The organism is Acinetobacter sp. GW821-FHT01C12, assembly GCF_059422625.1.
Genome location: NZ_JBWKXD010000005.1, coordinates 112,894 through 170,080, shown reverse-complemented (window position 1 = coordinate 170,080; position 57,187 = coordinate 112,894). Strand labels below are relative to the sequence as shown.

Here is a 57,187-nt window from a genome sequence, read left to right as displayed (position 1 = left end):
TGCAGCAAATCTTGAATTAAAATCACCACTGGTTTTAGAGCATTTTATCAAACACTTAAATGTATAATCTATTTATCTATATCAGCATGAAATAGACTTTTCTGTTTCGTGCTTTTTATAACGTATTTACTCTTCACCCATTAATACGGCGTTGCTCGAAATATAATATGAATACTGCATTACTTATATTTAACTGATTATTATATTTAACTGACCATAGCATTTACATTAAAAAGATATTCTTTATTCTCACACAAAATTATTTAATCAAACTTAATATTTTACACTAAATCATACCTGATCATTATGTTTGAGCTACAGGATTATACAGAGTAGATACATAAAAGCTTGCTGATTTATTTATACTGCATACTTTAAAACCAAGACTTTGTTTGCAATGAATAAAATATATATTGGCGCTTCTGTGCTCATGACTACACTTCTTTCTGCCTGCTCTACCCCTGAAGTAAATAATCAAAATGCTAAACCGCTTGGCATGGCCAATCCTGCAAGTGTGTATTGTCAAAAAATGGGAGGAGAGTCTCAGATTAAAAAAGATGCTTTAGGAAATGAAGTAGGATATTGTAAGCTTCCAAATGGAACAGTGGTTGATGAATGGAAGTTGTTTAGAAGTGCACAAGGCGATGAGCAAGCTGCTACTAAATAATTTTGAATAATCGCTGCGGAATATAAACAATAGACAAGCCTTCTGGAATGACTGATTTTCTATTGGCATAAATTTCAGACTCATTACTGTATATTCACTACGGTAATGAGTTGCTCCATCATTGTCATCGTTAAAATAAATTAGATCTAAACATGCATTAAATATAAACAGTATTGTATTTATTTTGAGAATATTGAATAGATGAAAACCTACCAATCTAAACAGGAACTGATTGTTGCAATCAATAATTCATTAAAGCAATATTTAACAGAATTTGAAGAAATATCCGAAGACTTAAAAGATCATAAAGTTGCGGCTGTAGATAAAACCCCTGCCCAAAACTTAGCCTATCAATTGGGATGGGTAAATTTATTATTAGAATGGGAAAGTAAAGAACTTACAGGTTTCCCCGTTTCAATGCCAAAAGAAGGCTATAAATGGAATAACTTAGCAAGTCTATATCAAAATTTTTATCAAACTTATGCCCAGTATTCATTAAAAGAAAATACTCAGTTATTGTCTAAACGAGTCAAAGAAGTCACAGACTGGATTGAAAATCTAACAGATGAAGAACTATTTAAAATAAATCAACGTAAATGGGCAACCACACCTGCCAACTGGCCACTGTATAAATGGATTCATATCAACACTGTCGCCCCTTTTACCAATTTTAGAGTTCAAATCAGAAAATGGAAGAAACTTAGCATAAATACTGAACCAACTAAAAAGCCTTAACAGGTTATTTTTTTCAGTTCTAAATATTGAGTAATGGTGTTATTTAATTCATCCAAATAATACTGTTTAGGTTTTTCTTGTCCCATAGATTTGTCTAATTTCATTAAAGCAGGCAGGTATTCATTTTTATAGACACGCTCATATTCACCACATAATAATGCTCTATTTACCTCATTACTGGTATTTTCATTATCCAATTGCTCATGCATGACTTCAATTTGTTTTTCTTGCTGCATCAATACCAAACTATGAGGATTTGGTGTAATACAGCCTGTAAGCATCAGCAACATTACCATTACCATTGTTATTTTTTTCATAAATCTGCTTCATTGTTCTTTGATTAAACTGAGCATAAACTATTTTTATCACCCGCTCAATTTGTCGATAACAATTAAAATTTGAGTTTTGCTAAAGTACGTATTAAAATCTTGATTAAGTAACAAAATCAAAATTTGATATAAACAGATCGAATCTGATTCACTCAAAGTGCAGAGCGTTAAAATTCAATCACTCGTAGTTTTATTGATTATCAGCCATCAAGGTGTAAAGAACTTAATCCATGCCCCCTAGAAATAAGCCAAACAGAAAACAATTGTTATCCTCTGCTTGGTCAACAGATCAAGATTGCTTACTGATTGAAAACAATCATTTAACTGTTGATCAATTGGTTGAAATACTGCCCTACCAACATGATGAAATTATCGCAAGAAAAAGACAACTTGGACTGCTTAGAAGGGATTTTTACATGAAAAAACTACATGACTTGTAAGCAAAATTACAATATCCCCGCATCGGGCGCGACATAATGAATATATATATTAAATACTTAAATATAGGGCTATGTCATGAACAACAAGTTTAAAATATTTACGCTCGTCGGTGGAATAGCATTACTGAGTGTTGCGGCATTTGCTTATGCAGGAAATGAAAAGATTCAAACCGTTAAAAATGTAGATTTAAAGAGGTATCTGGGTACTTGGCATGAAATTGCACGCAAACCAATGTATTTTCAAAAGAAATGTGATTATAACGTTACTGCTGATTATTCCTTAAATGAAAATGGCTCAATCAAAGTGGATAATCGTTGTTACGATAAAAATGGCAAGCTTCAACAATCAATTGGCGAAGCATATGTACAAAACGCGCCTACAAACTCCAAATTAAAAGTGAGTTTTTTACCAAAAGCACTTCGTTGGTTACCTGTAGGGCGTGGTGATTATTGGATTTTAAAGCTAGATGAAAATTATCAAGTTGCATTGATTGGCACACCGAATAAGAAATATTTATGGTTACTCAGTCGATCTCAACAGCTTGATCCAGCCACGACTGAAGAATATTTAAATTATGCTAAAAGCTTAGGGTATGATTTAAGTGATTTAATTGAAACCAAACAAAAATAAAAACTTAAAAGCCCTCTTTTTGAGGGCTTGTTGAATCTAGCTCATTTTATACGATTGCACTGCAAGCCCTTCTGATCAAATATTATTATCTACGAAATGAGACACAACTGATGAGCAACCCCACAACCATCAATGCTCCAGCACAGATAAAGGTAAATTGCATCCCATCAATGATTGCTAAAGCCGTTGCCTGATTGAGCTGATTTGTGCCAACACCGAATGAAAAAATAGCTCCCATCACAGAAGCCCCGATAATTAAGCCCATATTACGAGATAAGCTAAGAAGTCCTGATACCATCCCTTGTCGAGCTTTGGGAACATCCGCCAAGGTCATGGTATTGTTGGCTGCCTGAAACAGCTGATAACCCGAAGTCAAAATAATGATCGGCATAATATAGCCACTTATACCTATCAATTTCGGTAAGATAGCGAGCATCGAGCTACCGATAATCAGAAAAATTAACCCTGTAATGACGATATAGCGACTGCCCCAACGATCGACAAGTCGACCCGATGGAATCCCACTTAAGATAGCAACCACTGGCCCAATCCCCATAATCAAACCCACTTGTATTTGATCCAAGTTTAGACCAAGACTGAGATAAAAAGGTCCAATGACAAGTGTGGTCATCATAACAGCTGCAACCAACAAATTAACCATAAGGTTTGGTGTTATGTTCTGGTCTGTTTGCAAAGAAGTTAGCGCAGGAATTTGTTTTTTAATGTAATCATTAGGCAGCAGTACCCAAGCCAGAATAATTGCGATACTCGCAAGTATAAACTGTAATCCAAAAATGCTTTGCCAACCGCTCACGACAATCAGAAACCCGCCCAACACTGGTCCAAGTGCTGTACCTAAAGCAGATATTGTTCCAAGCATTCCCATTGCTCTTCCCAACTGTGATTTACTGACGGTCTGACGTGTAAGTGCCATTGCAAGTGTCATTAAGAATGCCGCACCTATTCCTTGAAATGATCGTGCAGCAACCAATATCCATAAGCTGGGTGCAACACTACATAGCAGTGAAGCCAAACTGAATATAAGCAGTCCAACGATCAGCATAGACTTACATCCATATCGATCACCTAAGCGTCCAGCAATCACAACCGTGATCGTCAATGAGATCAGATATCCAATTACAACAGCCTGTACTTGAATAAATGGCAGTGAAAATACCTCAGCAAGTGTGGGTAATGCGATATTGACAATGCTTGTTCCCAACGATGCCAATAACATGGATAACGCCAAAGTGATGGTGATTCCAGTTTGGGTCTTGTTTGTCAATGTTAATGATTCTGTCTGCTCTGTCATGTTGCGCTCTTGTCAGCAGTGGTGTTTAATCACATACTACTAATTCAAGTTGACTTGAGGTCAAGTATGAAATTTCTTGATATTGGTGAAGTTTCAGCAAAAAGTGGAATTAAACCTTCGGCACTACGCTATTACGAAGAAATCGGTTTGATTTTCTCAATTTCTCGGCATGGATTACGTAGACAATTCTCTTCTGAAGTTCTGTTACGACTCACTTTGATTTCAATGGGAAAATCAGCAGGCTTTTCACTTAAAGAAATCGCAGCAATGTTCGATAGTCGTGGTGCACTTGATCTTTCCCCAAGTGTTATTCACCAAAAAGCTGATGAGATTGATCTTCAAATTCATAAATTGATCGCACTCCGTGACATACTTCGCCACGTAGGTGACTGCCCAGCACCATCGCATTTGCAATGCCCTAGTTTTAAGCGACTAGTTGAAAAGGCTGCTCATAAATAAAAGACTTTTTAAAAAGGTTGTTAGGCGTATTTGCTGAATAGCTAAATTAGATTGTAGAACAATAATTAAAATTAGCACGCAATGACATTGAACAGTCAAATGGCTTTCTCTAAGATGATAAAACAAGCTTAAATTTTGATGACTTTTATACTTTTGTAGCCTGATCTACAAATATTAATTGTATCTGTTGAAATCGGTATTTTTGATTTATGGATCAAAGCAAATCTAGTGATTCTGGTGTTTTCCTCTGGTTAACATATCACACCCTAAATAAAATGAATTTGGACGCAAATCGGATATTTTCACAAATAAGATTATCTGAACAACCACCTGACAAAACCATTCGGCGAGATAATTCGACCCAACAACGCTTTTGGGAAATAGCTGAAGAAATCAGTGCTGATCAGGATATCGGACTTCATGTAGGTGAACATTTCCCGATTTTTAGAGGCGAAATATTAGAATACATTTTTATGAGTAGCCCTACATTTGGGGACGGCTTACAAAGAGCATTACGTTATCAGAAAATTTTTACCGATGCTTTTGTGGCTCATTTACACATTGAAAATCAAAATGCAATGATCACGAATCTTCAGCACCCAGTTCGTCATTATCTAGAATGCGCCATAAGCGTTATGCTTAATTTTTTAAACTATATCAGTAACAATCATTTTTATCCCAAAGAAATATGGTTGCCTTACCAAGAAGGCGCGAGTTTAGATGAATATCAACGTATCTGGAAATGCCCGACTCGTTTAGGTATGCAATACGGCTGTATAATTTTTGATGCGGAAATATTGAGTTTAGCTTCAGCATCGGCTGAACCAATGCTATTAAAAATACATGAGAATGTCGCTAAACAGCAGGTAAAAGTTGTCGATAAATATTATTTGATTAATGATATAGAAAACTTACTCAGCTCCGGTTTATTAGAATCAGGTCAATTAGATTTAAAATTAATTGCCCAACATTTAGGACTACAGCCCCGAAAACTTCGTGCAGATCTTAAAGAAGTTAACACGACTTTTGAAAAAGTTTTGGCAACTTATCGTGAAAAAATGGCAAAAAAGCTGTTGATGAATCCCAATATAAGCATAGATCAAGTTGTATATTTACTTGGTTTTTCTGAGCCTTCCGCCTTTTCACGTGCCTTTAAACGTTGGACAAATGAAACGCCATCCCATTATCGCCAGCGCAAGCAAAAATAAGTTTTTAGCTATAACTTGATTCTAATGACATTTAACGAGTTAGCTTTTCGGTCAAAAAAAATGAGCTGTTCTTTTCTACACTGATGGTTATTTCTCAATTGAATAGGATCAGAGATGTTAGGTTTTCCAATTGGCCTTTTAGTTGCGAATGGATTTGAATGGTATGCACATAAGGTATGGTTGCATGAGTTTCCAAGTAAACACCGTAATAGCCCTTTCTTCACACATATAGCACATCATAAACGTGCCAGAACAGATCTGTTTCATGATGAAGGATATCGTGAATCTATGTTTAAAAATGCAGAAATTTATAATGAAAAAACCGCATTGTTAGGTTTAGCCGCAGTTTCAACTGTATTTTTACCCATTGCACCATTTTTTACTGCTGGCTTATATTATGGGATTTGGAATTATTGGCGAGTACATGCAAAATCTCATCTAGACCCCGAATATGCGCGTAAACGAATCCCTTGGCACTATGATCATCATATGGCAAGTAATCAAAATGCCAATTGGTGTGTTACACGTCCGTGGTTTGATTATATTATGGGAACACGTGTTTTTACTGAGCTTTCGATTAAAGAAAGCAATCCCTTAGGAATAAAACTACCTCAAAATTTTGAAATAATCCTAAACAAGACATCACAGAAAATATTTGCGAAATCATATCTTAAAATTACCTCTAAGAGTGCATTGGATATAAAAAGTACTCGTCAGGGCATCTCATTAGAACTGTAAATTTTAACAAATAAAGTATTAAGGATCATTTTGATGAAACGATTATTCCCCAAACACATTGTTGCACCAAAGTTTTTACATCATTTTATCGATCGTTCAGAGACAATCAACGGAAGACCTTTTGATGTGAATACGCCAACGCATACACCAAAAGGAAAGTATTCTTGCGTTCATTATGGGGTTATGATTCCGAATCTTGAAGCACCATTTAATTTTTTGAATCTATTAATTGTAGTTGGCCAGCCTCGTGTAAAAATTTTTCGGAATCAACATTTGATCCAAACTACTGCGCTTGATACTGCAAATGTATTGATCGGTACCACAGTAGGTACAAAAGAACATTTTAATGGCTATAGTGTAGAAAATGACTGTGTATTGGAAAGCAATGGTTCATCTTTAAGTTTTGGTCGTGACGTGTTACTCGAAGGTACATATCCAAATTTTCATGCGCATCGTGAAGGTCATGATTTCAATTTTGATTTAAAGATTCGTGCGACTGATAAAATTGCCCATTTTGCACAAATGTCATTGGGTTTATATGATCACTGGGCATTATTATGTACATATGAAGGATTTCTTGAATATCAAGGTAAAAAAACCAAGGTTCAGGGTCTTTGTACTTATGAATATGCTCGTGCAGTAGATGTAAACTTATATATCAATTATTTTACTTATCATATTTTAAATATCGATGAGAAAACTCAAGTCCTACTTGTAGAAGTCCTTGGTCCATTAAATCTGGTATTGCAACGTCGAGTATATATTCGTTCTACAGATGATCATGGCAGTATTCATTCAAATGGATTTAATTTTAATGTCCATACATTTGAAGCTCAGCGCGTTATAACCCCGAATGGTTTATCAATGCGCTTAGCTCGTACCTTTTCATGGAGCGTGAATGATGATAATGGAAACCCGTTAATCCATATTGATGGGCGAACAAATGCTGATTTTCGATATGGTATGGCGGGAGGCTATGCAGGGAGCTATAAATACAAAGGTACATTCAAGGGTCGTGCAGTTGAAGGTACTGGTTATATTGAATATTTAGATATCCGTACTGATTAAATCGATTCAACTTATAACTAGGTGATAAAAAGCCTAGTTAAAACAGATATAGACATCATCCACTTTACCATTGCTCAATATTCACCAATGTAGTTTTAAAATATATCAAGGCAACGATAATACGGAATTCGGTCTTTTCTACATTTACTTTGGAGGGAAGTAAAAGTAAATTACAGAGAACTATTCCTTAAGCAATAAGACAAAATGAATATCTTTAACCAATTTAAACTTTGTATTGAGCAGCGTAAAAGCTTAATTCCAGCATCCTTGCTATTAATAGTTTCAACAAGCGCTATGAGTGTTTACGCAGAAACGGATGAGCAATTAAGCAAATCTGGGCAATGGCGTGACCCTGCAACAGGTCTAATCTGGATGCGTTGTTCAATTGGGCAATTATGGACAGGCTCAACTTGTAAGGGTGATCCTTTGGAATTTAAAAACTGGGAAGATGCACAAGATTATCTTGATCAAATGAATAAAAATGGTGGATTTGAAGGTAAAAATAACTGGCGTGTTCCCCAAATAAAAGAATTAATAACAATTCGCAAATGTAGTACTGGCTGGAGGAAAATAGGACAAATACAATTGCCAGAACAAGAGCGGAGACAATATGGACAAGATCATGAACTTGAAATGAAAAAATTACCTTATGGGCAAAAAGCTCCGACTAACTGTGCTGATGATTCAACTAGCCCTACATTAGATACTCATATTTTTCCCAATACCCCATCTAATGGTAAATATTGGTCAAGTTCATTATCCCCATGGAAACCTATAGGCTACAAATATAAGGCATGGAATGTCGACTTTAAGACTGGTTTTTTTGCACCGACCATTAACTACACAGATGACCGTCGTTTTTCTAGAGCAGTTCGAAATAGTCGTTAGTTTCCCAGCAGGAAATTGTCTAGCATTTTATATAAGCAGTATCATGCTAATGTTAGAAAAAATTTAAAAATATAAAAGAATTGCAACGACTGAAAAATAGCTGATTTTGCCTCTAGAGCAAATCATAGTGAGTAATGATTATTTAAGTATCTTAAATTGAATAAGGAATAGACGATAAAAAAGGCCTATAAAGTTAAACTAACTTTATAGGCCTTTAATCTATTTCAATATTACTTCGCTACAGAAGCTTCTGTTGTAATATTTACAGTGATTTTATCACCTACATTTGGGACATATGCTCCAACACCAAATGCTGAACGATTAAATGATGTTGTTGCATTGAAACCAATTGACTGTGCTTTAGTCATTGGATGCTCACCTTGTTTGTTTAAAACAGCATCTAAAACAACAGGTTTAGTCACATCTTTCACAGTTAAGTTACCTGTGATTTTGTATTTGTTTTTACCTAAAGCTTGAACTTTCGTACTTTTAAAAGTGATGTTTGGATACTTTGCAGCATCAAAGAAATCTGCATTTTTTAAATGTTCATCTAATGCTGCAACATTGGTATTTAAACTAGACAATGGAATAGTTACATTGACAGATGAGTCTGCTGGTTTTGCATTATCAACAGAGATCGTACCTTGGATGTCACTGAAGTTTGCTGAAGGAGTTGAAAAACCGAAATGATTCCAAGTAAATACTGTTGCAGTATGCGTTGGATCAATTTTGTAATCTACAGGTTTTGCCATGCTGAAAGTTGCTACTGATGCTACGGCTAAACCCAATGTTAATGCTTTAAAGTTCATCTTTATATTCTCGCTATCGAATGGATATTAGTTTATACACTTCCCGTATAAATTCATTGTTATTGATAATACGATATGTTGCATATATGCAACGATTCTATAATAACCATTTTTAAAACTTGATCAAAACCTTAAAAATCAATATAAGGCATTGTTTTATCATTATTTAATTTTTTACAATCTAATTAAGCAAAGCATAGACCATAGGCTAAATTCAAAGCTAAAATTTATAAAGCAATAAATTACACTAGACCATTTTACGGAAATTTTATATTTATAGTACTGGTCTTTTTTATCTGACGAATGTTTTATGGCAAATATTGCTCAAGCACAAAGTACACAAACAGCTTATCGTGTAACACTCACCAATCCACAAGGACATACATGGTATGCCGATGAACCTAGCGATAAAGGTGGTCAAGATACTGCACCGAATCCAATTCAAATTTTATTATCAGCACTAGGCGCTTGTACTGTGGTCACCCTAGAAATGTATGCAAATCATAAAGGGCTTAAAATTGAACATGTTCAATTAGATTTAGCTTTAAATCCTGAGGGTGACCCTGAAGCAGGTCAAAATAATATTTCAAGGAAAATTGTTCTTAAAGGTGATTTCACCGAGGAGCAACATAAACGACTGCTTAAAGTTGCAGAAAGCTGCCCTGTTCATAAATTATTGACTTCAAATATCCAAATTCAGACAGAGTTGGGTATTGAATAAGAATTCCCTCATTTTTTAACAAGAGGATCAGGTATTCTTATTAATAAATACCCCGCTCAATGCCCTCTATCCATTTTCTGACCCAGTTAGCATTTCCTTGATTAAAAGTATAACCTTGGTATTTAAAAACGTTATAACAATCTATGAAATGCTGGCGGATAGACTCGTCATTTTTCCAGTGCAATAAGATTTTTCTAACACGTTCAGAAGTAAGACTTAATTCATCTGCTTGTTCATATTCATCATAACCGCTATTCACTTTTTGCGTTGCATAGTCAATTAGGCTATATGCTGAGGGATGATTTAAACAGAGATTTGACAATTTTTCTGTATCAAACAAATAAGACTGAAACATATCCAAAAAATTTTCTATATATTTAAATTCAGCATTCTCTTCTTGATATAAATGATAATGAATATAAGTTTCTGCAAATTGCTGTAAAAAGGTTAATTCCCCAATAGTCCAGTCCCCTAAGCTATAAGCACTTATGCGCTGAAAGAAATAATTTTCTGATACAAAATTATTGGTTCCTTGCACTAAAAAATCTAAAAACAATGGTAAAAAATATTTGAACTCGCATAGCGGTGTTTGATTTGAATATGCTGCATTTACATAATTGTTGAAAATACCAATCTCAATTCGTTGCAATGGTGTATTTTTCAAATAAATATGATCTTCCTCAAAAGAACAACCACCACACATACAGGCATCTAAAGCTTGCATTTTATCAAGACTATATACAGAAAAAATTTTATAACCTTGTGCAATCAACTCTTTTAGTTTTATGGAATATTGTTCTTGTGCAGTATTCATTTGCTGATCTTTTATATTTTCAAAAATAGATTCTATAATTATCATTTTTTTCAGCTGTTAATTTAGATGAAGATTAATTCTTAAAATTACAAACGATAAAAATCAAAGCCCCTTTCGGGGCTTTTAAACTTATAACTTCTCAACCAAGACACGATCGACTTGCTTTAAACCAGATTGTTTTTCATGGTTTTTACGGCGGATCTTAATCAACTTGTCTTCTTGAAAATCTTGTAACAGCAACTCAACGGCAACCATAGATTCAAGTGGCAAATCTTGCCCAATCCATTTTTGCTCACCTGCGTCCATCAAGGTAATTTCATCACTAATTTGTTCATAAAGGCTCATATTTTCCTCACTTCTGGGATATGTATCACTATGTTTCATGAATACCCAATGAATGGCACAACTATATACCTATTGCAAAAAACTGCCACTAAAATTTACTTAATTTACAAACAAATTTCATAAAATAAAAATGTGTTAAATAGAGAGTTTTTATACTTTATAATTCAGAAACTTATATTTAAATATAGCACTTAATATCCCCCCATCAATCCAACCATAATTCTAAAGAATTAAAAAAACATGGATCTGCATAGTTGATAGACTTTTTTTTGTTCATTAACCAACTTGCAGTTTGTCGATCCAAATGCGAGCTTTTATAAACAGCTTCTACACCTTGTTCTTGATTTCGTTTTAAGTGAGCTAGGGACAATTTGGCATGTTATTTCCCATAAAAACAATTACTTAAATTCTATAATTATTAATGACTTTAAATAAAAATGGAGTAATATTTAACCATAATACTTAAAGGATTATAATCATGAATAAAATTAAAATTGTGTCAATAATCTCTATCCTTATTAGTTTAATCTTCTTGCTCACCACATCCGCACGTAGCAACCCTTATTATTCACTAAACCTTCTTGGACAACCTTGGACTTGTTCACTAAACAATGGGCAACTCGTACCTATCTATTTAAATCCAAATCTACCTGATGTCGGCATGGCAAAAAATTATCCACCACAAATTGTTCTAAACCCAAATGTAATGAATAATTTTTCTCCATTAATGCAAGTGTTTTGGCTCGCACATGAATGCGTCCATGCAACCAACTTTCAACCACCTGGTATGAATCCTGAAATTGATGCTGACTGTAAAGCAATAAAACAACTTAAAAACCTTAATTTAAATCCAAGTCAGTTAAATCAAATTGCATATGAAACATTACCATTAACAGGTTCTCATTCAGGACATTTAGCTGGTCCATATCGAGCACAATTAATAGCTCAATGTTATTTTAATCCATATTAAATTTATAAAATAATCCCCCCCACCAACATCTAGAGTTGAGCGGGGGTTTGTACCCCAATATATTCGGCTAAAATAAAACTGATTGCTAAGACTTACACTATTTTTAAATCTATAAACACTTTAGCTCCTTATTATTGGAGATATTTTTATACGATAAAAAAGCAAAAAGCCCACTAAAAAGTGAACTTAATATCTAGTGGATTACCATAACCTTGTCCACTCGAAAAGAATATGCCTATGCCTTGATCAAGATAAAAAAGCTTTTACTTGGGCAACATCATATTGATCTTTAGCAAGCTTGCCTTGTTTAAAAAGCCAAGTTGCTACTTCTGGCCATGACCACAAAGGAGATTTAGTAGATACGCCATATATTGGTGTAGGAAACAAACCATCACCTCGTTTATTTAATGCATATAGTGATAGAGCTTGGCGACTTAACCCTGCACGCTCAGCCATTTCAGATAATGAGGCAACCCCATTCTCTTCCAAAACTAATTGGTTAAACCCTGCTGATTGAATGTTTTCAAATGCAGAATTAATCGCCTCAGCAGCACTGCTCGCTTCGCGATCAAATTCCAAATAAACAGTACTATTTGAACTACAGATCAAAGCATCATCACAACCAGCTTCAAATAATTTATCTTCTAAATTTTCTATATTTGGACGTGCATCACGAATCACAATTGTAAAGTGATAAGTATTCATTGTTCACTCTCCATTGCATTGGTTAACATTACGAATAATTTGCTTTGCATGATTCTCTGGATTTCTAGGCGTACTCCATACACTCATTTGATGCTCCGTATGCCCTGCTATGCAACGCAGTCTACAAAATGCATGTGATGATTTACCTGATTCCACAACATCCCACCCATTTTCAATTACATATTCGATTGCTTCACGAATATGCTTATTAGGATGCTTATCCATGGTTACACCTATTCTAAATAAATTATATGACCACATGTTGACACATGTCAACAAAACTAAAATGAATGACACACTGTTTCTAATTTTTGATTAATATCATTTATAAAAACATTCAATTTTTTTAATTTATCACTCAATTGAAGAGTTAGTTTATCAAGCTCAAACTGACTTATCACGCTTTCCCTATGCTCACTCTCACTAGGAAGCTCTATATCTTTTACTATTCGTGATGATCATCATAATTTAGTTTCAGCACACCACGTAAAAAACCAGTAAGGAAAATAAACACCGCCTAATCGTTATCGATGATGGTGTTTTTAATCAAAGCACTTTCCACTCAATTAAATAATGCTGATCTATTTTCGATAGCTTAAGGTTAACCTTCATATTTATTAGAAGAAAAATAACTTTAAACACATGTATTCTATTTTTATTTTAAAAAAGTGAATGCAGAGCAATAAAAAACGCCCCTCTCGGGGCGTTTCCATATTTAAAACGATGCAAGAATTAAGCAGTTAATTCTTTTACAGCGCCAACAACAGCTTCAGTGGTAATACCAAAGAATTGGAACAAATCTTTGGCTGGTGCAGACTCACCATAAGTCGACATACCAATAACTTTGCCGTCTAGACCTACAAATTTCCACCAGTAATCTACATGTCCAGCTTCAACTGCAACACGTGCACGGATATTTGATGGTAATACCGCTTCACGATATGCAGCATCTTGCTTCACAAATTCTTCCGCACATGGCATAGACACTACACGTACACCGTCAAGTTGTGCATATGCTTCCATCGCCAATGAAACTTCTGAACCAGTCGCAATAATGATCGCTTTTAATTCGCCTTTTTCTTCAGCCAATACATAACCACCTTTCACAACATTCTCAATCTGAGCTTGAGTACGTGTTTGGAATGGTAAGTTTTGACGAGAGAAAATTAACGCTGTAGGACCTTCGTTACGTGTTAAAGCAGATTTCCAAGAAATAGACGCTTCAACTGTGTCACATGGACGCCATGTATTTAAATTTGGCGTACCGCGTAAAGAAGCAATTTGCTCAACAGGTTGATGCGTTGGACCATCTTCACCTAGACCAATTGAGTCATGAGTATAAACATGGATCACACGTTGTTTCATCAATGCAGACATACGAACTGCATTACGAGCATATTCCATAAACATAAGGAAGGTTGCTACATAAGGAATGAAACCACCATGCAATGCTACACCATTGGCAATTGCAGTCATACCAAACTCACGCACACCATAATGTACGTAGTTACCCGCAGGATCAGACTCAACCCCTTTCGCACCATTCCAAAGTGTAAGGTTTGAACCAGCCAAGTCAGCAGAACCACCTAAAATTTCAGGTAGTAAAGGTGCAAATGCTTGAATCGCATTTTGGCTTGCTTTACGTGTTGCAATGGTTTCACTTTTGGCATTCACTTCAGCAATATAAGCATCCGCTTGTGCCAAAAATTCTGCAGGCAAGTCACCATTCACACGGCGTTTTAACTCAGCCGCTTCTGTTGGGTATTTTGCAGCATAGCTTGCAAAAACGTCATTCCAAGCAGCTTCTGAAGCTGAACCCTTTGCTTTTGCATCCCAAGCGGTATAGACATCAGCAGGAATAACAAACGGCTCTTCTTTCCAACCCAATGCTTCACGAGTTAATGTAATTTCATCATTACCTAGTGGTGCACCGTGGCAATCTTCTTTACCTTGTTTGTTTGGCGAACCTAAACCAATAATCGTTTTACAGATAATCAAAGTTGGTTTCGAGCTTTCTGCACGCGCAGCAACTGTTGCAGCACGAATTGCATCTGCATCATGACCGTCTGCACGAAGTACTTGCCAACCATAAGCTTTAAAGCGCTCTTCTGTATCGTCAGAGAACCAACCTTCTACTTCACCATCAATAGAAATACCGTTGTCATCATAATAAACAACGAGTTTTCCAAGACCTAATGTTCCAGCAAGTGAACATGCTTCATGGGAAATACCTTCCATTAAGCAACCATCACCCAAGAAACAGTAAGTGAAGTGATCTACAACTTGAATATCTTCTTTATTAAATTGTGCCGCTAAAGTTTTCTCAGCAAGTGCAAAACCTACAGCATTGGCAACACCTTGACCAAGTGGACCTGTTGTCGTTTCAATCCCTGGTGCATAACCTAATTCTGGGTGACCAGGAGTTTTAGAATGTAATTGGCGGAATTGTTTAATATCTTCAATAGAAAGATCATAACCAGTTAAATGAAGCAAAGCATATTGCAACATTGAACCATGACCATTTGATAATACAAAACGGTCGCGGTTTGCCCATTGTGGGTTGCTTGGATTATGGTTTAAAAATTCACGCCATACGACATCAGCGATATCTGCCATCCCCATTGGAGCACCTGGATGTCCAGAATTAGCTTTTTGCACAGCATCCATAGCCAATACACGAATTGCGTTAGCTATACGACGTTCATTCAGCGGGGTTGTCATAAATCAGAGTCCAATAAATTAAAATATAGGAAGATGAATAGAAAATTCAAAAACTGGGATGTATTGTCTTAAAAAAAGCGATCAGGGTAAAGACTTAAGTCTATATTTATCCGCTTAGGTTGCAAATTAATTAAAAAATATACCGAATAGTCTTAAATCAACGTTAAAAACGGTCTTTTTTCTTATTCACATCGAACATCTCAACATCAGCAAAACAAATTTGATTATGTTTAAGCGATGCAGTTACATTCGGATATTCTTGCACCATCCGATTCAGTCTAAATTTTGAAAATTTCATGCTGATCATTATTCAATAGAACAAGATCTTGCTAAAGCGTTTCACGCGATAAAAAGTCATGTTAACTTGAATGCAAATCGCTCTGCTGTTGCAAATTTTTCAAGAAACAGGACTCAATCGTAATCTTTTATCAATTTTTCTAATGAGCATATCAATTAAAAACACATGAAAATGAATTTAATTCATGCATTTTAGTCAGGTAATGCTAGTCCTCAGGCTGAAGTCGATGTAACATATTGCGTCTTTATAAATTACTGTGATAGGACTTTCATGCGCGAGTATGCTGTTTTTACTTCGGAATCTGTGAGCGAAGGCCATCCAGATAAAATGGCTGACCAAATCAGTGACGCTATCTTGGATGCAATCTTAAAAGAAGACCCATACGCTAGGGTTGCATGCGAAACATTAGTAAAAACTGGTGCAGTCGTTCTTGCAGGTGAAATTACAACGACTGCAAATGTCGATTTTGAAACTATTGTCCGCAATACCGTAAATGGAATTGGCTATCACCATACCGATTTAGGTTTTGATGGTTCAACTTGTGCTGTGATTAACATGGTGGGTAAACAATCACCTGAAATTGCACAAGGTGTAGACCGTCAGAAACCAGAAGACCAAGGTGCAGGTGACCAAGGTTTAATGTTTGGTTATGCAAGCCGTGAAACTGATGTGTTGATGCCAGCACCGATTTCATATGCGCATCGCTTAATGGAAAAACAAGCTGAATTACGTCGTAACGGCGCACTACCGTGGTTACGCCCAGATGCAAAAAGCCAAGTAACCTTTGCCTACGAAAATGGCAAACCTGTTCGCTTAGATGCAGTTGTTCTTTCAACTCAGCACGATCCTGAAATTTCACAAGCCAATCTTAAAGAAGCTGTGATTGAAGAAATCGTGAAAAAAATCATCCCTGCTGAAATGTTCCATGCGGGTACTAAATTTCACATCAACCCGACAGGGTTATTTGTGATTGGTGGTCCAGTGGGTGACTGTGGTTTAACTGGTCGTAAAATTATTGTCGATACTTACGGTGGTATGGCGCGTCATGGTGGTGGTGCTTTCTCTGGTAAAGACCCATCAAAAGTTGACCGTTCTGCTGCTTATGCAGGCCGTTATGTTGCAAAAAATATTGTTGCGGCAGGTTTAGCGGATAAATGTGAAATTCAAGTGTCTTATGCAATTGGTGTTGCTGAGCCGACTTCGATTTCGATCAACACATTTAATACCAGCAAAGTATCTGATGAATTGATTATCCAGTTGGTTCGTGAGCATTTTGACTTACGTCCATACGGTATCACCCGTATGCTTGACCTGATTCAACCAATGTATAAGCAAACCGCTGCTTATGGTCATTTTGGTCGTGAAGGTTCAGATACTGCATTTACTTGGGAAAAAACAGATAAAGTTGAAGCGCTTAAAGCTTCTGCAAATTTGTAATTCTAGCCTAAGATCTAAATCTAAAAAAGCTCGCAAATGCGAGCTTTTTTATTGAATTAATGTTATCGGGATGAATACCTCAAAATTTTTCCTCCTCTACTCCACTGAATATCTATATGTTAAATATCTTATCGATATTTATAACTTAAAACAGCTCTAATGGTTTGTTTATTTTAATCATTAGCATGATCTAATTTTATTGTTCTTCAAAAAAAATCAAATCTTTATACAATTAAACCCATCATCTACACGTACACGAATTATTGACCATCTGATTTAGCATCTGGCTGTAATACACTCAATAAAGAAACTTGCGCTGGGGTTTCTGTATTGTGATTTTGCAAATAAATATGTCCCACTTTAAACGTTACTGCAGCAATCAAACAAGCAACCAGACAAAACGTCCATAATCCATATGGGCTTTTAATATGTTGAGAGCCACATTTTGGACAAACTTTTTGTGTTGAACTGACAGCTTCATCACAACAAGCACAATGATATTGTAGAATCATATTCAGATCTCCTTTTATGGCGCTATTATTGTTTTTAATTATTACACTACAATTATATCCATATATGTAATGCAAAAAATCTGTTTCTTTTTTTAGTGTACATGATTCGTATCTTTTGACAAGACAAATTTGTTTCAATATATTCTTACATAAATTCAAGAACTTAAATCCACACACTAAAAATAAGTGATTATAAATCAACAGCTATCAAATTGTGGATCATTCATTCAATATTCTGTATTACATTGATTCAAGTTATAATCTGTAAAGTTAAAGATATTGTTGTGGAGATTATTTTGGTACAGCTGATAAAAAAAGGCGGTTTAAGAGAGCGTGCAAATCGCAGTCGTAAATACACGCAATCTGAAAATAATATTAAAACCTTAGATCCACATCGCTATACCACTCAAGATCAAAACGATAGTCGCAATGATCAACAGTCACAACAACAACCCGTAAATCCTCAACAACATCCCGACCACTAAAACATTTTCAAGACATCGACCCAAAGGAAAATGGCAAATAATAAGAAAAAGCTTCCTGAAACAATATCGATATAACTTCCCGATTTTTGATAAATGCGTTTAATTTTAGGAATTGACATGATCATCATCAACAGACTGAAAACTAAAAATGTTTGTATTGGAATAATCACTGCCAACTGCGGTTTTAAATTTGCACCTGCTGTTGAACTTAATGCCAATGAAAAAACACTACTAAAATAAATCACAATCTTAGGATTAGCTAAATTGGTATAAAGGCCCAATAGAAAATAGTTTTTAGGGGGCTGCTCTATCACGCCATCTAAATTGGTATTTTGTTTAAGTGTTGCAATGCCGCCTCTTAACATTGCATAGCCCATTTTGGCAAGGAACAAGCCTCCGATCAGCATCAAGACTTGTTGAATCCATGGCCATTGTTCCAATAAAACCGTAAAACCGAGCAAGGTTAATGCAACCCATACCACCACACCAGCAGAGATGCCTAAAATGATTTTTAAAGTATTGGCACGTGTTGTTGATGCTGAGCTTTTAGCAACAAGTAATACATCTGGACCAGGACTCAACTGTGCAACAAAGTGTAGTGCACAAATGGTCAATAACATCGACATAATAGAATCTTAGAAATTGTGACTCAGTGATTATATCGTTTGATCAAAAATATGTTTAAGAAATTATGCTTGCTTCCGTTGATTTCAGACATAAAAAAGCCGAATCATTGATTCGGCATTCTATTCAATATCGTAAACTGCATTTTATTTTTTATTTACATCTTTCAATTCAATTTGTTTATGCTGCGGTTCAACTTCATGCGCTTCACCATCAATAATGGTTGAGTCACGATATTGCCCACCAGATTGCTGGTTTTGCATATCCTGCATTTGACGCATCAAATCTGCAAATGGGTTTTGACCTTGAGCACCACCCATGTCCCCCATTCCACCCATCATATTGTTCATCATGGCTTGTTGCTTTTTCGCCATATATTTCATACCTGCATTTTTAATTGCATTCTGTACAGGTGGAAGAATAACCAGTAACGCCAAGACATCGGTGATTAAACCTGGAATCATCAACAAAATACCAGCAAATGCTGTCGCCATTTTTTTGGCAATAGCAGGATCATTCCCCATCATTCCTGTCATTTGCATTTGTTGTAATTGCGGCATAATTGTTGCGGTACTTGAACGCAACAAGTTTAAACCAATTACAAAAGCAATGATAAACCAGAAAAATACGTACCAACCGCTAATGAATTGGGCTACACCAATCCATACAGCAATTTCAAGAATCGTACCAATTAAAATAATAGGAAAAAGTTTCATCGAAACAAGGCATCTCAAAGATAAATTAAAAGTGAGCTTGAAAATTCACATATAAAAACAATGAATTTCGTTGCTTCTATCATTTATATGGGCAGTTAAAAATTTTTAAAGGGTAATTTTGTGTTCTGACAGCGATTTTATGTATTTGTGCGATTTATTGACTAAGATTTTATAAATAATGAGCCCTCTAGCGTTGTGCTTAAGGGAAATAATACTGTTGTGTACTTTGATTATACAACTAAGTTAAAATTTTACTTACAATTCATTTTTAGAATCATATAATTGAAGCAAGACTTACGATAAGCAGTATTATGCCTTTAATTATTGGAATTGACCCCGGTTCACGCCTAACAGGTTATGGCATCATTGAAAAAGATGGTCAAAAACTTACTTTTGTTGATGCTGGTACAATTCGCACTGAAACAACAGAAATGCCTGAGCGACTTAAACGAATTTTTGCTGGAGTTGAACGTATTGTTCAGTTTCATGGCCCTACAGAAGCTGCTGTAGAGCAAGTATTTATGGCACAAAACCCTGATTCCGCTTTAAAACTTGGGCAAGCGCGTGGCGCGGCAATTGCAGCGTTGGTCAATTTAGACTTACAAGTTGCAGAATATACGGCCCGTCAAATTAAACAATCTGTTGTAGGCTATGGCGCTGCGGATAAAGAACAAGTTCAGATGATGGTGATGAAGTTACTTAACTTATCAATCCAACCCCAACAAGATGCTGCCGATGCACTCGCTGCAGCAATTTGCCATGCCCATGCTTCTGGCAGTATGAGCAAATTAGCTGTACTGAATGCTTTAGGCGGTATGGCTCGTGGGCGGAGTCGCAATAGTAGTCGTCGACGTTAATTTATATACACCACCAAAACGCCTCGCTCTACCCATGTCAAAGTCCAAGCTATTGCAATCATCAACAAGCTATCGCAATCACCAAGGTGATCTGAAAGGGTTTCTATTTATTGAGATGGTAGAGCCCATCTCAAGTGAGATAAGGCAAAGTATCTTTTCGAATCTCACGAATACTTGGCTGCTTTGTATAGGTTGCAATTAACATTTTTCCAGAAGTTCTTAGATTTTTCTTCTGTTCAGAATCAACACGAATCAATACCAACTCTTCAGGGATACGTGGATTACTCCCTTCTCGACAAATTATAAAGTTTTGATTCCGTTCAAGAATAGTATAATTTGGAAATTCCTTTTGTAACTTCGCTTTGAATGACAAAGACTTATCTTCTTTTTTTCCACTATCGAGTTGGGTATAAATGATCAATACCAAACACGCAGCAAATACAATTCCAACAACTAAATATTTATCAATCATGTAATTTCACTCGAATATACTTCTGCTGTTTTTCATTATACTGATAAACATGGGTTTCATTTATAGGTACAATTTTAGCAATATCACCAACATAGATTTGCTGTGTACCAGAATAGTGTATTTCAATATCGTACAAACCATCATGCTCAGTGTTTAAAAAGCGATAATCAGCTTGTGTATTGTAGATTTTATCACTTCCTGTCACTTCATTGTCATTCCCAATTTCTGCAACTTCCAATTTGACCATTACAGGGTTTTCATCAAATGGGATGATATAGAGCGTGCTCGTTGAATAGCCTTGTCGACTATACGCTTGTTCTTCGACATAACCTTTTATTCGCGGACCAATTTTTCGAATATTTTTAACTATATTTTCAGTCGGATAAGGCAAATAATTAAAATCTGCATTCATCCAACTATTTTCATCCTTACTCTGGCTCACTAACTCAAATTGGCCTAAAGCATTTTTCTTAAATAGGTAGATTTTAGTAAATGTTGCGCATACACCACAAAAGTTTAGTAATTCATTATTTTTATCTATCGAAACTTCTGTTGTACTTATCAGATAGCGCAACTCATTTTGAGCATTTTGATAAGCACTCGCAGGACTAAATACAATCACTGCATCATCAGTATCGAAGACATGGGTATATTCGGCATTTTTAATCCCGACATACTGTATATTGCTCTGATCTAATTGAGGGATTTTGACATATTGGATCTGTTTTTGATAAAAAGATTTCATCACAGTTTTAAAGTCCAAATCTTTTAAAACAATCTTATTCTTATTCATCACAGCGTTTACTGGTTGTGCGACAAGCTCAGTATGAATACCGCACATCAAAATACAGCTGAATAAAATTTTGTTGATCATCATAGGTAATATTGATTTATATCAGTATGTGGTTGCTATTCTAAATGATCACTTTAACGAATCATCTTAAAATCAGTATAGTTTAAATCATGATTCAGGTTTTGTTGTTCAATACTGCTCACATCAGCACGTAAAGGCCCAACATAGCAATGACGAATCAAACTTAAAATCGCTTGTTCATCTCCGACTACAACAGCTTCAACCTCGCCTGTAGTTAGATTTTTCACATAGCCTTTTAAATCCAATTGTAAGGCTTCTTTTTCAAACCAACGACGATAGCCTACAGCTTGAACTTTACCACGAATTAACAATTTTACCGCTTTCATCACATACTCACTCCTGACAATGATTGACCACATAGTACACTGCATCACGCATTTGCTGGGCCTGTAAACCACGCATACCGTTTTTTGCGAGCCTATCACCTGCCAAAGCATGTAAGGTGACAATTTCATGTAAGTGAATATTTTCATCAAATTGTGCTTTTAAACTGGCAATCATTCCTGCAAGAACATCTCCCATCCCACCAGTGCCCATGCCTGCATTCCCCGCAGTACAGATCCATAGATGCTTTTCTAAAATCAAACTTCCAGAACCTTTAAGTACCCATTGTCCTGAATATTTTTGCTGAAGTTTTTGAATTGCAGCAATACGATCATTTTCAATCTCTGCCACTGAGCAATTTAATAATTTAGCAGCCTCACCTGGATGAGGCGTCAGATAAGTTCGTTGATTGAATTGAACAGCTTGTTCAGTTAAAAACCATAAAGCATCAGCATCTAAAACCACTTGTAGCTGTAGGGTTAAATGAATGGGTGAAAACCATTTTGAGAATTGTTGTTTTGCCCAAGCATCACGCCCTAAACCCATTCCAAAACTGACGGCATCCACATGGTTTAATAAATTTTGAATATCCACATCAGTTAAAGCATTGATATCTCTTAGCATGATATTAGGAGAGCGTGCCAGAATTGCAGTGTGATGTTTGGCATGACATACAATCGTGACTTTTCCTGCACCCGCACTAAATGCAGATTCAGCAGCTAACATAACTGCACCGCCCATCTCTGCATGCCCACCGACCACCAAAACATGCCCATAACTGCCTTTATGGCCGAACGCTTGGCGTTGTGGCAATTGAATCTGGGTGGGCGACAACTGTGCGACCGCTTTTAATTGTGGGTCTATTGGAACAATTGAAATGAGCTCAATTTGACCTGCATATTCTCGACCTTGTCCTGTAAACAAGCCCGCTTTCAGACCTAAAACAGTCAATGTGTGATCTGCTTTTACCGCCACAGGTAAAGGTTGCCCTGTATTGGCATTTAAACCGCTCGGAATATCAATGGCTACTTTTAAACCTGATTGGGCATTATAGTGTTGAATAATCGCTTGCAATGCATCATCCAAATCACGGTTTAAGCCAATACCAAACAGTGCATCAATATGACAATCAAAGCGCTTTTGGATATTAAAATGTGGATGGATTTTGAGTTGATCTGTCTGTGCTAACTCAATTGCCGCCTTTAACTGTTGAGAATGCCCTGCTTCAGTTGCAAATATTTCGGCTTGATAACCGAATTGATGCAAATAATGGGCAACACAATAGCCATCACCTGCGTTATTTCCAGCACCGCACCACAGCGCAACAGTGGTAATTGGGGGAGAAGCTTGTTGAAACAAAATATTTAAGCGTTGCGCAATCGACCAAGCCACCTGTTGCATTAAACCAAAAACGCTATTTTGCTGAGCAAACCAACGCGCTTCCCATGCTTGTATTTCACGGCTGTGATAAACTTGCTGATGCATCATTCTGTCCTTTTCTTCTCACTATTTTATAGCGCATTGATTCATTATGTCGGCAACTTTAACTTCGCAATCCATTCCCTTGCAACAGCTTGATCTTCAAGAACTAAAATCTTGGATCAAACAACAGGCTTTGCAACTGGGCTTTGCTGATTGTGTCATTGCTCGTCCTGATGCTCAAGCTGAATTACCACGATTTAAAGAATATTTAAAACGCGGATACCATGGCGATATGAAGTTTTTAGAAGAAAATTTAGAAAAAAGAGCGAATCCTACACTACTGGTTCCAGGCACAAAAAGTATCATCTGTGTACGAATGAATTATTTGGTGGAAACACCAAAACCGCGTTATGTACCAGATGAGCCTAATGCAGCAATTATTGCCCGTTATGCACGTGGACGTGACTATCATAAAATCATGCGTGGTCGGCTAAAAACCTTGGCAACCCTCATTAAAGAAAAAGTTGGTCCGTTTGAATCCCGCCCCTTTGCCGACTCAGCGCCGGTGTTTGAAAAATCATTGGCAGAAAGTGCGGGTATGGGATGGACTGGTAAACATACTTTATTGATTCATAAAAAATCGGGTTCTTTTTTTGTTTTAGGTGAATTATTTACTTCACTTGATTTGCCCTTTGATGAACCAGCAACGCATCATTGTGGTTCATGCTCAGCCTGTATTGATATTTGCCCAACTCAAGCGATTGTTGAGCCGTATATGCTGGATGCGCGCAGATGTATCGCCTATTTAACCATCGAATATAAGGGAATCATTCCTGAAGAGTTAAGACGTGGTATTGGTAACCGTGTTTTTGGCTGTGATGACTGTCAACTGATTTGTCCTTGGAACAGTTTTGCCAAAAAAGCTTCGATTGAAGACTTTAATCCACGTCACGGCTTAGACCATATTAACTTATTAGATTTATGGCAATGGGATGAACAAACCTTCCTCAATTGTACTGAGGGTAGCCCCATCCGACGTACAGGCTTTCAAAGCTTTATGCGCAATATTGCAATTGGCTTAGGTAATGCACCGTATTCAGCCCAAATTATTGCAGCATTGACCCAAAATAGAGCCTTACATGATGAAGTTGTGCAAGTCCATATTGATTGGGCTATTACCGAGCAAAATGCTAAACAACTCCAAATTTCAGCCCATTGATGCCCTTAAATTGTGCCGAGTGATAATTTTCAGATCGTTGCAAAGTTCGTAATTTTTGAATATTTTAATGACCAATACACTGAAGTTAATAAAAATTAAAGTTGAAATTTTGTGAGTAAATCACAAGGAATGTGGTTAACTTTGCAACTATATTTATAATTTTAGTTTTCTATACTCTTGATCTTTTTAATCGTAAGATACCATCGTATTTGGACTTTTTTGCCCTATGGAATTGGCATGAATTATGTATTATATACAGGGATAGATAATGATTATCATGGATTTAATTAATGACAGTACGTAATGACTGGGCTCGTGAAGAAATTCAAGCTTTATATGAACAGCCTTTTTTAGACTTAGTTTTCAAAGCACAGCAAACTCATCGTGAACACTTTGATGCCAATACCATTCAAGTCAGTACTTTACTTTCAATTAAAACTGGTAAGTGCCCTGAAGATTGCAAATATTGTTCGCAATCTGCACGCTATGATTCAAAATTAGAAGCTGAAAAACGTATTGCAGTTGACAAAGTGATCAGTGAAGCAAAAGAAGCCATTGAATCAGGTTCTTCGCGTTTTTGTATGGGTGCAGCATGGCGAAACCCACATGAGCGTGATATGCCTTATGTCCTCGAAATGGTCCGCGAAGTTAAAGCATTAGGTTTAGAAACCTGTATGACACTGGGTATGCTCAACCAATCACAAGCTGAACGTTTACATGCAGCAGGCCTAGATTATTACAATCATAACTTAGATACATCTCGTGAATACTATTCACATATCATCAGCACCCGTACTTTTGATGATCGCTTAGACACCTTGGATCATGTCCGTAATGCGGGGATGAAAGTCTGTAGTGGCGGTATTGTTGGATTGGGTGAAAATCGTAATGATCGTATTGGTTTATTACATGAATTAGCAACCCTGCCTGTTCATCCTGAATCTGTACCAATCAATATGCTCGTTCCAATCGAAGGTACGCCACTTGCAGATGTTGAAAAACTTGATGTCACAGAATGGATTCGCACGATTGCGGTTGCGCGTATTATCATGCCACACAGCTATATCCGCCTCTCTGCTGGCCGTGAATCGCTCACTGACTCAGATCAAGCTTTAGCCTTTATGGCAGGTGCAAACTCGCTATTTAGTGGTGAAAAATTATTAACCACACCAAATGCTGGTGAAGGCAAAGACAAACAATTGTTTAATAAGCTAGGTCTAAAAGCAGAAAAAGCCAAGCCAACCGTGGCTGAGCTTTCTGTCGATGCGATGGCGAGTTAATTCAGCGTTTTTTCTAACACCGCTTGAGATCAAGTGGTGTTAGCATTTCCCAGCTAATTCTTTTTATTATCATTGCAATGATGGCTTTATCTACAACTCACTTTACCCTTGTTAAATAATCATCACACTGTTCTTTTTCTGCATTTGATCTACGATATCGTCTGTGGCAAAGCCAAGTCGCCAATACAGCAATTGCAGTACATCTAATTCATCTTGGGTAATAATTCGATCATTCCACAAACAAATTTCAGCCACACCCAAAATACTGAGGCGATCACGTAATAATAACCCTGCAATATCATTTAAGATTTCACCCAAATCAATAGGTTCATCTGAGATTTCTTCAAACAGTTCTAACTCATCCTTAGACAAAACCCGTTCTAAAATCTCATAACGCACATCAAGCTGATTGGCACTGTTAATTTGCTGTACATGCAGCAAGGCATCAATCAAGCGCACAATTTGTGGTTTAACCGTTTCCAAGGATGACGGTGTATGCATCGGCAACAAATGCAATTCAGCCTTTACACGCTCAATCAGCAATGCATCCAACAAACCAATCTCGCCATCTTCTTGAATAATTTTCGCTAGCTTGGTGACGAATTGACGTGCACTGGTCGCAGGCATATTACCAAGGTTTTCACAGGCATCATGGAAAATTTGAATATGTACCCGACCATCTAAATTTAAAAGTGAGTCAATAATGGCACGACTTACCTCCGCATCAGACGGAATAAACTCGCGATACTGTCGAATCATTAAGATGGCGACCATCACCTCACGAGAACCCGTTGCAGTTTGCATAGCGCGCTGAATCAAGTCAGAACGTTCAATTTGACGGCGTACTTCTGGATTTAAAGGTTTAATCGCATCGTTTAAAGCAAAACTAATAGGAGATAAGCGTAATAAAGGTAAAGGCTGTGGAGATACCCACGGGTTATAAACATCCCCTGTTGATTCTTCCAAAGGACGCAACAAACTAAATAAAGGCTGACTACGTAATTTTTTTAAATTTTCCAGCTGTAGATCCTGTAACAGTGTTGGATTTAACTCATAAATACGGTCTTCAATACTTGGATGGATATTTAACCAACTTTGCGGACTTAAGGAATTGGCAAAACACATATGCGCAATGGCTTCAGAAAACTCACTATGAATTTGAGAACCTGCGTGATGGACATAGATACGCAATAAGGTTTGTACATTGGCATTATTGAGCAATAATTTTTTAGTTTTATAATCGTTATAAAAAGTACGCCCACCCAAAGTGAAATATTTAATCAAACGATTAATTAAAATCCCCATACTGCCGAGTAGCCAAATCACCCCACCCACTGCGACAAAACTGGTTTCAAATTTATGCTGATTTCCCTTGGCGTTATAACGATTAAAGCCCTGCTTTGCGATTTTGCTTCCCAACTGACTAAAGGTAATTAAACCACTATATAAAATTTTAAGTCGGGTATTTTCTCGTGCTTCACCGGATAGAATTTGATTAAACTCATGCCCTAATAAACCATAAAGTTCTAATTCATCCAGATTCTGTAATGCGCCCCAGGTCAAGATAATCACCGTATCTCTTGGATGAAACCCAGCAGTTAAAGCATTAACCCCAACTTCATCTGGCAATACATATAATGTAGGAGCATCAATCTCAAAAGTCTCTGCAAATTTATCTGCGAGTTTTAAGGCCACACTTTCTTCCGGAGTGCTTTCAATTTGACTTAAACGACGGGCTTTTAATTGCTTTGCAAGTGAGTGACCACCTGTACGGAACACATAAAATTCATATGCAATTGACCAACCAATGATGACGATGATCAAACCGACACAGTAAGGGCTGAGGATATTCCACCAGATCTCTTGATCTGGATCCACATAGTGAACCAGCAATCCTAAAACAGTATTTAGAATAAAAATGGTCAAAATGACCGCAAGTAAGCAAATACTTGCAGACCACAACATATTCTTGTTTTTTATCAAATAATGACTGACATCTTTCAATGTAAAATTCCTCATTACATTGCAAAATACTATAAATGAAAAAAGCGGGAACTTCCCGCTTTTTCTCAATGTAAATCAAAGTTGCTTACATTTCTTCTTTGATACCGCTTAAATCCACAGATGCTGCATCGATATTGACATCAATATAACCATCTTTTTCCTTTTTCGCAGTATCACTACGACTTTGCTCAAGATCAGTTAAATATTGCTCATCAATATCGCCTGTGACATAAACACCGTCGAATACTGAACAATCAAAATCTTGAATGACAGGTACTTTACTGGTTCTTACTGCTGCTTTTAAATCATCCAAGTCTTGGAAGATTAAACGATCAGCACCAATAATCTCCTGAATTTCTTCAACACTACGATGTGAAGCAATCAACTCTGCTTTTGCTGGCATATCAATACCGTACACATTTGGATATTTCACCATCGGTGCGGCAGAAGCAAAATAGACTTTTTTCGCACCCGCATCACGTGCCATTTGAATGATTTCATTACAAGTGGTACCACGTACAATCGAATCATCAACCAACAAAACGTTCTTGCCTTTAAACTCAAGCTCTACAGGGTTAAGCTTTTGACGAACAGATTTGGTACGTTGTTGCTGACCCGGCATAATAAAGGTACGACCGATATAACGGTTTTTCATGAAACCTTCACGGAATTTCACACCCAACATATTCGCCAATTCTAAAGCAGAAGTACGGCTCGTATCTGGAATTGGAATCACCACGTCGATGTCATGCATATCGCCCCATTCACGAAGAATTTTCTTCGCAAGGGTTTCACCCATTTTCAAGCGTGCTTTATATACCGAAATACCATCGATGGTTGCATCAGGACGCGCAAAATAGACATATTCAAAAATACATGGGCGGTAACGCGAATTTGCCGCACACTGTTGTGAAAAGAACTCACCTTTTGAATTGATAAAGATCGCTTCACCAGGCTCAATATCACGTTCTACTTTAAAACCTAACGCGGTAATCGCTACAGATTCAGAAGCGATAATATATTCGGTTTCACCATTTTCAGTTAAACGCGAACCATAGATCAGTGGACGAATACCATTCGGATCACGAAAACCTACGATACCATGCCCTGTGATCATTGCAACGACGCCATAAGCACCTTTACAACGCTCATGTACACGTTTAACCGTATGAAAAATATCTTCAGGCATTGGCGTTAATGATGCACATTTTTGCAATTCATGAGCAAAAACGTTTAGCAATACTTCTGAGTCTGAGTCCGTATTCATATGACGTAAGTCAGTTTTGAATAAGTCATCGTGAATATCAGCCGCATTGGTTAAGTTACCATTATGCGCCAATGTAATCCCATAAGGTGAGTTTACATAGAAAGGCTGCGCTTCTGCACTACTTGAAGAACCAGCAGTTGGATAACGCACGTGACCAATACCATAGTTACCGAGTAATGCGCGCATGTGGCGAGTATGAAATACATCACGTACCATACCATTATCTTTTCTTAGAAAAAGACGTCCATTATGACAAGTCACAATCCCAGCCGCATCTTGCCCACGATGTTGTAACATCGTCAACGCATCAAATAACATTTGGTTTACAGGTGCTTTACCTGCTATACCAACGACTCCACACATAACTACCTCGCAGACCAGCTAGGACTAATAAAACGGATTCTTTGTCGAATGTGCTGATTTTTCATCGCTTTGAGTATCCGATGATCGATCAGCCTTAGTTACAGAAGTATCATCGGAACGATCTTCTGAATGTATATGATGTAATGCTTCATTTGCAGCATCTTTAGAGATTTCAGATGCCAAAGGTGCAAATGGTAACAGCGTCTGAATGAATTTGGATTGTTTCCACGTTGGAGAACTTTCAACCCACGGCCCTAAACCTTGCATAGTAATGAGGACGATGAACAAACCTTTCAAGGTCCCTAAAGCACTTCCAGCTAAACGATTTAACGGACCGAGTTTTAAAGTTTTTAAAATCTGATTGAGTAAGGCTGTGACAATCCACGTTAAAACAATAATGACCAAGACAATAAAAGCAAATGCAGCAATTTTCTGCACCACAGGATCCTGACTGAGTGCAGACATTGAAGGTGCGATGATATTGGCATATTTAGCACCGACAATCAGTGCAAAAATCCATCCTATCAAGTTCGCAAAGGCTTTCACGAATCCTTGTCGCAAACCGTTTAGCCCTCCAATGAGCAATAGAATCAGAATAATAATGTCTAAGGTATTCATATTTTAAATCATAGCGTCAACACAGTCTTTAATGAGTGTAGGACCTGTATAGATCATACCACTATAAATTTGGACTAAGCTTGCACCAGCTTGTTGTTTTGCAACAGCTTGTTCACCAGATAAAATGCCACCAACACCTATTAAAGGAATTTTACCTTGTAAAATTTTTGAAAAAGCCGCCAAACATGCCGTGCTCTTTTCAAATACGGGCGCACCTGACAAACCACCCGCTTCATCACCAAATGGTAAACCTTCTACACCCTCACGGGATAATGTTGTATTGGTCACAATCAATCCATCAATTTTAAACTGCAACAATTGTGATGCAATAAATTCGATATCTGAAGCTTCTAGATCTGGTGCAACTTTCAACACTAAAGGAACATAGTGCTGCAATTCTTCTGCCAACTCTAACTGACGTTTTTTGAGTGTTTCCAAAAGTTCAGTGAGCGCATGGCCACTTTGTAAAGAACGTAAATTCTTGGTGTTTGGTGATGAGATATTAACAGTAATATAAGATGCGTAGTTATAAACTTTTTCAAGACAAACTAAATAATCGGAAACTGCATCTTCAACTGGTGTGGTGGCATTTTTACCAATATTGATACCAAGAATGCCTTTAAATTTTGCGGCTTTAACATTCTCAACCAATTGATCCACACCATCATTATTAAACCCCATACGGTTAATAATTGCTTTGGCTTGGGGAATACGGAAAAGGCGTGGCTTGGGATTGCCCTCTTGTGGCTTAGGCGTAATGGTTCCAATTTCAATAAAACCAAATCCTAAACCCGCTAAGGCATCGATATAAGCGCCATTTTTATCCAGTCCTGCTGCTAAACCAACTGGATTTGGAAACTCAATTCCCATGCAAGTGACTGGTTTGGCAGCAACAGTTTGACGAATCGCCCCCATTTTATGGGCAGATTTAAGCATGGATAATGTGAGTTCATGTGCACGCTCTGGTGCTAAAGAAAACAACAAAGGGCGAGCAAGTGAATACATCATAGCTACAAAAGTCTACTGCTTTTTAAGTTGCCATATTATAGGCACAGTATGTTGAAAAGGCTATGCTTGAACTGTGTTTATTTTCACTACTACTGTACCGTCGCTGTTAATTTAATCTGCCCACCTTCTTTGGCTAACTCCATCTTTTCCAAACTCACACCCATTTGAGCGATTTGGGTTAAAAAGTTAGCTAAAACCGCATAGTTTTGATGTTGTGCAATAATCTGAAATTGCTCACCCACTTGCTGCGAGGCAATCGAAAGTCCTTGTTGTTGAGCCACACGCTGAATTTTATCCGCAGTAGTTAATGCCAAATCATCTGCGGGCTTCATGGTCACCACATTACTTTGCATCCACACCACAAGATCTTTCATCTGATTTAAACGTGCTTGCTGTTTTTCGGCAGCTTTATGGGTGTACCACAACGCCGCACCCACAATTGCCACAATGACAAAAATCGTAGTAAAAATAACCATGACACGTTCACGTGGAGATATTTTCTCTAAATTCTCTGCGATTTTCTCAGACCATATATCCAGTCGATTTTGTACATTTTTCATTGTTTTCATTATTGTATCTTCACCACACCAACGACAGATGCACCTTGCGTCTGAACATTGCCTAATTCTGCTTTAAAGCCCTGTTGATTCAGTTGCGTCACCAAGGTTTGTAAGCCTTCAGCATTTTTCGCCACCAGATCCATATTTAACACAGCTGTATCATAATTTACACGACTGGCAATGATCTGATGTTGCATTAAAATTGGCCCCACACGACTGAGTAATTGTAAAGCTTGGGTATTTGCACTCTGACTCAGTGCCAATTTATTTTTAAACTGACGTTCTACAGACTCTTCTGTAATCCGTTGCTCATTCGGAAACCATTTTTTGTACTGATCCACTGCAATCAAAGCAGTTTGATCTGCAACTTTCTTCAGTTTAATCCAACGCAAAGCATCGTAACTCAATTGCGCAATGATCAAAACAACCACCAAAACTGCACAGGCTTGCCAATAACGAGAAACACCTTGATTGGCTTGCTTGGCTTTTGGCAATACATTATAAGGATGTAGTTTCGGTTTTTTGATTTCACTAAATTGATAATCAAAAGGCTCTCGCTGATCCGCAGCAGCAATGGCAAATAAGCTGACCGCTTGCTCATCTGTCAATCCGCTATATAAATAGCTTTTCTCTCGATCAGCGAAATCCAAATATACATTCAGATCATCAATCGAATTACCCAGAAACTCACTTTCTCGAACCAATAATTGCCCGTTAACATTGGCCAAAATCGTCTGTCCGACTTCTGGTACAGGCAGCATCAAAAAGTCAGGTAATAAAGAGACAATTTTTAACGGAATCAATGACAAGGAATGCTGCATTGTGGTGACAGCATATTGATGAATCCCCAATATTGAAACCTGATCGGGTTGTTGAAAGTGTGAAAACACTTTCATCTGATCAATCGGCAAAATCACATATTCTTCTAATAAATATTTGACACCATCTACACCCAATTGTTTATATTGAGTTTTACTGAATTTCTGTTGAAGAATTTGCACTTCACGACTTGGGAAGAAAACCACAGCTTCTTCACCTTGGTAAAGTTTAATATCTTGTATTAATTGTTCTAGGCTCGAAGATTTAGTCCAATCACTTCCTCGAGACCACTGCCAAACCCCATTGGCTTCAGGCATCCATAAGTACAACATTTATCGTTTTCTGCCGTTAAGTTCTTTTAACAATGCTTTTATACAGTTGGAATAAAGGCTTTATCTTGTGTAGATAGACCATTTGCAATCACAGTTTGCTCATAAATACGAGCCTCTGCCAAGGCAAAAGGATTAAAATGTTCATGTGTCAGTTGTTCTGCAATATGTGCCACAACATTCATATGACATACCACCACAATACGTTCAAATGGCAATTGTGACAACCATTCGATTGCTAATTTTGCATCATCATCTGGCTTTATTTTGTCACAGACCAATACAGATATATTCGGGAAGTAGGTCTGTATGTGCGCCAATGTTTCTTGTGCTCTTAATAAAGTGCTGACGACAAATACATCCGGCTGCACGATTTCTTTTAAAAAATTAGCCGTTTGTTCTGCTTGTAAATGCCCACGTTGTGTTAAAGGCCGTTTACTATCCACCCCATTGACGGGTGGAGCTGCTTCACCATGACGCACCAAAGTCAGTTGCATAAGATTTCCTTTTTAATACTGCACTGATTATAACGAGGCTTTGTTACAAATCCATCTCTAAAGTTTTGAATATTGTGCCAACAACACACGATTAAACTTCGTTATGCGGAAGCACAAACTCTACATCACTACGATGCCCATTCTTCATCAAAGAAACGGCAATATTCAGTGGCGGCGCACCTTCAAAAATAACTTCATACAATGCCGTGGTAATTGGCATATAGACATCCAACTCCTTTGCACGTGCATTAACTTGTACAATGGTATTGATCCCTTCAGCGGTTTGTCCCAATTCAGAGGTTGCTTGTTCCAGTGTCTTTCCAGAACCCAAGGCAAAACCAACTTGATAATTTCGGCTCAACGGGCTATTACAGGTTGCGAAAAGATCACCCACACCAGACAAACCTAAGAATGTTAAAGGATTTGCTCCCAACTTAACTGCAAAGCGACTCATTTCAGCCAAAGCACGGGTTAAAATCATACTCTTGGTATTTTCCCCAACTTTATAAGCAGCGGCCATTCCCATTGCAACAGCATAAATATTTTTAAGTGCCCCACCCAATTCGACACCATGTACATCATCACTGCCAAACACTCGAAACAATGCACTATGTAGTGCTTGTTGTACGGCATAACGCACTAATTCACTATCACTGGCAATGACTGTACCTGCAGGTTGTCCTGCAACAATTTCTTTGGCTAAATTAGGTCCTGAAAGAACACCATAAGGAACTTCAGGAAGCTCTTCACGAATGATGTCACTCATAAAGCTAAAGGTTTTTGCTTCGATGCCTTTGGTTAATGAAACAACAGCTTGTGCACTAATAAACGGTTTAATTTGACGTAAAACATCACGAAAAGAATGGCTTGGGATTGCCACCAGAATAATATCGCGATCACGCACTGCATCTTCTAGATTTGACTCAGCACGTAAACCCGCTTCCAATTGAAAATCTGGTAAATAGCGTTTATTGATATGAGTCGCATTAATTTCAGCTGCGATACTTTCATCACGAATCCAAATCATGGTATCACAACCATTACGTACTGCTGTATTTGCCATTGCTGTACCGAAACTACCACCACCCAGTACAGTCACACGCAACGCTGTTTTCTGACCCAATACAATAGGTTCAACTAAATCTTTAAATTGTAAATCCGACATTTATTGTTATCCTAAAATGCTTGTCCTAATAACCCAATGATTTTTTCAATCTGAAAATATCAATAATTTTTTGACTCAAGCTTGCCAAAAATGAACATATTGTGTTGTTTCAACCTCTGCACGCGGAGCAATCGCTTTTGCCGCTGTACCAACATAAATAATGCCTGAAATTAAATCTCGTTCAGCTATACCCAATGCTGATTTTAATAATTTAGATTCAACAACCGCCCCACTCCGCCACATGGTTGCGAAACCTTGTACCTGCATCGACAATAAAAAGTTTTCAATTGCAGCGCCTGAACTCAGTGTTTGTTCAAAAAAAGGCACTTTAGGATGATCTTGGAATTTAGTCACGGCAAGCACTAATATAGGTGCTCTAAAAGGATGAAGTTTTACCCGTTCAACTTGTGCTGGATCTAATTCACCTAAGTCAGCAATAGATTGTGCCAGTAATGCACCAAATGCTTCACGTTGTTCAACATCCACGACAATAAATTGTGTGGGTTTTAAACGATGATGATCGGGTGCTGTTAAAGCGGCTTTAAATGCAATATTCAGTTGTGCGTGTGAAGGTGCAGGTTCAACCAAATGACCAATCGATTGACGTTGATGAATATTGTCATGTACTGCTTTGAAGTTTAAATCTGACATTGACCTATCTATTATCTGGTTAATTTCACTTGTTTCAAGATTAGCATAATCTAAAATCATTAAGCTATCTCCGATAAAATTTACTTGGCATCTGTCAATATTGCATACAACTTATTGTTAGGTTATCAATGAGCATGATTGCTCACAAAAAATGCCTTGAAAACCTTTTGGCTTCGAAAATAAAGCCAAATCATCAATAAACTTAAAAAAAACTGCAAAATTTATACATGTTTCTCAATATTTAGCCCACATTCTATGCTCAAATTATAACTAATTTAAAAGCAGTATCTTTTTAATTTTTAGTACAGGAATTTGAGAATCAATATGAATAAATTAACAACGATCACTTTACTTGCTAGTTCAGCGTTACTCTTCACTGCGTGTGCATCAAATCCAACACAAACTTTAGCGATTCAAAAAGCAGATAACCAGTATGAAGTCACTGGCTTAGGTAAAGACCAAATTACCGCAAAAAATAATGCCATTACTGCAGCAAACAAGGCTTGCGGTAAAAAAGGTGCGCCAGTGTTAGTAGATGAAAAAACTGAATACCATGGCAGTTTAAAAGGTGTCGTCGATGAACAGACTGGAAAAATGATCACTGCAGCAGCAGGCGTATTAGGTTCAGTAATGGGCAAAAACTACGGTATTGAAAAAGATACTGACTATCAAACAACATTGACCTTTAGCTGTAAAGCAAGTTAATCCGTTTAGCCGTCTAAACTAAAATAGCCAATAAAAAACCCACTTGAAATAAGTGGGTTTTTTAAACACAATTCGATAAAGAAACAAAAAACTTAGCAATAACCATCTAGTCGCGTTAAAGGCAATTTTTGCCCAATCGCTTTCTCAATAGTCGGTAAATTAAATGCATCATCTTCAGACAAGAAACTAATACTTACACCCTGTGTACCTGCACGACCTGTACGACCAATACGATGTACATAATCATCTGACTGTTCAGGTAAAGTGAAATTCACCACATGAGATACGCCATCAACATGAATACCACGGCCAGCAACATCCGTTGCGATCATAATATTATGTTGACCATTTTTAAATTGATCTAACATTTTCAAACGTTTATCTTGTGCTATTTCACCAGATAGCATCACCACCTTATAACCATCTGCTTTTAAATGATCATAAAGTTTACGTACTTGATCACGGCGATTGGCAAAGATCATCACTTTTTCAATGGGTTCATCTGCCAAAATTTCGCGCAATAAGCGATATTTATCTTTCTTTTCGACCACATATACACGCTGTTCAACATCAGCATTGGTTTTCTTTTCAGGCTCGATTTCTACTGTAACTGGCTCACATAACCATTGTTGGGCAAGATTGAGAACATCATAGCTAAATGTTGCCGAGAACATTAAGGTTTGACGTTGCTCTTTACGTGGCGAAAAACGCACAATCCGTTTAACTGATGGGATAAAGCCCATGTCTAATAAACGGTCAGCTTCATCAATCACCAAAAATTCAATTTGATCTAACCAAACTTCTTTTTGTTCTGTGAAATCAATTAAACGACCAGGGGTTGCCACTAAAATATCAACAAAACCTTGATCCAGTTGTTTTCTTTGCTTATCAAAATCAACGCCGCCAACCAAAGTCACGACATTTAGATTGGTATATTTGACCAAATCTTTTGCATCATTTTCAATTTGAATTGCAAGTTCACGTGTTGGCGCAAGAATCAATGCACGTGGCTCACCACGGAAACGTTGTTCTTTAATTGGGTTTGTGAGCAAATCATTAATAATACTGACTAAAAATGCCGCTGTTTTACCTGTGCCGGTTTGAGCACGACCAATTGCATCATGACCTGCTAAAGTATATTTCAATACTTTTTGCTGAATTGGGGTCATTTCTTTAAACCCTAAAGCATCAATCGCTTGTTTAAGTTGCGGATGTAAATTAAGGGTTTCGAAACCTGATGACATAAATACGAGCTCTAACTGTAGACACTTTTAATTGCGCCCATTATAAACAAAAAACGCCCCAATTTATAAGAAATTGGAGCGCCACTTAAATTTTAAAAATTTAAGATTAGTCTAAAGGCTGAACTTCTTCAGCTTGAAAACCTTTTTGACCTTGCACAACACTGAATTCAACGCGTTGACCGTCACGAAGTGAACGATGACCGTCACCTTGAATAGCACGGAAATGAACGAATACGTCATCACCGCCTGCGCGTTGGATAAAGCCGAAGCCTTTAGTGTCGTTGAACCATTTAACTACGCCTTGTTCACGAGCTGTCATAAGTTAATCCTCAGTTATTAAGAAAAAGGGACCACCCGGTGTTGCAAACAGCAGAGCAAACAAAGTTTTAAAATATTTTCTAATTTCAAAGCTTGTAATCATTCTGTAAAACTATTAACAAAATCCCGGTTACATCCATCTTGTAATAGGGTTTCAAAACAAGAATTGTTTCTGATAAATCCTAAATACGCAACGAGCTTAACATGGGTTTATGACAATTAATAGAATTTTTTTTGATAATTATTTTCGATATCAAGCGTGTTTTTTAAACAGCTTCACGATTATTTTTTATTTGTTGAAGAATCTTCCAATTTTTGTTGGGGTGTTTCAATAAACTTGGTAAAATATGTGTTCCATAACCCTGTTGTTACCTTGCCAAAAAATGAATGAACCTTTAGGCCAGACAGCGATTGAAATAAATTGTATGGGTAAACCCTGTCCAATGCCTCTATTAATGTTAAAGCGTGAATTAAAAAGAGCATTGCCTCATCAAATATTTCTTTTAATGTCCTCTGATCCGCACAGTGAAATTGATATTACGCGTTATTGCGAGATCAACAAGATTTCTTGCCAATTGACTAAACGATCAGAGCATGAATTTCATTACTTAATTGAATCTTAATTATTTTCAATTCAAATTATTTTTTGCAAATTTGCATATATTTTTACATTTCGATACCCAAATTTCCTTACTTATGTACAATATTCGAATTAAGATGAATGCATTAGCTATACAACGAAATTCCTATAAGGAGAACCCATGAGTGACAGCAGCAATCAGTTGATGCCCCTGTCCTTATCTGCACCAGGTGTTAACTTAGGTGCTTATATCAGCACCGTAAATCAGATTCCAATCTTGACAGCTGAACAAGAAAAAGAGTTAGCTGATCGCTATTTTTACGATCAAGATTTAGATGCTGCGAAAATGTTAGTGATGTCTCACTTACGTTTTGTGGTGCATATTGCGCGCAGTTATGCGGGCTATGGTTTGCCACAAGGTGATTTAATTCAAGAAGGTAATCTCGGTTTAATGAAAGCAGTTAAACGCTTTGACCCCAATATGGGCGTGCGTTTGGTGTCTTTTGCTGTGCACTGGATTAAGGCTGAAATTCATGAATATGTGATTCGCAATTGGCGTATTGTCAAAATTGCGACCACCAAAGCGCAACGTAAATTGTTTTTTAATTTACGTAGCCTAAAAAAATCAAGTAAAAAACTTACACTTGAAGAAGCACAATCAATTGCCAACGACTTAAATGTAACAGCAGAACAAGTCTTGGAAATGGAAGGTCGTTTAACCGCTTATGATGCTGCTTTTGAAGCTCAAGGTGATGACGATGACGAAGGTTCAACTCATGTTGCACCAGCGCTTTATCTCGAAGATAACCGCTATGACCCTGCTCGTTTAGTCGAAGAAGAAGATTACGAAGAACAAAGTACTTCAGCTTTGCATAATGCTATGGAACAGTTGGATGATCGCTCACGCAACATCTTACAGCGCCGTTGGTTAGATGATGATAAATCGACCTTGCATGAACTGGCTGCAGAGTACAATGTCTCTGCTGAGCGTATTCGTCAGTTAGAAAAAAATGCCATGGACAAAATCAAAGTTGCCATGTCATCCAACTAAATCTTCAAAACTGTCTGCATTGCAGACCAATAATTTATATTTTCAATAAAAGGGCGACATGCCCTTTTATTTTGCCTGATATTTTTGTCAAATCTTTATTCTTAATAGATTTTGCCTTTAATCCCGCTTCGAAATTGTGTTAATGTTATGCGCAAATTTATGCAGATGACTGGCTTATGTGGATTGCAATTTCAGCACTGAATTTAGCGCTTGCAGTAATCTTAGGTGCATTTGGCGCACATGGTTTAAAAGCTCACGCAACTGAAGCCCAGTTGGCATGGTGGCAAACAGCAACTGATTATTTTTTCTACCACGCACTGGGCCTATTGGCACTGGCTATTCTCAGTAAAGTCATCCCTCAACTTCCAATCAAAGCCAGCTTCTTACTCATCCAAATCGGTATTTTATTTTTCTGCGGTTCGCTTTATGTCATGGCACTGGGTTTACCACGAGGTTTAGGTGCAATTACACCCATTGGTGGAGCACTGATGATTGCAGGTTGGCTGGTCCTTGCATGGAATGCATTGAAATACGCTAAATAAAATTATTTTGATTTTAGACATCACAATTTGCGCAATCGAATGGAATGTATATGCAAATTTTCTTAAATGGTGAGCCTCAAGAAACCGCTTGCCAAAATCTTTTACAACTGGTTCAGGAACTTTCACTCGAAGGTAAACGCTTTGCCGTAGAAATGAATGAAATGATCATTTCCAAAAGTAAACTTGAACTTACCCCTATTGCTGAAAAAGACCGTATTGAAATCATTCACGCTGTCGGTGGCGGCTAATTTGGAGCTCTCCCATGCTAGATTTTCCTACTGAAAACTCCCCTCTTATTATCGGTTCTCGTACTTTTCAATCTCGTCTTCTCGTGGGTACGGGTAAATACAAAGACATGCAAGAAACTGATTTAGCAATTCAAGCCAGTGGCGCTGAAATTGTGACAGTGGCGATTCGCCGAGTAAACATTGGGCAAAATCCAGATCAGCCTAACTTACTGTCAATCCTTCCACCTGAAAAATACACCATCTTACCGAACACAGCGGGTTGTTTTGACGCCAATAGCGCAGTACGTACCTGTATGCTTGCACGTGAACTTTTAGATGGCCATAACCTGGTCAAATTGGAAGTATTAGGTGATGAGAAAACCCTTTATCCAAATGTAACAGCGACACTTGATGCAGCTCGCACATTGATTGAAGATGGCTTTGAAGTAATGGTGTATACATCGGATGACCCTATTGTGGCTCAAGAACTTGAAAGCATGGGTTGTGTTGCGATCATGCCTTTAGGTAGCTTAATTGGTTCTGGCCTAGGCATTTTAAATCCGCATACGATTTCAATTATTAAAGAAAATGCCAAAGTGCCAGTTTTGGTTGATGCTGGTGTAGGTACTGCAAGTGATGCCGCAATCGCAATGGAATTAGGTTGCGATGGCGTATTGATGAATACCGCGATTGCCGCTGCACATCATCCAATTTTAATGGCATCAGCAATGAAAAAAGCGGTTGAAGCTGGACGTGAAGCCTATTTGGCGGGTCGTATGCCACGTAAACGAATGGCAAATGCGAGTTCACCAGAAACAGGTTATTTCTTTAAATAATCGTTTGAATTGCCTAAAAGGATTTCTTGAAGTCCTTTTAGGCTTAAAATATCTTGATAAATTCATTGAGAAAGGTCATGAATAAAATAATAAATACCGCCCTGCTCCTGAGCGTTTATTCATCGCTAAGCTTTGCAAGTCAGCCTTCTACCTCATTACAAAAATTTGTCCCAAACAATTGGGAAATTCTTGCTCAAGCAGAAGGTGACTTGAATCAAGATGGTAAAAAGGATATTGCCCTCATCATCCAACCTAAAAATGAAAGTCAGCACAATCGAAAGCTTTTAGTGCTTTTTCAAAAAGGCCAACAATTACAACTTAAGCTAAGTCGACAAATCCCTAACTGGACCTATCGTTCAGAAGAACTCTGTATCGAAGATGCTCTAGATGACTCCTCATTGACGATCGAAAATCAACGCTTAGATGTGTTATTCAATACCATGTCATCCTGTAGCAATACGTATGGCTTGATGTATACCTATGGGTTTAAACTAAAAAACAATCAATTCCACCTGATTGGATTTGATGCTTATGATTTAGATAAAATTAGTGGCAAACAAAAAGAAACTAGCCTTAACTTTCTAAGCAACAAAGCCAAAGTGACCACAACGCCAAATATCTTTGCAGAAGTTGAAACGCCAGCCAAAATTGTTTGGAAAACGCTGAAAACCTCGACAAGCTATACCTTGGAGAATATTCCTTGGGACAACGAACAATTTATTCATAACTTTAGCGTTCAATTTATTGGAGAAAAATAATGAAAAACAAAACTGAATTACTTTTATTTTGTGCATTAACAACATGCTCAGCTTTGGTTTGGGCAGACACCAGCACCAAAGCTGACTATCAATCATTTATCCCTAAAAACTGGAAAGTGTTGAGTAAAGTACAAGGTGATTTAAATGGTGATAAGCAAACAGATCTTGCCTTAATTATTGAAAATACAGATCCAAAAAATATTGTGACAAATGATGGATTAGGTAATCCTCAGCTGAATTTAAACAATCGAAAGTTATTAATTTTATTTAAAGCCCCTCAAGGCTATCGTCTTGTTGCAAGTAATTCCTCGCTTCCTACTGAGGGAGATAAAGAATCACCTTGTCTTGCTGACCCTCTAGGTGAAGACGATCCACTCACCATCAAAAATGGATTAGTTAAAATTAATTTACATTATTGGCTAAGTTGCGGTTCATGGTCTGTCTATAACAATGCTTTTACTTTCCGTTATCAAAACCAGTCTTTTAAGCTGATTGGTTACGATACAGATTACTTCCATCGTGCATCTGGTGAAACCAGTGCGAAAAGTATCAATTTTCTAACAGGTAAAATTAAAAACACTACAGGTGGTGGTGAGTTTGAAAATCAGGATCAAGCTAAGCAAGTTTCTTGGTCCAAATTAAAGAACAGTTATACACTTAAACTTGAGCAGATCAATTTTAAAGACTACGGCGAGTTTGAATAAAATACGTTTCGGATCTACCAACGATTCATAAATATGCCATATTATTCTGAGAATAAAGGTATCGAAGAGAACTCGACATTTGCCATAAAAAATTAGCTAAGACAAGGTAGTCAAAAGTGATCGCTTGGAGACATGCCTAAAAATAGGCATAAATTTAATAAAAAATTTACGATTCAGTGAATTGGAAGAAAACCATGAAAAATAACAATCTATTACTTCTATTTTTTACATTAACAGTCTGCTCAAGTTTAGTGTGGGCAGAAACTGATACTGAAGCTGATGTTCAAGCTTTCATTCCTAAAGATTGGAAAATACTAAGCAAAGTTCAAGGTGACTTAAATGGTGATCAACAAGCAAATATGGTACTGATTATTGAAAATACGGATCCCATAAATATTGTTAAAAATAAATTCAATCATAAAAAGTCAGCAAATCTTCTACTTAACCAAAATGAGCGAAAATTATTAGTTCTATTTAAAGACGCTCAAACTTACCGCCTTATCACCAGTAATTCCTCACTCCCTAGGGAAAGCAACAATGAACGCCCTTGCCTTATCGATCCATTGATTGTAGACAGTTCACCAATCATCCAGAATGGATAACTTAAGATCACATTAAATTACTCGTTTCGGTGTAATTCATGGGAGGTCTTTAATAATATTTATACTTTCCGCTATCAAAACCCATCATTCGATCTGATCGGTTATGATTTACATTACTTTGACATACCATCAGGTGACAGTCGAACAGAAAGTACTAATTTTTTAACAGGGAAAATCAAAAATGTCACCAGTACGCAAGCACTTGATCTTAAAAACGCACCCAAAATATCCTGGTCAAAATTGAAAAAGCACCTTTGCCCAAACTTGAGCAAATCAACTTTGAGCGTTATGTTCAATGATGGATGTCTTTTATAAATTATTTTTTAAAAACAATAATTCAACATAAAAGAATCCCTCACCCTAGCCTTCTCCCAAAGCGAGAAAGAAGCTTATAACAATAAATTAGCTTTAAAATCCTTGTTCTAAAATACGGATTTTAACATCAGCAACATGCTCTTTTACTTCAAGTTGATACGCTTGCATATGCTCAGTTTGCAAGTGTGCATTGAGATGTTCAATACTTTCCCATTTTTCAAGCATCACGATCAAATCAGAATCCTTGCTTTGATAACTTACATCAACACCAGCATCGACCAATAGCTGATAACCATGACAGCCTTGCTCTTGTAATACTGTCGGGGTAATTTTCTTAAATGCTTGGATAATTTTATCTTTGTGCAATCCATTTGGATATGCACGGATTTCAGCCACAATGGTCAACATTTTAGACTCCTTAAATTTTTTAAATGAGATACTCAAAATTCCAATTTGCTTAAGCAAAAAGCTGCTGTAAATGTTGGCGATATGCCTGTTCATATTGCGCAATTTGTGGTGCTTTAATCACATCATTGACAATAAATGTTTCTAAGCTTTGCATCCCTAAAAATTGATTGGCTTTATGAAAAGGTAAATACACACCATCTACACCAACACCATGGAAAAATTGCTCAGGATCATCAAAAGCTTGCAAGGGTGCATTCCAAGTTAACGACAACATATACTTTTTCCCCTGAATCAAACCACCTGAGCCATATTTTTTGGCAGCATCAGAACGGCTACGGCCATCGTTGGCATATAAACTGCCATAACCTGTAGTAAAAACATCATCAATATATTTTTTCATGGTCCACGGTGCACCCATCCACCAGCCCGGCATTTGATAGATCACAACATCCGCCCAGAGATATTTCTCCACTTCTTCTTGAGCATCATAATTTGCATCAGTACATGTCACTTTTACTCGATGTCCCAAATCGCTAAGTACTGCTTCACCTAAGTCAGTCAGGGTATCGTTTAATTCACCATTCGAATGTGCAAACTGTTTCGCACCATTTACAATTAAGATATTACTCATTGTTTACCTATGTTTTACCAATACGCTTGATTTATGGCGCAACTATAGAACTTATTTTTATCGCAAAAAAACGCAAAAATAAGCAAAACATTATTGACTAAAAATCAACAATAAACATCTTTCCCTCTTTCTACCCATTTCACGTTAATCAATTCAATAAAAAAGCACCCGTAGGTGCTCTTTGTATATCGACTCAAGCATACTTAAGGAATTAAACCTTCATCACGCATTGCAATCTGTACAGATTGACGTTCAGCGACTTTATTGCGTAATGCCACAATATTGGTAAATGGGGTTAGATCATGATGAATTAAATTCGACCAATTTGTCAGTACAAACAAGTACGCATCAGCAGGACCAAAGCGGTCATTGACCAAATAATCGTATTCCGACTCGGCAAGATAGTCATCTATATATTTCAACATTTTATCTATGGTTGCATAACCACGTACTTTTTCATCTTCAGTGATCGCTGGGTCAAAGAAGACGGCATATTCATCATGCAACTCTGAGTTTAAATAGCCCAACCATTCTAAAACTTTAGCACGTCCCAAACCTGATGGTGGGATCAAATCCTGTTTAGGATCGTGTTGTGCAATAAAAGGCAGTACTGCAACATTTTCAGTCAAAAGTAAACCTGGATTGATTTCTAATGCGGGTACATAGCCTTTTGGATTGATTTCGTAATAATCTGCGCCCTTTTCTGTTTTATGCGTTTTTAAATCAACACGTTCTAGATCAAAATCAACATTAATTTCGTTGAGTAAAATATGGGCAGCTAAAGAACATGCACCTGGTGAATAATATAATTTCATATCTAATCCTTGTTATATGACTGTTTAAGTTGTAAATAGCTCAGATCACAATTTCAAGTCGTAAAACATAAAATTGCAAAAAGCATAAATTTATAAAATCAGCTATAACTTGAATATTCAACAAAATGAAGACTTTTTCAAGTCAAAGTTAACTGCTTTTTCACTAAGAGATGTTTTAACATACGCATCTTTAAAGAATGATGAAAGGTTTATAGTGATTAGTCTAAAAAAAGCGGAGTGGTTTTCCAATATTCGTACAGATGTACTTGCTGGAATGGTCGTGGGCTTAGCACTTATTCCTGAATCAATCGCTTTTTCTGCAATTGCAGGCGTAGATCCACAAGTGGGCCTGTATGCATCGTTTTGTATTGCAGTGAGCATTGCTTTCTTCGGAGGGCGTACCGCAATGATTTCCGCAGCCACAGGCGCAATGGCGTTGCTAATGGTTACTCTCGTCAAAGATCATGGTTTACAGTATTTATTTGCCACCACAATTTTGACTGGAATTCTTCAGATTCTTGCTGGGTATTTTAAAGTTGCAAAACTGATGCGCTTTGTTTCACAATCTGTCGTCTATGGTTTCGTCAATGCATTGGCTATTCTCATCTTTGTGGCACAGATTCCTGAATTACAACGCATGGATTTGACGGCTTATCTATTTGTCGCCTTTGGCTTAGGCGTGGTTTATCTTTTCCCTTATATTCCCAAAATCGGTCAACTCATTCCCTCACCTTTGGTGTGCATTATTGTACTGAGTTTAGCAGCCTTATTTTTGGGTGCAGATATGCGTACAGTCAGTGATTTAGGAAAATTTCCAGACACTTTACCGCTGTTTTTAATTCCAGACATTCCACTTAACTTGGATACCTTAAAAATTATTTTTCCTTATGCCATCACCTTGGCCACCGTGGGTTTACTCGAAACCATGATGACAACCACGATTGTTAATGAAGTGACGCAAACTGAAGGTGATCGTCATAAAGAATGCCGTGGACAAGGCATCGCCAATATGGTCAGTGGGTTTATGGGGGGTATGGCAGGTTGTGCCATGATTGGGCAATCGATTATCAATGTGTCTTCTGGTGCACGAACTCGCTTATCGACCTTAGTTGCTGGTGTTTTTTTACTGTGTTTAGTGGTCTTTTTAAAAGAATGGCTGTCTTATATTCCAATGGCTGCACTTGTGGCAATTATGATTATGGTGGCTTTTACTACATTCAACTGGGACTCAGTCAAAAACTTTTCAAAACATCCCAAACAAAGTAATAGCGTGATGCTTGCGGTAGTGGTCATTGTACTGATGACGCATAACTTAGCTTTAGGCGTGTTGATTGGTGTACTTTTATCTGCACTTTTCTTGGTCAATAAATTAGAAAATGCAGTGCATGTCCAGTCTCATCTATTGAACAGCACGACCCGTAAATATGAAATTTATGGGCAAATTTTCTTTAGCAGTTCAGAAAAATTCTTTCAGTTTTTTGATTTTAATGAATCTGTTGATCATGTCATTATCGATTTAACCCATGCCCATATTTGGGATATTACCTCTGTCAGTATGCTCAATCAGGTACAAAACAAGTTTCTGCAAAATAACATTCAGGTTGAAATTATAGGGATGAATGAAGCAAGTCGTAGCTTAGTTGATCAATATAGTGCGGTAAAATAAACAGCATTATTTTTCTTAAGGCAGTGATGATCAGCGTTTAATACAGGTAAAGAACAATAGCCAAAATGGTAATTGCAATACATTGTATCACTGCCAAATTTCTAAGGAATTTAATCATCGTAAGCTACATCCATTATAAAAATAATCCATTATTCAGCGAATATAACCGATATTTTGCTGTTAAATTGTGATTTTTATCTACTAAAATTTGAATATTTACTTAACCAGTCTCAATAACCTTATCTCAAAAAGTTAACTTGGTCTCAATAAATTGACTTTAGGCATCATTTAATACTCAGTAAGTGCGTTAAATCTCGATTGTAATAAACTGAATATTCATTCCTAATCACTGAATTAAATACTAAAAATACCTATTATCAGGTATAGATAAAGCCATCAATATCTGAAAAACTAAGTCCAATAGACATGGGCGAGTTTTTTACATCATGAACAATGAGTTAAGTTTACCTGTTCCAGTCATCATCGTAGAAGATGAGCCGCTTATACAAAAAAGACTGACTGACATATTAATTAATCTAGGATACTCAATTGCAGATTTACGTTTTGCCCAAAGTTTAGCTCAAGCCAAAGAACAACTCAGTATACATTCAGCCTCTTTTGCATTGGTTGATTTAGGCTTGCCTGATGGAAATGGAATTGAGTTTATTGAGATTTTAAAAAACTATGATCCAACCATCATGATTTTAGTGATCTCTGCATGGAGCACTGAAGATGCGATCCTCAATGCACTAAGTGCAGGTGCAACAGGCTATGTACTCAAAGAAAGAGATGACTTAGAAGTTTCCCTTTCGATCAAAAGTGTCTTGCGTGGTGGAGCGCCGATTGATCCATTTATTGCTCAAAAAATTTTAAAACAACTACACTTTAATGAAAAAAATAATTCAAATAAAACTGAACTCTGTCAGAAAGTCACTGATCAGGACAGTGTATTATCCAAAAGAGAATTGGGAATTTTAGAACTGGTTTCTCAAGGCTTAAGCAATAAGGAAATTGCAGATCAACTCAATTTATCCCGTTATACCGTTGAATCTCATATTAAACATATTTATCGGAAACTTGCGGTATGCAACAGAGCCAAAGCCATCGATACAGCACGCAACTTAGGATTACTCGACTAATTCTAAAATTAATCGGGTTGTTCGGTCTTATGCTAAGTTTGACCCAGCATTTTGCTTTTGCTGGTGCTGCCTTAACAGGTCAGTCCAATACAACAGGTGCAGCCTGCCACTTTCAAATCCAAAGCATACAAGTTGCTCAAGCGCTTGCAAATCTCGAACAGGTTCCCCAACAGGGATGGAAAACAGTCACCTTGCCAGATGACTGGGCAACGCGCTGGAAAAACTACACAGGCACTGCTTGGTATAAAATCAAATGGCAATATCAGTGTGATCAGGAAAATCAACCTGTCGCCTTACTGATTGAACGAATCAATATTGCAGGAGCTGTCTATAGCAATAATGAACTGTTATGGAAAGACAAATCCTTAGTAGAGCCATTGTCTAGAAGTTGGAATATGCCAAGGTATTGGGTACTTCCTGCTACATCTATTCAAAACCAACAAAATGAAATTTTAGTCCGTGTTGTAGGGGTTGCATCACAACATTCAGGTCTAGGAAAAATTAAATTTGGTCAGGCCGAAGATATCGCCAATCAACAGGATCAGTTGGTTTTTGAACGGCGAACTTTATTTTTTATCAATATTATTATTACCTTTGTGGTAGGAACTACAGGTTTTACCATTTGGCTATTTCGACGCCAAGAAAAAGCCTTTGGGTGGTTTGCTTTAACTTCATTTTTATGGGTATTGTTTGCCTACAATATCATTTCGACCATTCCTCTTCCTTTTACCGACAGTATCTTAACAGCACGTCTAAATCTGGTATTTTTAGTCGGATATACCTATTGCCTCTGTTTATTTGCTTGGCGTTTTGCCAATCGCCATTATCCGTATTTAGAACGTTTACTTTTATTGACCTCTACAATCGCAATTGCGGCATTGCTATTGACACCGATCAATTATCTAGAGCGTAGCTTATCCTCTGTCTTTTTCTATTCTGGCATGGTATTTATTTTTAACTGCTTGTTTTTTCAGTGGATTGCTTTTAAACGTAGAAAGATGGACATTCTCCTGCTTGCGTTTATTTTCCTCATCTATTTACTTATTATTGTTCATGATTTTTATAGCATGATCCATCATCTGGATCAGACGCTCTATTGGACGCCATTGGCTGCACCAATTACCAGCTTAGCGATTTCGTTTATCTTGGCTTATCGTATTTCGCAGAATGTTGGACGTATTGAAAAATTTAATCAGACGCTTGAAGAAACTATTGAAAAAGTCACGTTTGACTTAGAACAATCTTTAGATAAAAAATACCAACTCGAAATTGATAATATGCGGTTGCAAGAGCGTCTAAACCTGTCCCATGAATTACATGATGGACTGGGTGGTTCAATTGTTCGCTCGATGATTATACTAGATCACAGTGAACATATTGAAAAACAGCAAGTAATCTCTATGTTTAAACTGTTAAGAAATGACTTACGCCAAGTGATTGACTCAGGAAGCAGTGCTGGGGCAAAAATACCAGAAAGCCCAGTGATGTGGGTTGCGCCATTGCGTCATCGTTTTATACAAATTTTCGAAGAAATGGAGATTGAATCGACTTGGATTTTTGCAGAAAAATGGAAACATAAACCGCTTGCATTGATTTGTTTAACCTTTTCTCGTGTCGCAGAAGAAGCCTTAACCAATATTGTAAAACACAGTCATGCAACTGATGTCGAAGTTTCGTTGGTTGAAGATGAACGACAACAACTCGTTTTAACCATTCAAGACAATGGCATTGGCTTTGAAGTAGATCAAGTTCAAGCTGGTTTGCATGTGGGTTTGCAGAGTATGCAAGTGCGAGTAAAAAGAATTGGAGGTAGTTTTGAAATCCATTCTCAGCAGGGTTTTACTGTGATCCGAGCCATAGTACCGTTGAAAGATAAAACTGAATGATTTGGATAGATGAAATAGAATTTCGACCACTCATTCGCTTGATCTATGAAGAGATTCAGTCTTAAATCAGTTGGTGCAATTTTTTATGTTATATAGTTTTATAAAAGCATAAAAAAGAGAAACTAGATCACTAGTTTCTCTTTAAAAAAGATATCAGCGTATTAGGATTTCTTTTTAGAGCGCGCTAATACTGAGCTCGCTGTAAGCAACATCAGTCCAAATAAAGACCATAGTCCCGTACTGCCCCCACTGCTCTTATGCCCACCTGTAGTACCACTTGATTCATTTAAATCTAAATCAACAATAACCGGATCGTGATCAGAAGAACGGAAAGCATCTGGCGCATAGAAAGAAGCAATTTGTTCTTCAGTCTTATATTCTTCATTGTAGTCTAATGCTGTTGGTTCATCAGCATTGATATGCCATGCAAAAGTACGTTTAACCATTGGGTATAAGTTTGCATCTGCAATTGCATGATCTAAATTACCCGCACCACCATTCCCTGTTGCATCACTGGCCACACCAAAGACATAGCTATATGCAGATTTACCTTGCCCTACTTTTTCATCATTTAGCAATATTTTGTAGTTGGCTTTTTCAAATGCCAAGATTGGATCTTCTTTGGCATAACTGTTCATATCCCCGACCAATAAATAATTTGGCTTTTCAGCTTTGGTCGGATTGGTTGCAATCCACTGAATCAATTTTTGTACTGCAGTAACACGAGTCGGATTCCAACAGCCTTGACCATCACCTTGGTTTGCTTCTGGTGAGGTTTTATCGTCAGGACAACTACCTTTAGACTTTAAGTGGTTTGGTACAACAGTAAAGGTTTTTCCTCCCGTTACCGCTTGGAAGCTTTGTGCCATCGTGACTCGGTTTTTCTGTGTCAAATCATCATATACCACAGGATTACCAACAGGTTTTACACGTTTGCTATTATAAATAATCGCAACTGCAATCACGTCAGTACCTAACTTATCCATATTCGGTGGGATGACATATTTCCAATCTGCACCCAAAGCTTTGGTTAAGTAATTCACAGCACTTTTTTCGCCATAACCATTGTTGGCAATTTCCATTAAGCCATAAACATCTGCATCAATGGTTTTAATCGCACTGACTATTTTGTCATGTTGACGATTAAATTCTGAAGGAGTATTCGCACCACGATCTGGTTTAACACCAATCAGCGGCGAATTGTCATAATTTAAGACGTTAAATGCGGCAACACGAACCTGTTTACTCTCTTTTGCCAAGACGGTTGAATTCCGCAAATTGCTGTCTTTGACAACCTCAGGCAAAGCTTTGTTTTGAATCGGTTGAATACGCCAAGCATTAAAACGGTATTCCAAAATCCCTTCAACATTTTTAAGCTGATAGCCTGTACGTAAAGTGTTTGCCGCATTAAATGTTTGTGGCAACCATGGTGTTCTGTTTTGATTGTTATAACCATCATCCAAAATAATCTTTGACAATAAATTTTGTTTTGCTAAAGCAACCGCTTCATTGGATTTCGCAGGATATAAATTGGTTGGGATATATAAGCGTCCCAAACTTAAAGACAATTGACCATATCGACCATAATCATAATTCTCGCTAACCGTTAAGGTTTGAGGAATTTTCACCAACATGCCTTGATAACGTTTAGGTGCATTGCCTGTAGCATCGGTTAAACTTGAAAATGGCAGTTGAATCGGGGTAGAACTCACTAGACTTGCGGCTTGATTATTACAGGTCTGAATATTGCTGCTCAGTTGATCAATTTGCAATTGATTTTCATAATTGGTTAAACGCCCTTTCAGAATCACTTCTTCACCCACTTTACCGCCAGTGTTTGTGCTTGCAGCAGGGAGATAGACAAAGATCGCATTGCTTAAATTTGCTTTAGCTTTACTGTCAGGAGTTTGAATATAAAAACCTGAAAAACCATTTTGATAGCGATAATCCGCAGTAATGACACCTCGAACCACATATTGTTGGTTTTGTGCCGCAGATTGTAAATCTGCAATTGCAGTATCAGCAGTACTACAACTGATTGCAGTGATTGGCGGTGTCGTTGTACCAGTACCTAAATAGCTACTGAATGCATTACGATCTGACCATTTGCTCCACTCACTGTCCAAATCAAAAGCACTATTTGGATCTACAGCGCTGACATCATTTTTATTTTTTATTCTGCTTAGGCTATTTTGATAGCTGGTGATTATTGTTCCCCAGCCACCATTTGCTGGTTTGTCCCCAATCCGTCCAAAACGGTCTACAGGTGTGCCTTTATACACAAGGACCAAGGCATCATCGCCATTAAATGACAAACCAGCAACCTGATTCACTTTAGTGCCAAGTTCTGCCTGTAATTCGGTACGACCTATAATAAATTTTGCCTTACTGGCTAAATTTCCCTCTAAGGTGTAAGTTGCTGTTTTACTCGTTGCCCCATTGGTATATTGTTCAATTTGATAATCTGCAAGATTTACAGTGCTGCCATCTGGATTATAAATTTCTAATCCTTTTCTATTTACTGTGCCATCGATGTATTGGCTAAACATCAATTGTGCATAGCTTGGAAATGAACAGCCCAATAATGCAAGGCTTAAACAAAGTGTATGTGGTTTTAAATTTTGCATAATTTTTAACGTTTGTTGAAATTTAAAGCAGATTAATTTTTATTAATGACAATATCGTGAATTTGAATCATTCTATTTAATCCATTTATTGTTTAGACAAAATCTATCACAGGCAAAGTGGACTAAAATTGTTATAACGACCTTAGAAATACGAGATCTTATGCTGAGCATAAAAAAAGCACCCTTTCGGGTGCAAAGCATGGAACTTTAAAAGATATTAAAATATTAAGCCTGCAATTGCATTTGCTGTAATTTAGCCACTTCTTGTTGCTTCAATAAATTACGTTGAATTTTGCCACTCGATGTTTTAGGTAAGCTTTCAACAAACTCAATTTCACGTGGGTAAGAATGCTTAGATAATCGTGAACGTACATATTCTTGTAATTTAGCATTCAATTGGTGACAACCCGTGAATTGAGGCTTGAGCACAACAAAAGCTTTTACGATCTCTGTTCTTTCTGGATCAGGTTTACCAATCACGGCAGATTCTAAAACTTCAACACATTCCAAAAGGGTACTTTCTACATCAAATGGCCCAACACGATAACCTGAAGTTGTAATGACATCGTCTGCACGACCAATAAAATCAACCCCACCTAATTCATTCAAGCGAACCGTATCCCCAGTTAAGTAATAATGACCAACGAAGGATTTACGATTATTTCCACCATAACCTTTAAACCATGTGAGTGGCGATTGAGAGAAGTCAATTGCTAGTGTTCCAATCTCTCCTCGTTCAACTTCTTGGTTATCTTGATTTAACACTGCAAAACGATGACCAGGATTAGCAAAGCCTGCTGAGCCGACTTTTATTGCATGTGCTAAAGCATGATGGTTACCAATCACCATACCTAATTCGGTTTGTCCATATTGGTCATAAATATTGACATTTAAGTCATGATTAAACCAGTGAATTACTTCAGGTGTTAAAGGTTCACCCGCACTGCTGACCGCACGTAAATGCGCTTTGATTGAAGCATTAAATTTTTCTTTAAAGCCAAAGAACATACGAAATGCTGTCGGTGAACCGGTAAGATTACTGACTTGGTATTTTTGAATAATTTCCAAAGCATGGTCGACACTAAATGCACGTTCATCCATGATAATACTGTGTCCCAATCCCAATGGGCCAGCAATACCATAATATAGACCATATGCCCAACCTGGATCCGCAAGGTTCCAAAATGAATCATCTTCACGTAAATCAACGGCGTGACGCATATATTCTTTAAAGGCCAAAATCGCTTTTAATGGTACTGGAACCGATTTTGCCAAACCTGTTGTTCCAGAGGTAAACATCATTAAAAAATCATCAGTAAAACTCAACATAACGGGTGCACATTCAGCTGATTGACCTGCTAGCTCTTGCCAAAAATCTGCATCCTTTGTTGTTGCAAAATCTTGTGGATGAACAGTCAGAATATGTGGAAGTTCAATCCCGTTTAGTTTTGGACGTTGTTCAGTGTTGGTGATGATCAGTTGGGTATTGGCTGTTGCTACGCGATGCCCAATCGCTTTTGATTCAAAGGCGGTAAATAAGGGCTGATAAATTGCTCCGATACGCCAAGTTGCCAATATGGTGATCAATAATTCTGGAGTCCGTGGTAATAAGCCAGCAATACAATCACCAGTTTTTAAGCCTAGCGAGTGTAAATAATTGGCTAATTTTCCTGATGCTTGTGCCAGTTGTTCAAAGGTCCATTGTGAAGACTCACCGTTTTTGCCTTCCCAGATCAAAGCCACTTTATTTAAACCGACAAAACGCTCGCAGCACTCGATATAGGCATTGATTGACTGTGGGTTGCCAACCAGTTGCTCATTGATTAGTTTTTCATAATCGAATTCTTGATAGGCTTGTTCCAATGTTTTCATGGCAATATCCTTGTATTTTCAGCACAAATCATCTCGATGTGCGGTTCCATATTTTGCTTTCTAGCTTTTCTAAAAATGTTGAATCATTCAACATGTGTTCCTATGCGTATAGATAACCATGATTAGAAATCACACACAATTTCCAAATACCTCAATTGTATTGCGGTTTTTGAACATCTGCTTTTGCTGTCATGGTGGAAGGCTTTAAAATAAAAAAGACCAGTGCGAAGCTGGTCTTGAGATAGAATTTTGATACGCTAATCTAAAATTGAACTTACTGAATCACCGCTCTTGCGATAACTAAACGTTGAATATCGGAAGCGCCTTCATAAATCTGACTGACGCGAACGTCTCGATAGATTCGCTCTACTGGAAAATCAGCGACATAGCCATAACCACCATGAATTTGTATCGCATCTGAACAGACTTTTTCAGCAATTTCAGATGCAAATAACTTCGCCATTGATGCTTCTTTTAGACAAGCTAAACCTGCATCTTTTAAACTTGCGGCATGGTAAATCAACTGCCGTGCTGCTTCGATTTGAGTAGCCATATCGGCTAAGCGAAATGCCACAGCCTGATGTTGTACCAACTCCACTCCGAAAGTTTTACGCTGATTGGCATATTCAACCGCAGCATCCAACGCTGCTCGTGCCATTCCCACACATTGCGCGGCAATACCAATGCGACCTGACTCTAAATTCGACAGGGCGATTTTATATCCTTCACCCTCTTTTCCTAATATGTTCTCAGCAGGAATCCGACAATTCTCAAAAACAATTGTTGCGGTATCTGAGCAATGTTGTCCCATTTTGTCTTCAATTCGAGAAACGATATAACCTTCTGTATTGGTTGGAACGATAAAACAAGAAATGCCTTTCTTTGCTGCGGATTTATCCGTAATTGCAAATACAATGGCCACTTGCGCATGCTGTCCAGAAGTAATGAATTGTTTGGTTCCATTAATTACCCACGAATCACCATCACGTTCTGCTTTACATAGTAAAGCACCTGCGTCTGAACCCGCCTGTGGTTCCGTTAAACAGAAACAGCCAAGCCATTGACCTGTTGCCAATGGCATTAAGTAGTCTTGTTTTTGTTGGTCTGTCCCATATTTTTGGATAATTCCACAAGGCAAAGAATTTTGTACGCTGACAATGGTTGAAATTGCACCATCTCCTGCGGCAATTTCTTCAATTGCCGTCACCAAGGAAATATAGTCCAAACCTGCGCCACCCCATTGATCAGACACGGTCATGCCTAATGCACCCAGTTCACCCAACTCTTTGAGTTCTTGATGAGGAAATTTTGCAGTTTTATCACGTTCAGCAGCTGTGGGTTTAAGTTTATTCTGCGAATAATTTCGCATCATTTCCTGAACCATTTTTTGTTCATCATTGAGAATCATTTGAGCATCCCTCTCAGCACTTTTAAATTTTAAATCACTGCAATCATGATCAGCGACCAATCAAAATCTCGTTGTTTATATAAATTTAGGCTAAAGTCTGCCTAACATGATGGTTTAGATCATGTCAGGCAGTATTCAATTTTTTAAAGGTTTGCTATTGCTTACGTTAAAGCAAAGTTAGAAATAAGCAGACGGATTAGACCAGATTACTTTGGCTGCATACGGATTGCGCCGTCTAATCGAATTGTTTCACCATTTAAATAGCTATTTTCACAAATATGACCAACAAGCTGTGCAAACTCTTCAGGCTTCGCAAGGCGTTTAGGAAAAGGCACCATTTCACCCAACGCATCTTGAACATTTTGTGGTAATGATTTCAACATCGGGGTTTCCATAATCCCTGGTGCAATGGTCATCACACGGATGGCATGTTGCGCAAGTTCTCGCGCCAAAGGTAATGTCATTGCAACAACAGCACCTTTAGATGCAGCATAAGCGGATTGACCAATTTGGCCATCAAACGCAGCCACTGAAGCAGTGTTAATAATCACACCACGATCTTCTTCACCTGCTGGTAACGCATAACGAGAAATGACATCTGCGGCAAAACGCAGCATGTTAAATGTTCCTGCGACATTAATATTCAATACTTTTTGAAATGCGTCTAAAGCATGGATGCCATTTTTACCTAGTACTTTGGCAGATGGACCAATCCCTGCACAATTAATTAAGCCATTTAATTGAGCATAATCCTGCTCCACATTTTTAAAGAATTGTTCAACAGCAACTTCATCGGTCACATCAAGTTGAACAAATTTGGATTTTTCACCTAAGCGCTTCTGCATTTCTTCGCCAAGCTGGTGATTCATATCCACCATGATCACTTTCGCACCTTGACCAATCAAATGTGTGGCTGTCGCTGCACCTAATCCAGATGCACCACCAGTCACAACAAAAACTTTTCCTTCAATTTTCATTTTATTTTCCTAGTTCATTGTTTGAATTGAGCAGTTTAAATGATGAATTAAACCCACTTTCGACTTAAGATGCAGAGTAAACATAGTCAAGCTTGAGTACAATTTCCAAAAGTTGCATCCTGTATGATGTATTTGGACAATTTAAACATCTTTTTGGAAAACTTTAGTCACAAAACACGTCTCACAAGATAATGGAATACACTGTGAACAATCAACAATTCAGTGAAAGCAAAGGCACAATTTCAATTGCACTGGTACATGAGGCGCTGAGCAGTGCCCAAGATAAGGGCTATGATATACAGCAGATTTTGCATGATGCAGAGATACCGCTGGAAATATTTCATGCAACCAAATCACGTATTGCTGTTTCAGCTTATGCAAAACTTTGGACTAAAATAGCAGACCATATGAATGATGAGTTCTTTGGCATGGACTCGCATCAGATGCGACGCGGTTGTTATAAATTATTGTCTAAAATGGTCATGCAAGCGGATACCCTACAGACAGCGATTGAA

63 protein-coding genes and 1 pseudogene (2 of these 64 running past the window's edge) are annotated in these 57,187 nt (G+C 37.5%); 30 read left to right on the top strand and 34 right to left on the bottom strand.

What is annotated here, in order from left to right:
- From AC07WY_RS14095 to AC07WY_RS14085, 3 genes are all read left to right on the top strand, one after another.
- Positions 1–67 carry the final stretch of a glutamine amidotransferase gene (locus AC07WY_RS14095; RefSeq protein WP_209828594.1) on the top strand. It extends 650 nt beyond the left edge of the window, so the window shows 67 of its 717 coding nt (coding positions 651–717); its start codon lies beyond the left edge, outside the window; the stop codon is at positions 65–67.
- A 363-nt stretch (positions 68–430) separates the two neighbouring features.
- Positions 431–667, top strand: a complete 237-nt coding sequence (locus AC07WY_RS14090; protein WP_245349895.1) for a putative hemolysin — start codon at positions 431–433, stop codon at positions 665–667.
- 201 nt (positions 668–868) lie between these two features.
- A complete protein-coding gene (locus tag AC07WY_RS14085; protein ID WP_419335783.1) occupies positions 869–1,402 on the top strand; it encodes a ClbS/DfsB family four-helix bundle protein in 534 nt (177 codons plus the stop codon).
- Here AC07WY_RS14085 and AC07WY_RS14080 read toward each other — a convergent pair.
- Positions 1,399–1,692, bottom strand: a complete 294-nt coding sequence (locus tag AC07WY_RS14080) for a hypothetical protein (protein ID WP_494736548.1) — start codon at positions 1,690–1,692, stop codon at positions 1,399–1,401. The genes AC07WY_RS14085 and AC07WY_RS14080 overlap by 4 nt on opposite strands.
- A gap of 269 nt (positions 1,693–1,961) precedes the next feature.
- On the opposite strand from AC07WY_RS14080, the gene AC07WY_RS14075 reads away from it, so the two are divergent.
- Both AC07WY_RS14075 and AC07WY_RS14070 read left to right on the top strand, forming a co-directional pair.
- A complete protein-coding gene (locus AC07WY_RS14075) occupies positions 1,962–2,171 on the top strand; it encodes an acyl-CoA thioesterase (protein WP_419335785.1) in 210 nt (69 codons plus the stop codon).
- A 76-nt stretch (positions 2,172–2,247) separates the two neighbouring features.
- Complete coding sequence (locus AC07WY_RS14070) at positions 2,248–2,802, top strand: lipocalin family protein (RefSeq protein ID WP_419335786.1); 555 nt, start codon at positions 2,248–2,250, stop codon at positions 2,800–2,802.
- A gap of 85 nt (positions 2,803–2,887) precedes the next feature.
- Here the strand turns inward: AC07WY_RS14070 and AC07WY_RS14065 are convergent, their stop codons facing one another.
- On the bottom strand, positions 2,888–4,114 hold the full coding sequence (locus AC07WY_RS14065; RefSeq protein WP_494736547.1) for an MFS transporter: 1,227 nt from the start codon (positions 4,112–4,114) through the stop codon (positions 2,888–2,890).
- 66 nt (positions 4,115–4,180) lie between these two features.
- Between AC07WY_RS14065 and AC07WY_RS14060 the strand changes: the two genes are divergently transcribed.
- The 5 genes from AC07WY_RS14060 to AC07WY_RS14040 all read left to right on the top strand — a co-directional run bounded on the left by AC07WY_RS14060 (position 4,181) and on the right by AC07WY_RS14040 (position 8,475).
- Positions 4,181–4,573: a helix-turn-helix domain-containing protein gene (locus AC07WY_RS14060; protein ID WP_239045428.1), complete on the top strand. Its 393-nt coding sequence runs from the start codon at positions 4,181–4,183 to the stop codon at positions 4,571–4,573.
- A gap of 209 nt (positions 4,574–4,782) precedes the next feature.
- Positions 4,783–5,781 (top strand): AraC family transcriptional regulator, encoded by a 999-nt coding sequence (locus AC07WY_RS14055; RefSeq protein WP_494736546.1) that lies wholly within the window; start codon positions 4,783–4,785, stop codon positions 5,779–5,781.
- A gap of 114 nt (positions 5,782–5,895) precedes the next feature.
- Positions 5,896–6,519 carry a sterol desaturase family protein gene (locus AC07WY_RS14050; protein WP_303577732.1) on the top strand — a complete coding sequence of 208 codons (624 nt, stop codon included), beginning with the start codon at positions 5,896–5,898 and terminating at the stop codon, positions 6,517–6,519.
- A gap of 33 nt (positions 6,520–6,552) precedes the next feature.
- Positions 6,553–7,587, top strand: coding sequence for a DUF6670 family protein (locus AC07WY_RS14045; RefSeq protein WP_494736545.1), 1,035 nt, complete (start codon positions 6,553–6,555; stop codon positions 7,585–7,587).
- 204 nt (positions 7,588–7,791) lie between these two features.
- Positions 7,792–8,475 (top strand): Lcl C-terminal domain-containing protein, encoded by a 684-nt coding sequence (locus AC07WY_RS14040; RefSeq protein ID WP_494736544.1) that lies wholly within the window; start codon positions 7,792–7,794, stop codon positions 8,473–8,475.
- 230 nt (positions 8,476–8,705) lie between these two features.
- On the opposite strand, the gene AC07WY_RS14035 is transcribed toward AC07WY_RS14040, so the two are convergent.
- Positions 8,706–9,284: a YceI family protein gene (locus AC07WY_RS14035; RefSeq protein WP_004719471.1), complete on the bottom strand. Its 579-nt coding sequence runs from the start codon at positions 9,282–9,284 to the stop codon at positions 8,706–8,708.
- A gap of 310 nt (positions 9,285–9,594) precedes the next feature.
- Between AC07WY_RS14035 and AC07WY_RS14030 the strand changes: the two genes are divergently transcribed.
- On the top strand, positions 9,595–10,005 hold the full coding sequence (locus AC07WY_RS14030) for an OsmC family protein (protein ID WP_494736543.1): 411 nt from the start codon (positions 9,595–9,597) through the stop codon (positions 10,003–10,005).
- 40 nt (positions 10,006–10,045) lie between these two features.
- On the opposite strand, the gene AC07WY_RS14025 is transcribed toward AC07WY_RS14030, so the two are convergent.
- The gene (locus AC07WY_RS14025) at positions 10,046–10,819 is read right to left on the bottom strand and encodes a hypothetical protein (protein WP_494736542.1); all 774 of its coding nucleotides are present in this window, start codon (positions 10,817–10,819) and stop codon (positions 10,046–10,048) included.
- Positions 10,820–10,948: 129 nt separating this feature from the next.
- Positions 10,949–11,164, bottom strand: a complete 216-nt coding sequence (locus AC07WY_RS14020; protein WP_004719469.1) for a hypothetical protein — start codon at positions 11,162–11,164, stop codon at positions 10,949–10,951.
- A gap of 478 nt (positions 11,165–11,642) precedes the next feature.
- On the opposite strand from AC07WY_RS14020, the gene AC07WY_RS14015 reads away from it, so the two are divergent.
- A complete protein-coding gene (locus tag AC07WY_RS14015) occupies positions 11,643–12,134 on the top strand; it encodes a hypothetical protein (RefSeq protein WP_494736541.1) in 492 nt (163 codons plus the stop codon).
- 246 nt (positions 12,135–12,380) lie between these two features.
- Here AC07WY_RS14015 and AC07WY_RS14010 read toward each other — a convergent pair whose 3' ends face one another.
- From AC07WY_RS14010 to AC07WY_RS13995, 4 genes are all read right to left on the bottom strand, one after another.
- Entirely contained in the window at positions 12,381–12,839 is a 459-nt protein-coding gene (locus AC07WY_RS14010) for an XRE family transcriptional regulator (RefSeq protein WP_494736540.1), read from the bottom strand.
- A 3-nt stretch (positions 12,840–12,842) separates the two neighbouring features.
- On the bottom strand, positions 12,843–13,064 hold the full coding sequence (locus tag AC07WY_RS14005) for a hypothetical protein (RefSeq protein WP_494736539.1): 222 nt from the start codon (positions 13,062–13,064) through the stop codon (positions 12,843–12,845).
- Between the two features lie 507 nt (positions 13,065–13,571).
- Positions 13,572–15,560 carry a transketolase gene (gene tkt, locus AC07WY_RS14000; protein ID WP_494736538.1) on the bottom strand — a complete coding sequence of 663 codons (1,989 nt, stop codon included), beginning with the start codon at positions 15,558–15,560 and terminating at the stop codon, positions 13,572–13,574.
- A gap of 163 nt (positions 15,561–15,723) precedes the next feature.
- On the bottom strand, positions 15,724–15,858 hold the full coding sequence (locus tag AC07WY_RS13995) for a hypothetical protein (RefSeq protein WP_262086376.1): 135 nt from the start codon (positions 15,856–15,858) through the stop codon (positions 15,724–15,726).
- Positions 15,859–16,128: 270 nt separating this feature from the next.
- Between AC07WY_RS13995 and metK the strand changes: the two genes are divergently transcribed.
- Positions 16,129–17,295, top strand: coding sequence for a methionine adenosyltransferase (gene metK, locus AC07WY_RS13990; protein ID WP_494736537.1), 1,167 nt, complete (start codon positions 16,129–16,131; stop codon positions 17,293–17,295).
- Positions 17,296–17,555: 260 nt separating this feature from the next.
- Here metK and AC07WY_RS13985 read toward each other — a convergent pair whose 3' ends face one another.
- Entirely contained in the window at positions 17,556–17,807 is a 252-nt protein-coding gene (locus tag AC07WY_RS13985) for a hypothetical protein (protein ID WP_004822342.1), read from the bottom strand.
- Positions 17,808–18,103: 296 nt separating this feature from the next.
- On the opposite strand from AC07WY_RS13985, the gene AC07WY_RS13980 reads away from it, so the two are divergent.
- Positions 18,104–18,292: a hypothetical protein gene (locus AC07WY_RS13980; RefSeq protein ID WP_016539348.1), complete on the top strand. Its 189-nt coding sequence runs from the start codon at positions 18,104–18,106 to the stop codon at positions 18,290–18,292.
- Here AC07WY_RS13980 and AC07WY_RS13975 read toward each other — a convergent pair.
- Both AC07WY_RS13975 and AC07WY_RS13970 read right to left on the bottom strand, forming a co-directional pair.
- Positions 18,289–18,918 (bottom strand): LysE family transporter, encoded by a 630-nt coding sequence (locus AC07WY_RS13975; protein WP_056512737.1) that lies wholly within the window; start codon positions 18,916–18,918, stop codon positions 18,289–18,291. The two genes, AC07WY_RS13980 and AC07WY_RS13975, sit on opposite strands and share 4 nt — an antisense overlap.
- Before the next feature lie 144 nt (positions 18,919–19,062).
- On the bottom strand, positions 19,063–19,632 hold the full coding sequence (locus AC07WY_RS13970) for an FxsA family protein (RefSeq protein ID WP_034616867.1): 570 nt from the start codon (positions 19,630–19,632) through the stop codon (positions 19,063–19,065).
- 311 nt (positions 19,633–19,943) lie between these two features.
- Between AC07WY_RS13970 and ruvC the strand changes: the two genes are divergently transcribed.
- Positions 19,944–20,489: a crossover junction endodeoxyribonuclease RuvC gene (gene ruvC / locus AC07WY_RS13965; protein ID WP_004719459.1), complete on the top strand. Its 546-nt coding sequence runs from the start codon at positions 19,944–19,946 to the stop codon at positions 20,487–20,489.
- 130 nt (positions 20,490–20,619) lie between these two features.
- Here ruvC and AC07WY_RS13960 read toward each other — a convergent pair whose 3' ends face one another.
- The 4 genes from AC07WY_RS13960 to AC07WY_RS13945 are packed head-to-tail and all read right to left on the bottom strand — an operon-like array spanning position 20,620 to position 23,644.
- Entirely contained in the window at positions 20,620–20,961 is a 342-nt protein-coding gene (locus AC07WY_RS13960; protein ID WP_004719458.1) for a hypothetical protein, read from the bottom strand.
- Positions 20,954–21,838, bottom strand: coding sequence for a hypothetical protein (locus tag AC07WY_RS13955; protein ID WP_494736536.1), 885 nt, complete (start codon positions 21,836–21,838; stop codon positions 20,954–20,956). The genes AC07WY_RS13960 and AC07WY_RS13955 overlap by 8 nt, the downstream gene beginning before the upstream one ends.
- Positions 21,839–21,888: 50 nt before the next feature.
- Positions 21,889–22,161, bottom strand: coding sequence for an acylphosphatase (locus AC07WY_RS13950; protein WP_262086380.1), 273 nt, complete (start codon positions 22,159–22,161; stop codon positions 21,889–21,891).
- A 7-nt stretch (positions 22,162–22,168) separates the two neighbouring features.
- Positions 22,169–23,644 carry an NAD(P)H-hydrate dehydratase gene (locus AC07WY_RS13945; RefSeq protein WP_494736535.1) on the bottom strand — a complete coding sequence of 492 codons (1,476 nt, stop codon included), beginning with the start codon at positions 23,642–23,644 and terminating at the stop codon, positions 22,169–22,171.
- Between the two features lie 46 nt (positions 23,645–23,690).
- Here AC07WY_RS13945 and queG point away from each other — a divergent pair, with 46 nt between their 5' ends.
- Both queG and bioB read left to right on the top strand, forming a co-directional pair.
- Complete coding sequence (gene queG, locus AC07WY_RS13940) at positions 23,691–24,800, top strand: tRNA epoxyqueuosine(34) reductase QueG (protein ID WP_494736534.1); 1,110 nt, start codon at positions 23,691–23,693, stop codon at positions 24,798–24,800.
- Between the two features lie 290 nt (positions 24,801–25,090).
- Positions 25,091–26,080: a biotin synthase BioB gene (bioB, locus tag AC07WY_RS13935; RefSeq protein ID WP_004719449.1), complete on the top strand. Its 990-nt coding sequence runs from the start codon at positions 25,091–25,093 to the stop codon at positions 26,078–26,080.
- A 111-nt stretch (positions 26,081–26,191) separates the two neighbouring features.
- Here the strand turns inward: bioB and AC07WY_RS13930 are convergent, their stop codons facing one another.
- From AC07WY_RS13930 to AC07WY_RS13890, 9 genes are all read right to left on the bottom strand, one after another.
- A complete protein-coding gene (locus AC07WY_RS13930) occupies positions 26,192–28,084 on the bottom strand; it encodes a M48 family metalloprotease (protein WP_004822360.1) in 1,893 nt (630 codons plus the stop codon).
- An 85-nt stretch (positions 28,085–28,169) separates the two neighbouring features.
- Positions 28,170–29,714, bottom strand: coding sequence for an amidophosphoribosyltransferase (gene purF / locus AC07WY_RS13925; protein ID WP_004719445.1), 1,545 nt, complete (start codon positions 29,712–29,714; stop codon positions 28,170–28,172).
- A 24-nt stretch (positions 29,715–29,738) separates the two neighbouring features.
- Positions 29,739–30,332, bottom strand: a complete 594-nt coding sequence (locus tag AC07WY_RS13920) for a CvpA family protein (RefSeq protein ID WP_004719444.1) — start codon at positions 30,330–30,332, stop codon at positions 29,739–29,741.
- A gap of 3 nt (positions 30,333–30,335) precedes the next feature.
- Complete coding sequence (locus AC07WY_RS13915; RefSeq protein ID WP_004719442.1) at positions 30,336–31,340, bottom strand: quinone-dependent dihydroorotate dehydrogenase; 1,005 nt, start codon at positions 31,338–31,340, stop codon at positions 30,336–30,338.
- Between the two features lie 89 nt (positions 31,341–31,429).
- Complete coding sequence (locus AC07WY_RS13910; protein ID WP_419335803.1) at positions 31,430–31,909, bottom strand: type II secretion system protein M; 480 nt, start codon at positions 31,907–31,909, stop codon at positions 31,430–31,432.
- Entirely contained in the window at positions 31,909–33,051 is a 1,143-nt protein-coding gene (gene gspL, locus AC07WY_RS13905; protein ID WP_494736533.1) for a type II secretion system protein GspL, read from the bottom strand. Before gspL ends, AC07WY_RS13910 begins: the two co-directional genes overlap by 1 nt.
- 38 nt (positions 33,052–33,089) lie before the next feature.
- Positions 33,090–33,545 carry a SixA phosphatase family protein gene (locus tag AC07WY_RS13900; protein WP_335954918.1) on the bottom strand — a complete coding sequence of 152 codons (456 nt, stop codon included), beginning with the start codon at positions 33,543–33,545 and terminating at the stop codon, positions 33,090–33,092.
- A 91-nt stretch (positions 33,546–33,636) separates the two neighbouring features.
- The gene (locus AC07WY_RS13895; protein ID WP_262086385.1) at positions 33,637–34,710 is read right to left on the bottom strand and encodes an NAD(P)H-dependent glycerol-3-phosphate dehydrogenase; all 1,074 of its coding nucleotides are present in this window, start codon (positions 34,708–34,710) and stop codon (positions 33,637–33,639) included.
- 75 nt (positions 34,711–34,785) lie between these two features.
- Entirely contained in the window at positions 34,786–35,361 is a 576-nt protein-coding gene (locus tag AC07WY_RS13890; protein WP_419335805.1) for a nitroreductase family protein, read from the bottom strand.
- Positions 35,362–35,685: 324 nt separating this feature from the next.
- Between AC07WY_RS13890 and AC07WY_RS13885 the strand changes: the two genes are divergently transcribed.
- Positions 35,686–36,066, top strand: coding sequence for a hypothetical protein (locus tag AC07WY_RS13885; RefSeq protein WP_004719430.1), 381 nt, complete (start codon positions 35,686–35,688; stop codon positions 36,064–36,066).
- A gap of 92 nt (positions 36,067–36,158) precedes the next feature.
- On the opposite strand, the gene rhlB is transcribed toward AC07WY_RS13885, so the two are convergent.
- Positions 36,159–37,310 (bottom strand): ATP-dependent RNA helicase RhlB, encoded by a 1,152-nt coding sequence (rhlB, locus tag AC07WY_RS13880; protein WP_004719428.1) that lies wholly within the window; start codon positions 37,308–37,310, stop codon positions 36,159–36,161.
- Positions 37,311–37,416: 106 nt separating this feature from the next.
- Positions 37,417–37,629: a cold-shock protein gene (locus AC07WY_RS13875; RefSeq protein WP_004822370.1), complete on the bottom strand. Its 213-nt coding sequence runs from the start codon at positions 37,627–37,629 to the stop codon at positions 37,417–37,419.
- A gap of 382 nt (positions 37,630–38,011) precedes the next feature.
- On the opposite strand from AC07WY_RS13875, the gene AC07WY_RS13870 reads away from it, so the two are divergent.
- The 8 genes and pseudogenes from AC07WY_RS13870 (at position 38,012) to AC07WY_RS13835 (ending at position 43,227) form a co-directional block, all read left to right on the top strand.
- On the top strand, positions 38,012–38,251 hold the full coding sequence (locus AC07WY_RS13870) for a sulfurtransferase TusA family protein (RefSeq protein ID WP_004822372.1): 240 nt from the start codon (positions 38,012–38,014) through the stop codon (positions 38,249–38,251).
- A gap of 138 nt (positions 38,252–38,389) precedes the next feature.
- Positions 38,390–39,259, top strand: a complete 870-nt coding sequence (rpoH, locus tag AC07WY_RS13865) for an RNA polymerase sigma factor RpoH (protein ID WP_004719424.1) — start codon at positions 38,390–38,392, stop codon at positions 39,257–39,259.
- A gap of 176 nt (positions 39,260–39,435) precedes the next feature.
- Positions 39,436–39,801 carry a DUF423 domain-containing protein gene (locus AC07WY_RS13860; RefSeq protein WP_004719421.1) on the top strand — a complete coding sequence of 122 codons (366 nt, stop codon included), beginning with the start codon at positions 39,436–39,438 and terminating at the stop codon, positions 39,799–39,801.
- 50 nt (positions 39,802–39,851) lie between these two features.
- Positions 39,852–40,049, top strand: a complete 198-nt coding sequence (gene thiS / locus AC07WY_RS13855; RefSeq protein ID WP_004719420.1) for a sulfur carrier protein ThiS — start codon at positions 39,852–39,854, stop codon at positions 40,047–40,049.
- Between the two features lie 14 nt (positions 40,050–40,063).
- Entirely contained in the window at positions 40,064–40,864 is an 801-nt protein-coding gene (locus AC07WY_RS13850; RefSeq protein ID WP_004719418.1) for a thiazole synthase, read from the top strand.
- Positions 40,865–40,941: 77 nt separating this feature from the next.
- The gene (locus AC07WY_RS13845; protein ID WP_004719417.1) at positions 40,942–41,622 is read left to right on the top strand and encodes a hypothetical protein; all 681 of its coding nucleotides are present in this window, start codon (positions 40,942–40,944) and stop codon (positions 41,620–41,622) included.
- Entirely contained in the window at positions 41,622–42,326 is a 705-nt protein-coding gene (locus AC07WY_RS13840) for a hypothetical protein (protein WP_494736532.1), read from the top strand. The genes AC07WY_RS13845 and AC07WY_RS13840 overlap by 1 nt, the downstream gene beginning before the upstream one ends.
- A gap of 194 nt (positions 42,327–42,520) precedes the next feature.
- Positions 42,521–43,227: pseudogene (locus AC07WY_RS13835) on the top strand (hypothetical protein).
- Between the two features lie 109 nt (positions 43,228–43,336).
- On the opposite strand, the gene AC07WY_RS13830 reads toward AC07WY_RS13835, so the two are convergent.
- The 3 genes from AC07WY_RS13830 to AC07WY_RS13820 form a co-directional block, all read right to left on the bottom strand.
- Complete coding sequence (locus AC07WY_RS13830; RefSeq protein ID WP_056512684.1) at positions 43,337–43,651, bottom strand: putative quinol monooxygenase; 315 nt, start codon at positions 43,649–43,651, stop codon at positions 43,337–43,339.
- 49 nt (positions 43,652–43,700) lie between these two features.
- Positions 43,701–44,282, bottom strand: coding sequence for an NAD(P)H-dependent oxidoreductase (locus tag AC07WY_RS13825; protein ID WP_494736531.1), 582 nt, complete (start codon positions 44,280–44,282; stop codon positions 43,701–43,703).
- A 203-nt stretch (positions 44,283–44,485) separates the two neighbouring features.
- The gene (locus AC07WY_RS13820) at positions 44,486–45,097 is read right to left on the bottom strand and encodes a glutathione S-transferase family protein (protein WP_494736530.1); all 612 of its coding nucleotides are present in this window, start codon (positions 45,095–45,097) and stop codon (positions 44,486–44,488) included.
- Between the two features lie 214 nt (positions 45,098–45,311).
- Here AC07WY_RS13820 and AC07WY_RS13815 point away from each other — a divergent pair, with 214 nt between their 5' ends.
- The 3 genes from AC07WY_RS13815 to AC07WY_RS13805 all read left to right on the top strand — a co-directional run bounded on the left by AC07WY_RS13815 (position 45,312) and on the right by AC07WY_RS13805 (position 49,788).
- Positions 45,312–46,763, top strand: a complete 1,452-nt coding sequence (locus AC07WY_RS13815) for a SulP family inorganic anion transporter (RefSeq protein ID WP_494736529.1) — start codon at positions 45,312–45,314, stop codon at positions 46,761–46,763.
- A gap of 446 nt (positions 46,764–47,209) precedes the next feature.
- On the top strand, positions 47,210–47,902 hold the full coding sequence (locus AC07WY_RS13810; RefSeq protein WP_494736528.1) for a LuxR C-terminal-related transcriptional regulator: 693 nt from the start codon (positions 47,210–47,212) through the stop codon (positions 47,900–47,902).
- Positions 47,848–49,788 (top strand): sensor histidine kinase, encoded by a 1,941-nt coding sequence (locus AC07WY_RS13805; RefSeq protein ID WP_494736527.1) that lies wholly within the window; start codon positions 47,848–47,850, stop codon positions 49,786–49,788. Before AC07WY_RS13810 ends, AC07WY_RS13805 begins: the two co-directional genes overlap by 55 nt.
- Positions 49,789–49,949: 161 nt before the next feature.
- On the opposite strand, the gene AC07WY_RS13800 is transcribed toward AC07WY_RS13805, so the two are convergent.
- From AC07WY_RS13800 to AC07WY_RS13785, 4 genes are all read right to left on the bottom strand, one after another.
- A complete protein-coding gene (locus tag AC07WY_RS13800) occupies positions 49,950–52,415 on the bottom strand; it encodes an ExeM/NucH family extracellular endonuclease (protein WP_494736526.1) in 2,466 nt (821 codons plus the stop codon).
- Positions 52,416–52,640: 225 nt separating this feature from the next.
- The gene (locus AC07WY_RS13795; protein ID WP_494736525.1) at positions 52,641–54,287 is read right to left on the bottom strand and encodes an AMP-binding protein; all 1,647 of its coding nucleotides are present in this window, start codon (positions 54,285–54,287) and stop codon (positions 52,641–52,643) included.
- Between the two features lie 274 nt (positions 54,288–54,561).
- The gene (locus AC07WY_RS13790) at positions 54,562–55,695 is read right to left on the bottom strand and encodes an acyl-CoA dehydrogenase family protein (RefSeq protein WP_419335818.1); all 1,134 of its coding nucleotides are present in this window, start codon (positions 55,693–55,695) and stop codon (positions 54,562–54,564) included.
- A 206-nt stretch (positions 55,696–55,901) separates the two neighbouring features.
- Complete coding sequence (locus tag AC07WY_RS13785) at positions 55,902–56,672, bottom strand: 3-hydroxyacyl-CoA dehydrogenase (protein ID WP_004719394.1); 771 nt, start codon at positions 56,670–56,672, stop codon at positions 55,902–55,904.
- Positions 56,673–56,863: 191 nt separating this feature from the next.
- Between AC07WY_RS13785 and AC07WY_RS13780 the strand changes: the two genes are divergently transcribed.
- Positions 56,864–57,187, top strand: the start of a protein-coding gene (locus AC07WY_RS13780) for an AraC family transcriptional regulator (protein WP_494736524.1). The gene runs 705 nt beyond the window's last position; 324 of the gene's 1,029 nt are visible here — the first part of the coding sequence; it begins with the start codon at positions 56,864–56,866; the stop codon falls past the right edge of the window.

Excerpts from the sequence above, each read along its gene's own strand:
- AC07WY_RS13955 (WP_494736536.1), bottom strand. The coding sequence starts at position 21,838 with ATGATGATCAACAAAATTTTATTCAGCTGTATTTTGATGTGCGGTATT.
- AC07WY_RS14040 (WP_494736544.1), top strand. The coding sequence starts at position 7,792 with ATGAATATCTTTAACCAATTTAAACTTTGTATTGAGCAGCGTAAAAGC.
- AC07WY_RS13885 (WP_004719430.1), top strand. The coding sequence starts at position 35,686 with ATGAATAAATTAACAACGATCACTTTACTTGCTAGTTCAGCGTTACTC.
- AC07WY_RS13910 (WP_419335803.1), bottom strand. The coding sequence starts at position 31,909 with ATGAAAACAATGAAAAATGTACAAAATCGACTGGATATATGGTCTGAG.
- tkt (WP_494736538.1), bottom strand. The coding sequence starts at position 15,560 with ATGACAACCCCGCTGAATGAACGTCGTATAGCTAACGCAATTCGTGTA.
- AC07WY_RS13830 (WP_056512684.1), bottom strand. The coding sequence starts at position 43,651 with ATGTTGACCATTGTGGCTGAAATCCGTGCATATCCAAATGGATTGCAC.
- AC07WY_RS14055 (WP_494736546.1), top strand. The coding sequence starts at position 4,783 with ATGGATCAAAGCAAATCTAGTGATTCTGGTGTTTTCCTCTGGTTAACA.
- AC07WY_RS13960 (WP_004719458.1), bottom strand. The coding sequence starts at position 20,961 with ATGATTGATAAATATTTAGTTGTTGGAATTGTATTTGCTGCGTGTTTG.
- rpoH (WP_004719424.1), top strand. The coding sequence starts at position 38,390 with ATGAGTGACAGCAGCAATCAGTTGATGCCCCTGTCCTTATCTGCACCA.
- AC07WY_RS13895 (WP_262086385.1), bottom strand. The coding sequence starts at position 34,710 with ATGTCGGATTTACAATTTAAAGATTTAGTTGAACCTATTGTATTGGGT.
- AC07WY_RS13915 (WP_004719442.1), bottom strand. The coding sequence starts at position 31,340 with ATGATGTATTCACTTGCTCGCCCTTTGTTGTTTTCTTTAGCACCAGAG.
- rhlB (WP_004719428.1), bottom strand. The coding sequence starts at position 37,310 with ATGTCATCAGGTTTCGAAACCCTTAATTTACATCCGCAACTTAAACAA.
- AC07WY_RS13950 (WP_262086380.1), bottom strand. The coding sequence starts at position 22,161 with ATGAAAGCGGTAAAATTGTTAATTCGTGGTAAAGTTCAAGCTGTAGGC.
- AC07WY_RS13785 (WP_004719394.1), bottom strand. The coding sequence starts at position 56,672 with ATGAAAATTGAAGGAAAAGTTTTTGTTGTGACTGGTGGTGCATCTGGA.
- AC07WY_RS14080 (WP_494736548.1), bottom strand. The coding sequence starts at position 1,692 with ATGTTGCTGATGCTTACAGGCTGTATTACACCAAATCCTCATAGTTTG.
- gspL (WP_494736533.1), bottom strand. The coding sequence starts at position 33,051 with ATGTTGTACTTATGGATGCCTGAAGCCAATGGGGTTTGGCAGTGGTCT.
- AC07WY_RS14060 (WP_239045428.1), top strand. The coding sequence starts at position 4,181 with ATGAAATTTCTTGATATTGGTGAAGTTTCAGCAAAAAGTGGAATTAAA.
- purF (WP_004719445.1), bottom strand. The coding sequence starts at position 29,714 with ATGTGTGGAGTCGTTGGTATAGCAGGTAAAGCACCTGTAAACCAAATG.
- AC07WY_RS13850 (WP_004719418.1), top strand. The coding sequence starts at position 40,064 with ATGCTAGATTTTCCTACTGAAAACTCCCCTCTTATTATCGGTTCTCGT.
- AC07WY_RS13920 (WP_004719444.1), bottom strand. The coding sequence starts at position 30,332 with ATGAATACCTTAGACATTATTATTCTGATTCTATTGCTCATTGGAGGG.
- AC07WY_RS14005 (WP_494736539.1), bottom strand. The coding sequence starts at position 13,064 with ATGGATAAGCATCCTAATAAGCATATTCGTGAAGCAATCGAATATGTA.
- AC07WY_RS13945 (WP_494736535.1), bottom strand. The coding sequence starts at position 23,644 with ATGCATCAGCAAGTTTATCACAGCCGTGAAATACAAGCATGGGAAGCG.
- AC07WY_RS13795 (WP_494736525.1), bottom strand. The coding sequence starts at position 54,287 with ATGAAAACATTGGAACAAGCCTATCAAGAATTCGATTATGAAAAACTA.
- AC07WY_RS13790 (WP_419335818.1), bottom strand. The coding sequence starts at position 55,695 with ATGATTCTCAATGATGAACAAAAAATGGTTCAGGAAATGATGCGAAAT.
- bioB (WP_004719449.1), top strand. The coding sequence starts at position 25,091 with ATGACAGTACGTAATGACTGGGCTCGTGAAGAAATTCAAGCTTTATAT.
- AC07WY_RS14030 (WP_494736543.1), top strand. The coding sequence starts at position 9,595 with ATGGCAAATATTGCTCAAGCACAAAGTACACAAACAGCTTATCGTGTA.
- AC07WY_RS13875 (WP_004822370.1), bottom strand. The coding sequence starts at position 37,629 with ATGACAGCTCGTGAACAAGGCGTAGTTAAATGGTTCAACGACACTAAA.
- AC07WY_RS13995 (WP_262086376.1), bottom strand. The coding sequence starts at position 15,858 with ATGAAATTTTCAAAATTTAGACTGAATCGGATGGTGCAAGAATATCCG.
- AC07WY_RS14085 (WP_419335783.1), top strand. The coding sequence starts at position 869 with ATGAAAACCTACCAATCTAAACAGGAACTGATTGTTGCAATCAATAAT.
- AC07WY_RS14025 (WP_494736542.1), bottom strand. The coding sequence starts at position 10,819 with ATGAATACTGCACAAGAACAATATTCCATAAAACTAAAAGAGTTGATT.
- AC07WY_RS14070 (WP_419335786.1), top strand. The coding sequence starts at position 2,248 with ATGAACAACAAGTTTAAAATATTTACGCTCGTCGGTGGAATAGCATTA.
- AC07WY_RS14020 (WP_004719469.1), bottom strand. The coding sequence starts at position 11,164 with ATGAGCCTTTATGAACAAATTAGTGATGAAATTACCTTGATGGACGCA.
- AC07WY_RS14035 (WP_004719471.1), bottom strand. The coding sequence starts at position 9,284 with ATGAACTTTAAAGCATTAACATTGGGTTTAGCCGTAGCATCAGTAGCA.
- AC07WY_RS13970 (WP_034616867.1), bottom strand. The coding sequence starts at position 19,632 with ATGAAACTTTTTCCTATTATTTTAATTGGTACGATTCTTGAAATTGCT.
- AC07WY_RS13870 (WP_004822372.1), top strand. The coding sequence starts at position 38,012 with ATGAATGAACCTTTAGGCCAGACAGCGATTGAAATAAATTGTATGGGT.
- AC07WY_RS13800 (WP_494736526.1), bottom strand. The coding sequence starts at position 52,415 with ATGCAAAATTTAAAACCACATACACTTTGTTTAAGCCTTGCATTATTG.
- AC07WY_RS13825 (WP_494736531.1), bottom strand. The coding sequence starts at position 44,282 with ATGAGTAATATCTTAATTGTAAATGGTGCGAAACAGTTTGCACATTCG.
- AC07WY_RS14090 (WP_245349895.1), top strand. The coding sequence starts at position 431 with ATGACTACACTTCTTTCTGCCTGCTCTACCCCTGAAGTAAATAATCAA.
- ruvC (WP_004719459.1), top strand. The coding sequence starts at position 19,944 with ATGCCTTTAATTATTGGAATTGACCCCGGTTCACGCCTAACAGGTTAT.
- queG (WP_494736534.1), top strand. The coding sequence starts at position 23,691 with ATGTCGGCAACTTTAACTTCGCAATCCATTCCCTTGCAACAGCTTGAT.
- AC07WY_RS14015 (WP_494736541.1), top strand. The coding sequence starts at position 11,643 with ATGAATAAAATTAAAATTGTGTCAATAATCTCTATCCTTATTAGTTTA.
- AC07WY_RS13810 (WP_494736528.1), top strand. The coding sequence starts at position 47,210 with ATGAACAATGAGTTAAGTTTACCTGTTCCAGTCATCATCGTAGAAGAT.
- AC07WY_RS13845 (WP_004719417.1), top strand. The coding sequence starts at position 40,942 with ATGAATAAAATAATAAATACCGCCCTGCTCCTGAGCGTTTATTCATCG.
- AC07WY_RS13985 (WP_004822342.1), bottom strand. The coding sequence starts at position 17,807 with ATGATTCTACAATATCATTGTGCTTGTTGTGATGAAGCTGTCAGTTCA.
- AC07WY_RS14075 (WP_419335785.1), top strand. The coding sequence starts at position 1,962 with ATGCCCCCTAGAAATAAGCCAAACAGAAAACAATTGTTATCCTCTGCT.
- AC07WY_RS13890 (WP_419335805.1), bottom strand. The coding sequence starts at position 35,361 with ATGTCAGATTTAAACTTCAAAGCAGTACATGACAATATTCATCAACGT.
- AC07WY_RS13820 (WP_494736530.1), bottom strand. The coding sequence starts at position 45,097 with ATGAAATTATATTATTCACCAGGTGCATGTTCTTTAGCTGCCCATATT.
- AC07WY_RS14010 (WP_494736540.1), bottom strand. The coding sequence starts at position 12,839 with ATGAATACTTATCACTTTACAATTGTGATTCGTGATGCACGTCCAAAT.
- AC07WY_RS14050 (WP_303577732.1), top strand. The coding sequence starts at position 5,896 with ATGTTAGGTTTTCCAATTGGCCTTTTAGTTGCGAATGGATTTGAATGG.
- AC07WY_RS13900 (WP_335954918.1), bottom strand. The coding sequence starts at position 33,545 with ATGCAACTGACTTTGGTGCGTCATGGTGAAGCAGCTCCACCCGTCAAT.
- AC07WY_RS14065 (WP_494736547.1), bottom strand. The coding sequence starts at position 4,114 with ATGACAGAGCAGACAGAATCATTAACATTGACAAACAAGACCCAAACT.
- AC07WY_RS14045 (WP_494736545.1), top strand. The coding sequence starts at position 6,553 with ATGAAACGATTATTCCCCAAACACATTGTTGCACCAAAGTTTTTACAT.
- AC07WY_RS13860 (WP_004719421.1), top strand. The coding sequence starts at position 39,436 with ATGTGGATTGCAATTTCAGCACTGAATTTAGCGCTTGCAGTAATCTTA.
- thiS (WP_004719420.1), top strand. The coding sequence starts at position 39,852 with ATGCAAATTTTCTTAAATGGTGAGCCTCAAGAAACCGCTTGCCAAAAT.
- AC07WY_RS13840 (WP_494736532.1), top strand. The coding sequence starts at position 41,622 with ATGAAAAACAAAACTGAATTACTTTTATTTTGTGCATTAACAACATGC.
- metK (WP_494736537.1), top strand. The coding sequence starts at position 16,129 with ATGCGCGAGTATGCTGTTTTTACTTCGGAATCTGTGAGCGAAGGCCAT.
- AC07WY_RS13805 (WP_494736527.1), top strand. The coding sequence starts at position 47,848 with ATGCAACAGAGCCAAAGCCATCGATACAGCACGCAACTTAGGATTACT.
- AC07WY_RS13975 (WP_056512737.1), bottom strand. The coding sequence starts at position 18,918 with ATGTCGATGTTATTGACCATTTGTGCACTACACTTTGTTGCACAGTTG.